This is a genomic window from Mesorhizobium qingshengii (assembly GCF_027563465.1).
In the GTDB taxonomy this organism is placed as follows: Bacteria; Pseudomonadota; Alphaproteobacteria; order Rhizobiales; family Rhizobiaceae; genus Mesorhizobium; species Mesorhizobium qingshengii_A.
Genome location: NZ_JAPFQA010000011.1, coordinates 1 through 57,671, shown reverse-complemented (window position 1 = coordinate 57,671; position 57,671 = coordinate 1). Strand labels below are relative to the sequence as shown.

Here is a 57,671-nt window from a genome sequence, read left to right as displayed (position 1 = left end):
AGCCCTCCGGGTGCGCCGCCGGCATGCGCGACACGCGCCGGCTTTCCTCAGTCGAGCCGTGGCCGCCGCGCACCAGGGTGCGGGTTTCCTCGCCATAGCGGGAGAAGCGCAGTTCTTCCGGCCGCGCGCCCGACCATTCGAGCCCGGCCTTGTCGCCATAAATGCGCACGCAGAGGTCATTGTAGTGGCCGGGCGATGTCTGGCTGGCCAGGATCGTGCCGCGTGCCCCGCCCGTCCAGCGCATCAGCACATGCGCGTTGTCGTCGAGCCGCCGTCCCGGCACGGCGGTGAACAGATCGGCCGACACCGCCTCGGCCTCGCAGCCCGAGATGAAGCTCGCCAGGTTGAAGGCATGCACGCCGATATCGGCCAGCACCGCCGACTGCCCGGCGCGTGCCGGATCGGTGCGCCATTCCGCCTGCTTCTGGCCCTCGGCGTCGATCGGCCTGGTCAGCCAGTCCTGGATATACGAGCCATGCACGGAAACGATGCGCCCAAGCTCGCCCGCCGCCACCATCTCGCGCGCCTGCCGCACCATGGCGTAGCCGGTGTTGTTGAGGGTGACGACGAAGCGGCGCTTCCTCGCCCGCGCCAGCGCCACCAGTGCCTCCGCGTCGGCCAGTGTCGTCGACAGCGGCTTGTCGCAGATCACGTCGATGCCGGCCTCGAGGAAGGCCGTGGCGATCGGCGCGTGCAGATGGTTGGGCGTGACGATGACGACGGCTTCGATGCCGTCCGGCCGCGCCGCTTCGGCCCGCGCCATCGCGCGATAATCGGCATAGCTGCGCTCCGGCGCGATGCCGATCTCGGCGGCCGAGGCGGCGGCGTTTTCGGGATCCGAGGACAGCGCGCCGGCCACCAGCGCGATCTGGTCGTCAAGGCGCATGGCGAGGCGATGCACGGCGCCGATGAAGGCGTTGCGCCCGCCGCCGACCATGCCGACCCTCAGCCGCTTGCCCGACGATCCGTCCGATGTTGCATAGACCATTTTCAAACTCCTCCCGGCAGATCATTCTGTGTGACCGCAACCCTGGGGCCACTTTCGAACAAGATTTCCAATTTTCATATTGTAAAACGATCGTATCGCGCTAGCCTGAAATCATGAGTGGGGCGGGTAAATCATCGGGACGATCGGCTGCCGACGAGGCGGCGGCCCGCAAACGCGGACGCTCGCTTGCCGCCCTCGGCTACATCAAGCCGCAAACCTATGAGGAACTGCGCGCGGTGCTGTCGTCCGGCACCGTGCATTTCCCCAAACGGCTGCGCCAGGTCGCGATCTTCCTGTGGCAGCATCCAAGCGACGTCGCACTCGGCACCATTGCCCAGGTGGCCGAACAGGCCGGCGTGCAGCCGTCGACGCTGGTGCGTTTTGCCCAGATCTTTGGTTATTCTGGCTTTTCCGATTTCCAGGGCCTGTTCAAGGACCACGTCAAGGGATCGTGGCCGGAAGGACGCGGCCAGGAACGGACGGCGGCCGAGCCCAATGCCGACCTGCATTTCCTGCACGGCATGGTCGGCGCCTCGCAGGCCTCGCTTGGCCGTATCGAGAGCGGCTTCGACGTCGAGAGTTTCGAGACGATGGTGGCGCTGCTGGCGGCCGCCGACCTGATCTATGTCATCGGCTCCAAGCGCGCTTTTCCAGTGACCACCTATCTGTCGCTGACGCTCTCACAGCAAGGCGTGCGCAACGTGCTGGTCGACAATGTCGGCTCCACCGCGCTCGACCAGGTCGGCTGCATCGGCAGGCAGGATGCCGTGCTGGCGGTCTCCTTCAGCCCCTACAATTCGATCACGCCCGACCTCGTCGCGGTGGCGCATGAGCGCAACGCCCGCATCGTCACCATCACCGACAGCACCTTCAGCCCGCTGATCAAGCTGTCGGACAGCTGGCTGGAGGTGGTGGAGTCGGACTTTGCCGGCTTCCGCTCGCTGGCCGCGTCGCTCGCCGTCGGCATGGCGCTGGTCCATGGCGTCGTCGCGCGCCGCAGCGAGTGAGGTGCTGCTGGCACAATTGACTATCGGGAATTCCCGTTCCATATTTGAAAAAATAGAAACTTTGTTCCGGGAGGAGGAATGGAGGCCAGGCTCGACGGCAAGGTGGTGCTGGTTACCGGCGCGACCCAGGGAATCGGCCGCGCCATCGCCGAGACGCTGGCGCGATCCGGTGCCGCTGGCCTTCTGGTCACCGGCCGCGAGAAGGCGCGTGGCGACGCGGTGGCGGCCGGGCTTTCGCGGCTCGGCACGCCGACACTCTTCGTCGCCGCCGACCTGTCCGATCCGGATGCCCCGGCCCTTCTGGCGCAAGCCTGCATCGAACGCTTCGGCCGCATCGACGGCTTGGTCAATGCCGCCGGCCTGACCGACCGCGCGTCCTTCCTCGACGCCAGCCTCGACGACTGGGCGTCGCTGTTCGCCGTCAACGCGCGCGCGCCGTTCTTCCTCATGCAGGCGGCGATTGCCGACATGAAGAGGCGCGGCCAGGGCGGTTCCATCGTCAACATCCAGTCGATCAACGCGCATTGCGGCTCGCCCGAGCTCGCCGTCTATTCCGCCACCAAGGGCGCGCTCGCCACGCTGACCAGGAATGCCGCGAACGCCCACCGCTTCGACCGCATCCGCGTCAACGGCATCAATGTCGGCTGGACCGACACCCCGGCCGAGCGCGTCATGCAGGCCGAGACGCTGGGCCAGGGTCCCGGCTGGCTCGACGCGGCAAACGCCGCGCAACCTTTTGGCAGGCTGCTGATCCCAGACGACATCGCCAACCTTGCTGTCTTCCTGCTGTCCGACGCAGCCGGCCCGATGACCGGCGCCGTGATCGATCAGGAACAGTCGGTGATCGGGGCGAACCGGTGAGCGCGGCTTCCGCATCGCCGGAAACACTCGGGCCGGCCTTGCTCGGCCGGCTTCCCGCCTCTGTCCAGCAACCGGCCTATGACCGCGCTGCGCTTGCGCCCGGCATGGCGCATGTCGGCGTCGGCGCCTTCCATCGCTGCCATCAGGCCGAATACACCGACGATCTGCTCTCGCTCCGGTTCGACCGCTGGGGCGTGGTCGGCATCAACATCCGGCCACCCAGCCTCGCCGACACGCTTGGCCGGCAGGGCGGGCTCTACACAAGGCTGATCCGCGAGAACAGCCGCATCGAGGCGCGTGTCATCGGCAGCATCGTCAAGGTGGTCGACAGCCAGGCCAGTGCCGTCCCCGCGCTCGACGTGCTCTCCTCACCCGACATCGAACTGGTGACGATGACGGTGACCGAGAAGGGCTATTGCCACATCCCGTCGAGCGGTGAACTCGATCTCGACCATCCCGACATCGTCCATGATCTCGTCAGCCCCGAGACGCCACGCAGCGTGCCCGGCATCCTCGCGAAGGCGCTGGAATTGCGCCGGACCACGCATGGCCAACCGCTGACGCTGCTGTCCTGCGACAACATCCCGGCCAACGGCGTCATCCTCGCCAATGTCGTGCAGGCCTTTGCCAAACGGCGTGGCAATGGCCTTGCCGACTGGATATCGGCCAATGCCGCCTTCCCTTCGGCCATGGTCGACCGCATCGCGCCGGCGGTCACGCAGGCCGACCTCGACAGCGTCGAGCAGCGTTTCGGCTACCGCGATGCCGCCGTTGTCGTCGGCGAGCCGTTCCGGCAGTGGGTCATCGAGCAGAAATTCGCCGGCCGCATGCCGCGCTGGGACCTGGTCGGCGCCAGTTTCGTGGATGATGTCACGCCGTACGAGCATCTCAAGATGCGGGTGCTCAATGGCGCCCAGACGACGCTCGCCACGCTCGGCGTGCTGGCCGGGCTCGAACACACATTCGATGCCATCGCCGATCCCTTGCTGGCGGATTTCGTGCGCCGCATGCTTGTCGAAGAGACGCTGCCGACGCTGATGCCGGTGCCCGGCGTTTCACCGCTGGCCTATGTCGAACAGAGCCTCGGCCGGTTGCGCAACACCGCGATCCGCCACCGCAACCACCAGATCGCCACCGACGGTTCGCAGAAGATCGTGCAGCGCCTGCTCAACCCGATCCGCGACCGCTTGAGCCGGGGCGAAAGCATCGCGCTGCTGTCGGTGCCGGTCGCCGGCTGGATGGCCTATCTGATCCAGGCCTCGGCACGCTTCGGCAAACGCTGGCCGGTATCGGACCCCTGCGCCGGCAAGGTCGCTGATATCGCCGACGCGACCGGCCACGACGCAAAGGCACTGGCCGCCGGCATCCTTGCCATCGACACCATTTTCGACCCCGGCCTTGCCGCGAACGAGAGGTTCCGCGCGGCCGTCACTTCAGCGCTCGACGGGTTGCTTTCTAACGATCCGATGGCAACCGTCAGGCACAGCCTGCAACAGGGCGAGGCCGCACGGTTGAAGCCGCCCGCACAATCGGCATTATCGGCCGTGAATTCACGACAAGGGGAGGCACGATGAAACTTGGAGTGCTCACCGCGCCATTCGCGCAGACGCCGCTTGGCGAGGTCGCCAGCTGGGCAAGTTCTGCCGGCTTCGAGGCGCTGGAAATCGCCTGCTGGCCGAAATCCTCCGGCGCCAGCCGCCGCTACGCCGGCACCAGCCATATCGATGCCGCCTCGACGTCCGCCGCGCGGGCGAAGGAGATCGTCGCCTCGCTGGCGGACAAGAACCTGTCGGTCTCCGGCCTCGGCTACTATCCCAATCCGCTGCACCCGGATGCCGCCCACCGCGAGGCGGTGATCGGCCATTTGAAGAAGGTGATCGTGCTGGCCGCCAATATGGGCGTGCCTGTCGTCAACACCTTCTGCGGCGGCGATGCCTCGAAGACCGTCGACGTCAACTGGCAGGAGGCGCTCAAGGTCTGGCCTGAAATCATCGCCCATGCGCGCGATCATGGCGTCAAGCTTGCCTTCGAGAACTGCCCGATGATCTTCAGCTATGACGAGTGGCCGGGCGGCCACAACATCGCCTATTCGCCGCTGGTCTGGCGCCGCATCCTCGAAGCCTGGGGCGGCGAAGTCGGCATGAATTTCGACCCCTCGCATCTGGTCTGGCAGATGATCGACCAGGCCCGCTTCATCCGGGAATTCGGCCCCTACATGCTGCATGTCCACGCCAAGGACCTGATGATTGATCATGATGGACTCTATGAGCGCGGAATCCTCTCGGCTGGCATAGGCTGGCAGGTGCCGCGCATGCCGGGGCTCGGCGATGTCGACTGGAAAACCATCTTCTCCGGCCTCTATCGGGCCGGCTATGACGGCCCGGTCATCATCGAGCACGAGGACCGGCGGTTCGAAGGCAGCGACGATCAGGTCAAGCGGGGATTCCTGCTCGCCCGCGATGTGTTGCGCCCCTTCGTCAAGTGACGGCGCAAACGCATGTCGGGAATGGCATGAAAAGAACAACGAGCTGAAGCGCGCCGCCTGACTCTCTTTATACGCAATGCGCTTCAACGACTTGGAATTGAAACTGAAAACAATGTGGAGGAGTACTGAAATGAAGAAATACCTGACCATGGTCCCGCTGCTTGCCGGTGCGGCCTTCCTGGCCTCGGTGGGCGCCTCGTCGGCCGCCGGCAAATACACGATCGGCATCTCCAACACCGTGCAGGGCAATGGCTGGCGCGAGGAGATGGTCTGCGCCATGAAGGCGCAGGCGCTGGCCTCCGGCGAGGTCGCCAAGCTCAACATCGCCCACCGCAACACGGATGCCGCCGGCCAGCTGGAAGACATCCGCAACCTGATCAGCGCCAAGGTCGACGCCATCGTCGTCAACCCGGCCGATCCGGCCGGCATCAAGGCTGGCCTCGAGGAAGCCACCAAGGCCGGCATCGTCGTCGTCGCCGTCGACCAGGCGGTCACCGAACCGTCGGCCTACATCATCTCCAACAACCAGGAACAATACGCCTATCTCGGCGCCAAATGGCTGTTCCAGCAGATGGGCGGCAAGGGCGAGGTGTTCTACATGCGCGGGGCCGCCGGCGCGTCCGCCGACAGCGACCGCGACAAGGGCTTCAAGAAGGCGCTGGCCGAATTCCCTGACGTGAAGGTGGCACAGGAGGTCTTCACCGGCTGGCAGCAGGACCAGGCCAAGCAGCAGATCCTCTCCTTCCTGTCGACGGGAACGCCGATCAACGGCATCTGGACCTCCGGCATCGACAACGTCATCGTCGACGCGCTGGTGGAATCGCAGGCGCCGCTGGTGCCGATCGTCGGCGCCGACAATGCCGGCTTCGTCGGCCAGCTCAGCTCGGTCAAGGGCCTCGTCGGCGCGGCGGTCACCAACCCCGGCTCGATCGGCGGTGCCGGCGTGACGCTGGCGCTTCAGATCCTCGACGGCAAGAAGCCGGCGCAGCAGACCGTGCTGGTCGAGCCGCAGCTGTGGGAGAACGCCACCGAGGAAGGCAAGGCCAAGCTGAAGGCGGCGGCCGACCCGTCGCTGAGCCCCGAATGGCCGGTCTCGATCTCGATCCCGGACTGGACCACGTACACCAAGGACCAGATCGTGGCGTGCAAGGGCCCGGGCGAGTAAGACTGTGATATCCCTGCCTTACAAGGGCAGGGATGTCACATACGGGCAAAGGCCCCCTCACCCGGATTACCAACCGAATTGCGAAGGGCAATTCGGGGCAATCCGACCTCTCCCCGAGGGGAGAGGAGCCGGCACGAGCGCCAGCCTCTTCTCCCCCACGGGGAGAAGGTGGACGCGAAGCGGCCGGATGAGGGGGCCTCTCCACTCGCGATAGCCCTGCCCCATGAATCGAGAACCCCACGATTTGACCAGCACCCCCCTCCTCGACGCCTCCGGCGTCGCCAAGAATTATGGCGCGGTCGCCGCCCTGCGCAACGCTTCGCTGTCGGTGCTGCCGGGCGAAGTCCACGCGCTGATGGGTGCCAATGGCGCCGGCAAGTCGACGCTGGTGAAGATCCTGACCGGCGCGGTTCCCGCCTCCGCCGGGCGCATCCTGATCCGTGGCGAGGCCCGCGACGTGCGCTCGCCCGCCGCCGCGCGCCGCGCCGGCCTGCTGCCCGTCTACCAGGAGCCGTCGCTGATCCCCGATCTCGACGTGCTGTCCAACCTGCGCCTCACCGGCACGCCGGTCGAGCCGTTCCGCGCCTGGGTGCGCGAACTCGGCATTCCCGACCTCGACATCCGCGACACCGCGCGCGACATTCCGCTGGCCGTGCTGCGCGTGCTTGACCTCGCCCGCGCGCTGGCCGTCGAGCCCGACGTGCTGCTGCTCGACGAGATGACGGCGGCCCTGCCCGCCAACCTCGCCGAAAAGGTGTTGGAGGTGGTGCGCCGCCAGGGCGACAGCGGCCGCGCCGTGATCTTCATCTCTCACCGCTTCGTCGAGATCTCCGCCCTGTGCGACCGCGCCACCGTGCTGCGCGACGGCGAGACCGTCGGCGTCGTCGACATCGTGCCCGGCGTGGAGGAAAAGATCGTCGAGCTGATGCTCGGCGCCCGCATCGTCAAGACCCATGTCGCCGCGCGCGGCGCCAACCAGGCCGCCGCGACGGCCGCCAGCCGCCCGCGCCTCGGCGTGCGCAATCTGCGCTTCGGCACCAAGCTCAACGACGTCTCCTTCGATCTCGCCGACGGCGAGGTCGCCGGCGTCGTCGCGCTCGAAGGCCAGGGCCAGGACGAATTGTTCGCAGCCCTTGCCGGCTCGATCCGGCCATCGGCCGGTGCCATCGAGGTCGACGGCCAGCCGGTGAAATTCACGCACCCGATCGACGCCATCCGCGCCGGCCTCGCCTATGTGCCGGGCGACCGCGCCGAGGCGCTCGCCATGCAGCGCTCGGTGCGCGAGAACATCGCCCTGCCCTTCAGTGCCGCGCTGCGCAACTGGGGTCCGATCAACATGCGCCGGGAGCGCGCGAAAGTGGTCAGCGCCATCGAGCGGCTGCGGATCGACACCCGCGCGCAAGGCGAAGTGCAACGCCTGTCCGGCGGCAACCAGCAGAAGGTGACCATCGCCCGCTGGATCGCGGCCGACGCCCGCACCATCCTGTGCTTCGACCCGACGCGCGGCATCGATGTCGGCACCAAGCAGGAGATCTACAAGCTGCTGCGCGAGCTCGCCGGCAACGGCAAGTCGGTGCTGTTCTACACCTCGGAACTCGAAGAGGTGCAGCGTGTCTGCGACCGTGTCATCGTCATCTTCGGCGGCCGCGTCGTCGATATCTTCCCGGTCGAGGAGGCCGACGAGCCGGCGCTGATGCGCGCCGCCTACGGCCTGCCGCGCGGCGCCAAGGCGGATATCGGCATTCTGGCCGATCCCCACTCTTCTTCTCCGGAAACCTCGGATTCGCCGGGGACGACGCCATGAGCCATTTCCTGCGCCGCCAGGGCTGGGTCGCCAGCCTGTTCGCCCTCTTCGTCATGCTGTTCATCATCACCAGGCTGATCCAGCCGGCCTATGGCAGCGGCGATTTCGGCTCGCTGGTGCGCGCCGTGCTGCCTTACGCCTTTGCGGTGGCCGCGCAGACCGTCGTCGTCATCGCCGGCGGCATCGACCTGTCGGTCGCCGCCATGATGGCGCTGACCAGCGTCACCGCCGCCTCGATGATGAATGGTGCCTCCGAGGAATACGCACTGTTCGTGGTCCCCTTCGTGCTGGCCATGGGTTTGGTGCTCGGCGCCGTCAACGGCCTGCTGATCGTCGTCACCCGCGTGCCCGACATCGTCGTCACGCTGGCCACTCTGTTCGTGCTGCAGGGCGCTGCCCTGCTGGTACTCGACGCGCCGGGCGGTGCGGCGGCCGAATGGCTGAAGGCGCTGATCTCGGGCACAGTGCCGATACCGGGCCTGCCCGACGGCATCGACGCCTGGATCCCCAAGGCGCTGCTGCTGCTCATCATCTGCATCTGCATCATCTGGATCCCGCTCCGGCGCTCAAAGCTCGGCCTTTCCATCTACGCCATCGGCTCGAGCGAGCTGGCGGCGTTCCGCAGTGGCGTGCCGGTCGCGCGCACCCGCATCATCGCCTATGCGCTGTCGGGCCTGTTCGCCGCCTTTGGCGGGCTGGCGCTGACCATGAGCACCGGCATCGGCGCGCCCATTCCCGGCCCTTATCTGCTCGCCAGCGTCGCGGCGGTGGTGCTGGGCGGCGTGGCGCTCGGCGGCGGCAAGGGCGGCCTGCTCGGCCCCATCGTCGCCGTCTTCGTGCTGCGGCTGGTGCGCACCGACCTGACGCTGCTCGCCATAGACCCCAACGTCACCGCCATCATCGAAGGCGCCATCATGGTCGCCGTGGTGATGTTCGGCGCCTTCATCACGATGCGGGGGCGGCAATGATGAGGGGTTCTGGTCAATCACAATTGCGGAATATTGTCGCCACTGGCGCCGCCCCTCATTGCCCTGCCGGGCATTTCTCCCCGTTAAAAACGGGGAGAAAGAAGGCGGCCGCGGCGCCGGCGCATTCCTGCGGCGACAACAATTGGCTAAGCCATTGGCGACAGCTCCCTTCTCCCCGTCCCTATGCGGGGAGAAGGTGGCGGCAGCCGGATGAGGGGCGGCGCGGGCGCCGCAAGAGACAACCAAACAGGCTGAATCATTCGCCCTGTCCTGCCATCGCCTCAAGGGTAACGCCATGAGCACCACCGCGATCCAATCCGTACCCCTGGGCCGCCGCCTGAAACGCTTCATGGCCGACCGGCCGCTGATCCCGCTCATCATCCTGCTCGTCATCCTGGTGGTGATCCTGCAGATCCTGCGCCCTGGCATCGTCAACGAGCGCTGGATCGCCAACACCATCAAGTTCGCCATTCCCTTGGCGATCCTCGCCGGCTGCCAGACCATGACCATGCTGACCGGCGGCATCGACCTGTCGGTCGGCACGGTGGCGACGATGAGCGCCTTCATCATGGCGACGCAAGTCGTCAACCAGGACCCGGCGGTGGCCTTCCTGCTGGCGATGATGCCGGCGGTGCTGATCGGCCTCGTCAACGGCATCGGCGTCGGCGTCTTCCGCGTCCACCCGCTGATCATGACGCTGGGCACCAGCCTGATCGGCACCGGCTGCCTGCAGGTCTACCAGCGCACGGTGATCGCGTCGGGCGCGAAAATCCCCGACTTCCTCGCCTGGCTCGGCACCGGCCTGACCTATGGCGTCCCCAACGCCCTGCTCTTGTTCGTGCCGCTGGCCGCCCTCATCGTCTTCACCTTGAGCCGCACCGGCTTCGGCCGCCTGCTCTACGCCGTCGGCGACAATGAGCACGCAACGCGCCTGTCCGGCGTGCGCTACTGGCAGGTGATATCAGCGCTCTACGTCATCTCCAGCGTGCTCGCCGGCATCACTGGCCTGCTCTATATCGGCCTGATCAAGGCCCCTTCCCTGTCGCTCGCCGAACCGCTGGTGCTGCCCTCGGTGGCCGCCGCCGTGATCGGCGGCACCTCGATCTTCGGCGGCCGCGGCGGCTACACCGGCACCATCATCGGCGCGCTCATCCTCACCGTGCTGACGACCCTGCTCACCATCCTGCAAATGCCCGAAGGGGCAAGGCGGATCCTGTTCGGGCTGATCGTTCTGTTCGTGACGGCGGCGTATTTGCGGATTGTGGAGGAGCGGTAGGGAAGGCACCGGCAAGGGCTGCTTCTGACCCGAAGCCGCCGTTCAGGGTTCGCGCGGGATCCTGATAGCCTTCCGTTCAGCCAGCGCCTCCCGAGATGCAACGATGTTGGGCTGCCCGCTCTCCGACAAGGACGCGGTCAGGACGACACTCTGGCCGCGGCCGTCATCCGCTCTTGAAAGACCTCCTGCAACCGGGCCAGGAAGGCCCGCACCGCGGGGTTGGTGCGGCGGCTTTCCGGCCAGAGCGCGGTGATATTGTGCCGCTCGACGGCGAATTCGGACAGCACCGGGACCAGCTCGCCACGCGCCACATAGGGCGCCGCGATAAAGGTCGCGCTGATGCCGATCCCGCCGCCGGCCACGAGTGTCGCGACCAGCGCATCGCTCACGTCGACGACGACGCCGGACGGCGGCACGATCTCGATCACCCGGTCGCCGATCCGAAACGGCCAGCGCAAAGCTTGGCCCGTACTCTGGTAGCGAAGGTTGACGGTGTCGTGCCCCTCCAGTTCGTCCGGGTGCATCGGGGTGCCACGCGCTGCCAGATAGGCTGGCGAAGCGAAGGCGCAGAGCCGATGCGGTGCGAGCCGGCGCGACAGCAACCGCGAGTCCGCGAGGTCGCCAATGCGTACCGCGATGTCGATCCCCTGCTCGATGATATCCACCATCTGGTCGTTCAGCCGCAGGTCGACCGTCACCTTGGGGTAGAGCTTGCGGAACGCCGGCAGCGCGGGCGCTATCACATGGACGCCGATCGGCAGCGCCGCTGCTATCCGCAGGGTGCCCGACGGCTCGGAGCGCGCCGTCATCGCCGCCTGCTCGATCTCTTCCGCATCGCGCAGCAATCTGAGCGCGCGCTCATGCAACTCGCGGCCCTCTGGCGTGAGCGTCAGCGAGCGGGTCGTGCGGGTGAAGAGCGAAATGCCCAGATGCTGCTCGAGCCGCTGCACGCTCTTGCTGACGGCTGACGGCGAGATCGACAGGGAACGGGCGGCAGCGGTGTAGCTTCCCATCGACCCGGCGCGCGCGAAAGCGATCAAGCCGGTCAATCGTTCGAATGCCATTTGTTCCTTCATGGCATTATTGAAACGAAACCAGCCGCAATTATCAACCTCAACTTGAGGGAATACATGACCGCTGGAGCAATGATGCGTTCTCGTGGAGATTCTGGTGAGCGATATGATGAAGGCGATCCGATTACACGCATTCGGCGGTCCCGAGGTGCTGCGCTACGAGGATGCGCCCAAACCCGAGCTGAAGGCGGGCGAGGTGCTCGTCCGCGTTCACGCGATCGGCATCAATCCTCCCGACTGGTATCTGCGCGACGGGTACAGGATGCTTCCTCCCGAGTGGCGACCGCAGATGTCGTTCCCCGTCATCCCGGGAACAGACATATCGGGCGTCGTCGAAGCGATCGCTGACGATGTCGAGAACGTCTCCGTCGGAGACGAAGTGTATTCCATGGTTCGCTTCCCCATGGGCCTTGCGGGGGACAGCAAGGCATATGCCGAATATGTCAGCGCGCCAGCGTCGGAAATCGCGCTCAAGCCGGCCGGCATCGATCATTTGCATGCCGCTGCAGCGCCGATGTCGCTGCTCACCGCGTGGCAGTTCCTGATAGAGTTGGGGCACAATGAGCCGAACCCGCTTCAGCCGAACCAGCATGAGCCGGTGCCGCTCGAGGGGAAGACCGTCCTCGTAAACGGCGCCGCGGGCGGCGTGGGGCACTTCGCGGTGCAAATAGCGAAGCTGAAAGGTGCGCATGTCATCGCCGTGGCATCGGCCAGGCATGAGTCACTTCTGCGCGATCTCGGTGCTGACGAGTTCATCGACTACACGAAAACGCCTCCCGAGGACGTGGCGCGTGACATTGATCTTGTCATCGACGCCCTCGGCGGACCGAGCACCGGTCGTTTCCTGCGCACGCTGAAGCGCGGCGGCGCATTGTTCCCGGTGTTCCCCCTGGGCTTCTCCGGTGCCGAGGAGGCCGAGAAGCTGGGCGTCACGGTTTCGGCTACCCAGGTCCGTTCGAGCGGGCCTCAGTTGAGGAAAGTCGCCCGCCTGCTCGATGACGGGACAATTCGCGTCGTCCTGGACAGCACCTATCCGCTTGCCGACGCTCGCAAGGCGCACGAGCGGGCGGCCCGAGGGCACATTCAAGGCAAGATCGTGCTCAATGTGGAATGAAGGCCGAAGCTTGAAGGATCATCCTTTGGCTGGCGTCTCGTCGCGAAAGTGACAGCTGATGAAAGAAGCGGTTTGATGACCATGGACGCGAAGGTTCGCCAGGGAACGGCGGCTTGGTTTGAGATGGTGGGGACGTTGATGAGCGAAGCGGCTTCGCAGTCCGGACTTTCGCCAGAACTCAATCTGTCGCTGGTTGAGCGCTACACTGACGGCGTAGAGCTGTCCGAAGGCCTTGTTCAAGGCCTTCGCTTCGACATCCTCGGCGGCAAGCCGTCTTTCAGGGTCGGGGCGCGGCGGGACGAGCGGGCGGACGTGATGATCGAGATAACGGCCGCGGCGGCGCGGAAGTTGAACACGTTGCGCAGCGCCGATCCGAACTATACCGCCGCGCTCGAGGGCTTTTTGAGCACGGGTGAGATGCGGGTGGAGGGCGACCCTTCGCGGATGGGTGGCTGGCTGAACGCGGTGCACGATCCTATCGTGAACCGTACAATCTAGCGCGGTATCCGATCACGTATCCCGCGTGCTTGAAGTATAGTTTGGCATTCGGCTTTTGTTCGGGGCTTGTTTTCACTGACTGGCACTTCAAAGGTTGCCGGATGGCTGACGTGAACCGGCGGCATTTCTTGCAATAGATCAGACCACAAATGCGCTCGAGTCCGCGGTGGACTGTAGCAAGGCTGCGATCCGCGCAAGGCCCAGCGCGACACGCTCCCGGTCCGGTTCGTGGCTGAGGCAGAGCCGTACGGCCTCCGGGGCAGCCTTCGCGTCGACGGCGAAGATGGAGCTGGCGCGCAGGAGCACGCCCTGCTGACCCCCCGCCGCTTCAAAAGTCCCTGCACGAATGCCTTTGGGCAGACAGAGCCAGACATGGAATCCGCTCGGGTCGGCGCGGATGTCGTAACCATCCAGGATGCGGCGCGATAGTTTCTGCCGGAACTCCGCCTCGGTGCGCTGTTCGCTATTCAGTTTCTCGGCCGTACCGTCTTCGATCCAGCGAGCCGCGATCTCCGCCATGAATGGCGGCGGCATCCAAGATGAAAGCGCGATCGCCGAGCGCAGGGCGCTTTCGAACCTCGATGGGGCATGGACAAAACCTACCCTCAATCCAGGCGCCAGGCTTTTGGATGTGGAGGTCAAGAATAAAGTATTTTCCGGCGCGAATGTTGCCAGCGGTGGCGGGCGAAAGCGCGGCAGGAAGGCGAAGACGTCGTCCTCGATGATCGTCAGTCCGCGGCCGAGCGCAACCTCGGCAACGGCGCGGCGGCGGCTTTCGCCCATCGTGGCAGCTGTGGGCGTTTGCAATGTCGGCATTACATAGAGCAGCCTCGCCCCGGTGGAGATCGCCGATGTGTCCAGTGCATCCGGAAGCAATCCCTCGCGATCCATCGCCACGGGTATCGGCGTGAGGCCGAGTTGGCGGGCGATGGCAAGGACCGGCGGATAGGTCAATTCTTCCACCAGGATCGCATCGCCTGGCCGGGTCAGTGCCAGAAGCGAGACGAACAGGCCTTGCTGCGCGCCGTTGACCAAACTAATGGAACGTCCCCTGATCCCCAGGCCGAGCATTCCGATCCAATGTGCGCCCACCTCGGCATGCCTGCGCATAGCGGCCTCTGGGGCATGGTCGAGAAAAGCCCCGAGCCCGCTGTCCGATGCCAGTCCCGCCAGGCAGCGCGCCAACGCGGTCGCCGCGCTGCCGGCAAAAGGCAGATTGTTGGCAAAATCGATCGGGCCGTCGGAGGGCCGCGTCAATGTCGCGCCCCATGCCGCAGCGACCTTCGGACCCGGCTGACGCACATAGGTTCCACGCCCCACCGTACCTTCCAGTAGGCCGCGCCGCGCCGCCTCTGAATAGCCTCGTGTCACTGTGCTCAGGGACAATCCGAGCCGATAGGCGAGATCGCGTTGCGGCGGTAGCCGATCGCCCGCAATCAGTTGCCGGGCCGCGACTGCCTCGGCAATCGCCTCCGCGAGCGCGAGATAGGCGGGGCCCGGTCGGCCGGATATCGCAGGGCACCACATTGTCATGAAGACAATCATTTCATTGCACCGGCACAATGTCAAATTTATGAATACATTTTGTATTGAGCGGCTGCAGATCAGGAGGACACATGTTGCAGAAATCGCCCATCGTGGGCAGCGTGCTCGCCTTTGCCTGCCTGGTCATCCTGGGTGCGATGCCTGTGCTGGCAAACGCGCGCCCCACCGGTTCCGACAGCCTGGCCTTCGCCATCTGGCTTACGCTCTGGCAGCTTGCCGCCGCTCTCCCTTTGTTCGGTGTCGAACGCGCCAGCAAGGCACAGGTGACGACGACAGACCTACCACCAACAGCGCGCATTCGGCTCGGCGCAATTGCGCTCTTCACAGGCGCCATGTTCGGGATGTCGACCTACTTATACGTTGTCACCGCCGAAAGGGCGGGAGCGGTGAGCATGGTCATCGCGCTCCAGGCCTATCCACTGTTTGCGATGTTGCTGGAAGCGGTTTTCCAGGGAAAGCGGAAGTCGCCAGCCGAGATCGGCTTCACGCTGATCATGATCGCCTCGCTCGTCTATCTCACGACTGGTGGCACCTTCAAAATCGCGGAAGTGTCATGGTGGTCGGTGACCGCGCTGGCAATTCCGCTTTTATGGAGCATCGCTCACCTCCTGCTCAAGGCCATACTGGAGACCATGCCCGTAACACCGAGCGAGGTCACAGTCTCACGGCTCGTGATATCCGGCGTCTTCCTCGTCTTGGTGCAGGCGGGGCTTGGCGAGAGCGAGCTGCTGGCCGCAACCTTCTCCGACCTTGCGTTTCAACGCGCCGCCATGGTGCTGGGGATCGCCTACTATCTGGAACTCATTCTATGGTTCTATGCGATGCGGCACATTGACGTGTCGCTTGCAAGTTCGATCACCGTACCAGCCCCGGCTGTCACGATGCTGATCTCGGTCACGATGCTCGGCGAGGCCGTAGCTCCTTACCAGGTGGCCGCGATGGCGATTATCGTAGCGGCGATGTACGCCATGTTGCTCGCGAGCCGACGCAGACGGTGAGGGTCCCGCCACAAGGAAGCACTGGATATTGCCAGCTTGGCGATCGTCGCGGTCGATGACAGCGGAGTGCGACTGGAGGCAGGGTCAACTAGCGCGCAAGACGGGGACGGGACTTCTCCCCGACCGCTGATCGCGGGCGATCCTCACCAGGAAGACTGGGGGAACTGGAGGAGGGCAACGTGGCGGCGTGTTCCCTTCGCAATCCTGTTGTCGGAAGCCGGCCATCCTGCAACGATCGATTTGATCCGGGCACTGACGCTGGACGAACGGCCGCTTTCGGATAACCTCCCATCCGCGCCTGAACGGCCGACTGTGGGTCGGCTGCGCAACGGCAGCTTCCGCCAAATATCACCCTGATGGCATGGCTTGATGAGCCGTGTTTTTCCGGTGCCCTCCCCTCACACCGCCAAACTCCCTTGCTCCACCGCAGCCTCTGCCCTCGGATTCGTGCATCTTCAAGTGTTAGCATGGACTAATATTGATTGCATTCGTACAAACAAATCTGCCTATAATTTTGGCATATGCACAAAATTTTAATAAATGTTTTTCCGGTCGTCATGTCATACTGCCGGAAATGGAGTGGAATCTTTGCTGCTTATTCAGGGTATGTCTTCCGAAAGGTCGATGCTATGGTGGATTGGGTGACGATTCCCAGGAACGATATTGTTCGTTTCAACGTTACTCGGGAAGCAGTCGCCGGGACTCTTGTCGAGTGATTTGAGCAGGCCGGGCACCACGAGGAAGGATTTCTGATGAGCACCGTCGTGAACGCCAAAGGCATCCCGCTTCCCTACACCGGTGCTTCCACCCACTGGTTCTCGGCGACGGGGTCCGGACCGGAACTGCATGGCACCCCCGGCAACGACTCCTTCTGGGGCGACAGCAGCGTCAATGTCACGATGTATGGTGGCGCTGGCGACGACTACTATCATCTCTATTCCACGATCAACAAAGCGGTCGAGGATCCCGGGGCAGGTGTCGACACGATCGACACCTGGATGAGCTACAAGCTGCCCGCCAATTTCGAAAACCTCGTCGTCACCGGCGATGGCCGCTACGCGTTCGGCAATGCGCTGGACAACATCATCACGGGCGGCGCCGGCAGCCAGACGCTGGATGGCGGCAAGGGCAATGACGTGCTCATCGGCGGCGCCGGCGCCGACGTCTTCATCGTCTCGAAGGGCAACGGCAGCGACCTGATCTTCGATTTTGGCGCGACAGACACCGTGCGCCTCAACGGCTACGCCTTCAACTCGTTCGAGGCCGTACAGGCCAGCATGGTCCAGGCGGGAGCGAATGTGCAGCTCAACCTCGGCTCCAGCGAGGTGCTGGTGTTCAACAACACCACGATCGACAAGTTTCAGCCCGCCCAGTTCGAACTGCCGATCGACAAAACAGGCATGACGCTGTCCTTCGCCGACTACTTCAACACGCTGAACCTCTGGAACGGCCACAGCGGCACCTGGGATTCCAACTTCTGGTGGGGCGCTCCGAACGGCAGCACGCTGACCCAGAACGGCGAGCTGCAATGGTACATCGACGCCAATTACGCGCCGACGAGTTCCGTCCACCCGTTCAGCGTGGCAAACGGCGTCCTCACCATCACCGCGGCGCATGCGCCGGACGCCATCAAGCCGCTCATCAACAATTACGAATACACTTCCGGGGTCCTGACGACGCACGACAGCTTCTCGCAGACCTATGGCTATTTCGAAATGCGAGCCGACCTGCCCGAAACGGCCGGAGCATGGCCGGCCTTCTGGCTGCTGCCGGAAGACGGCTCGTGGCCGCCGGAGCTGGACGTGCTCGAAATGCGCGGCCAGGAACCGAACACGCTTGTGATGACGGCGCACACCAACGAGACGGGGCAGCACACCAAGATTTCGTCCTCGGTGAATGTTTCGAACACGGACGGCTTCCACACCTACGGCCTGCTGTGGACGCCGGACCAGCTGATCTGGACCTACGATGGTGTCAAGGTCGCCGAGGCCGCGACGCCGTCGGACATGCATGTCCCGATGTATATGCTGGTCGATCTCGCGGTCGGCGGTTTCGCCGGCGCGCCTCCCGACCATCTGGCAACGCCGGCACAGATGAAGATCGACTATATCCGCGCCTATACGCTGGATGATGTGCAGCTGAGCCATCTGACCATAACAGGCGAGCACACGGTCTAGGCGACCAGTGCGATGTTGCGGGATCATGCGCCATCGAGGGATGCGACGAGGCAGCAGGGCCTGCGGCCGGTGTTCATGCGCGCCATTGCCGATATCGGCGTCTTCTCGCTGCTGATCAACATCCTGCTGTTGGTGATCCCGCTCTATCTGCTGCAGGTGTATGATCGCGTGCTGCCGTCCTCCAGCGTCGAGACGCTGCTTTATCTGTCGGCCATGGCGGTTGTCGCGCTCGCCTTCCTCGGCTTGCTGGACGCGGTGCGCGCCATTTACACGCAGCGCGTCGCCGCCACGGTCGATGAGAAACTGGCGGCGGCGACATTCGCCGCCTCGCTCGGCGCCAAATATGCCGGCGGCCTGTCGCCGCTGCGCGACCTTGCCTCGGTCTGCGCCTTCATCAGGTCGCGCGGCGTGGCGGTGCTGTTCGACCTGCCCTTTGCTCCTGTCTTTCTCGCCCTGCTCTATCTCATCCATCCGGTGCTGTTCTGGCTGACGCTCGCCGGCGCGGCGCTTTTGCTTCTTCTGGTCGTGGCCAATCAGCTTGCCATCGGCAGGAACGATGCCCTGTCGGCGGAACGCTCGGCCGCCGCGAGCCAGGCGGAGCAGGCTTTTGCCCGCAATGCCGAAACGCTGCGCGCCATGGGCATGGTGCGAGCCGCCGCCGAGGCATGGGGCAGGCACGTCGCGGAAGCGCTCACCCTGCATGACCGTTCATCGAGCGCCAACGCCATCTTCAGCGCGGCGTCGCGGGCGCTGCGCATGATGCTGCAGCTGGCAATACTGGGCGCCGGCGCATGGCTGGTGCTGCGGGGGCAGATGACTGCCGGCATGATCTTCGCGTCCTCGCTGGTGTCGTCGCGCGCGCTGCAGCCACTCGACCAGCTGATCGGATCCTGGCGGCAGATCGTCGACGCCAGGCGTTCGTGGAAGCGGCTGGAGACCGCGCTTGCGGCCCGTCCGGCGGAAGCGCGGAAGCTGGCATTGCCGGACCCCTCCGGCGCGATCACCGCGCAGGACCTTTTCTTCATCGCGCCGAATGCCTCCTTCGGCACGGAACCCATCCTCAAGCGGCTGAATTTTGTGATCGGCGCCGGCGAGGCGGTGGCAATCATCGGCCCGAGCGGCGCCGGCAAATCCACGCTGGCGAAATTGCTTGTCGGCGCGCTCCAGCCGACCGGTGGCTCGGTCAGGATCGACGGCGCCGACCTCAGGAGCTGGGACGAAAACCAGCTCGGCAAGCACGTCGGCTACCTCGCGCAAGAAGTGGAGCTTTTTCCCGGATCGATCGCGCAGAATGTCGCCCGCTTCGGCCTCGATGCCGATGACCCCGCGATCGTCGAAGCCGCCAGGCGCGCCGGGGCGCATGAGCTGATCCTGGCGCGGCGCGACGGCTACCAGGCCACCATCGGTCCGTCCGGCACGACGCTGTCGGGCGGCGAGCGCCAGCGGATCGGACTGGCGCGCGCCTTCTACGGCAATCCGCGCATTCTCGTTCTCGACGAGCCCAGTACCCATCTCGACGGCAGCGGCGAAGCGGCGCTCGAAGGGGTGCTTTCCGCCGCCAAAGCTGCGGGCGTCACGGCAATCGTGATAACGCACCGCCCTTCGATCGCCGCGGCCTGCGACCGCGTGATGCTTCTGCGCGGTGGAGTGGTTGAAACCTTCGGTCCAGGCGGCGACGTGTTGCGGCAGTCGACCGCCGGCAAGGGCCTTGCCCCACAGCGCAACACGGTGGTGACAGGGTCGTTCGCCACGACGATCCGCGGCACCTCGCATAATTTCCGCTTTGGATCGTGAAGATGGCGGCGCAGAGCCTGGCCTGGGAAGGCAGACCACGCACCGACATCCGGCGGGTGGCCTTCACTGGCTACGCCGCAATGGCAATATTGGCGGGCTGCTTTGGCTATTGGGCCGTCAGCGCCCCCCTGTCCGGCGCGGTGATCACGCAAGGCACGATCTCGGCGGCGGGCGGAAACATTCTCATTCAGCATCCCGAAGGCGGCATCATCCAGGAGTTGCTGGTCCATGAAGGTGATCGCGTGCAACAGGCCCAGGATCTGATCCTGCTGGATCGAACCGCCGCGCAGGCCGAGCTCAACCGGCTGACGAGACAGTCGATCGCGCTCAAGGCGAGCGCCTCGCGGCTGGAGGCGGAACGCGATGGATTGGACCGTCTTGCGCCTGTCACAGAGACCGCGCCAGCACCGTTCCAGCACGATTTCGAGACCCTGGTCCGAGAACAGCAGAAGGAATTCGACGCCAGGCTCGCCCGCTTTCGATCGGAACAATCGATCCTCGCGCAACGGGTTGCCATGCATCGCCAGTCGGTCGTGGGATTGCAGGCCCAGAAACTCGCCATCCAGCAACAGGCCGAAATCGTGGCGAAAGAGCTCGGCATCAAGACCAGCCTCCTGGACAAGGGCCTCACCAATCGCAGCGAATATTCGCAGCTTTTGCGCAGCGAAGCCGATCTGGTCGGCCAGGCCGGCGCGCTGGAGGCGGATCTTGCGGCGACCAACACCCAGATCGTCGAAGCCCAGGCGCAGATCGAGCGCGCGATCACGCAACGCGTGGAGGAAGCGCTGACCAGGCTGGACGACGTCCGTACCAGCCTCGCCGACATAGAGGAACGGACGCGGGCAGCCGAAGCGGTGCTGAGGCGGACAACGATCAAAGCGCCGGCCGCGGGCATCGTGGTGTCGTCGACCTACAATTCCAAGGGAAGCGTGATTGCCCCCGGACAGAAGATCATGGAGATCCTGCCCACTGCGTCGGGTCTCATCGTCGATGCACGGCTGCGGACGAAAGACATCGATCAGGTTCGTGTCGGCCAGCCGGCAAAACTGCGCTTGTCCGCGTTGAACATGCGGCTCACCCCGGAGATTTCAGCCACGGTGACACAGGTTTCCGCGGATCGGCTCATCGATGAGGCCACGCATGAACCCTATTTCCGCGCCAAGCTGAAGATTGCCCCCGACCTGCCGCCCGGCGTGAAGGCGGAGCAGCTTTACCCTGGAATGCCGGTCGAGGCGTTCATCAACACTGACAACCGGACTTTCTTCGAGTACCTCGCACGGCCCATGCTCGATTCCTTCGCTCGCGCCTTCACGGAACGGTAGATGTTGCGGACCGCGTAATCCATCGGCACGCCCGTCAGTACCGCCAGGGGTCAGGCCGCGACAATGCCCACGCCAACCTGAATATCCGCTCCAGAAGATTTGCAGCCCAAAGCTGACGGCCGCGCTTGGCCCAAAACAAGACATTGGGAGTCGGTGCGCAGGCTGTCCGCTCATGGCGCAAAGCAGACTTCGGCGCTGCATCTGCCGTTTGGCTATAGCCACGGCTTGAGGGCATTTTCTTGTCGCCCCGTCACAGTGCCAGACTCCCCTGCTCCACCTCCCCGGCATTGGGGTCGCCCGGTGCTGTCGCCCAGGCGAGTTCCACCAGTGTCACGGTGCGCCTTCCGGTCCCGTCGAGCTGGCAGACGATGAGGCCCTGCTCCTCGATATAGGTCAAGAGGCGCCGGGCGCGGCGCAGCGAGTGGGAGCCATAGGCGCGGGCGATGGCGGCGTCGCTCGGGCATGGCCAGCCTTCCTTCGCCGCGCGCGCGATCATCATGAACACGCCCTGCATGTCGTCGGGCAGCAGCGAGGCACGCACCGAGACATCCTGCCACGCGTCATCCCCCGCCGCCATGTCGGAGCCCAGCCCGGCGCGGGCGCGCGTCAGCATGCGGCGAAACTCCGGCAGGTCGGGGACCACCGAAGCGAGGCCCTCGATGCGGCAGCGGACCACGAACTCCTGGTAGAGCACGCCGATGACGCGAAAACCCGCGTCCGGCTGCGCCAGGATGGCGCGCAGGACACGGTCGACACGCTCCCGCCGCTCCGCGAGATCCTCGGCGCTGATTTGCGGCTCCGCCGGTTCGGGGCGGATTTCCAGCGCCGCCGATTTCGCCGCCATCAGCTGGTCGAGCAGGTCCGGCGACGACCGGCGCTGCGGCCGCACGGTCTCGGGCGGCGGCGCGGCCAGGATAATCGCGCGCGCATCCTCGAGCGCGGACTCCGGCATCGCCATCAGGCGCGGCGTGCCATTGCGCGGGCTTGTATCGGTCGGGCCGATGCGCAAGCCCAGCGGACGGCGCGACAGCGCCGGGCCGAGCGCCATGAACTGCCCGCGCTCCAGGTCGCGAAACGCCTCCGCCTGCCGCCGCTCCATGCCCAGAAGGTCGGCGGCGCGCGCCATGTCGATGTCGAGGAAGGTGCGGCCCATGAGGAAGTTGGACGCCTCGGCCGCGACGTTCTTGGCGAGCTTGGCCAGCCGCTGGGTGGCGATGATGCCGGCAAGCCCGCGCTTGCGGCCACGGCACATCAGATTGGTCATGGCGCCGAGCGAGAGCTTGCGCGCCTCGTCCGAAACCTCGCCGGCCACCGCCGGCGCGAACAGCTGCGCCTCGTCCACCACCACCAGCATCGGGTACCAGTGGTCGCGCGCGACCTCGAACAGCCCGCCGAGGAAGGCAGCAGCGCGCCGCATCTGGTTCTCGGCGTCGAGCCCTTCGAGATTGAGCACGGTGGAGACGCGATGGATGCGCGCCCGCTCGCCGGCGCTCTGCAGGCCGCGCTCGGTGTGCTCCTCGGCATCGATCACCAGGTGGCCGTAACGGTCGCCCAGCGAGACGAAATCGCCCTCGGGGTCGATGATGGTCTGCTGCACCCAGGGCGCGCTCTGCTCCAGGAGGCGTCGCAGCAGATGGGATTTGCCGGATCCCGAATTGCCCTGCACCAGAAGGCGGGTCGCCAGCAGCTCCTCGAGATCCAGGGTCGCCGGGGCGCCGGCGGTCGTGTGTCCCATCTCGATCGCAACGGTCATGTCAGACTCAAGGCTCCTTCGCACACGGACTTATCAACCGCAGGATAGCCCGTCGAGCACCGATGCCCGCCTGCCCGGTGTTGCGCACAGCTCCAATGGCGTCTGCCGGTCTGGATTGCGGCAAGGCTGAAATTGGCAGCCTCTCGCTTGCCAGACTGGTTATCCAGAGCGCTCGCCCAGGCTCGAATTCTCACCATCACCCTTTTTCGATCGCCAGCGCCGCCCCTCATCGCCCTGCCGGGCACTTCTCCCCGTATAGTGACGGGGAGAAGGGGCTGGCCGCAACGCTGGCGCCCTGCTTGCAACGCTGGTGATTGGCGAAACCGGCGATGACAGCGCCCCTCTCCCCGTCACTATACGGGGAATTGAGGAGTGGTCCGCGTAGCGGACGAAAAGCCAACTGCTTGGCTTTTCGAACGACGAACGCCGGCAGGCAGGTGAGGGGCGGCGCCAAGATCGGCAATTGACGACCTCCCTCACGAACTGGAAAACGATTGCCTGGAAGCAACCCACATCCGTCATTGAGCCGCCACTTTGTGCCGGTTAGCATGGGCTGGGCTTATCGGGGTTGTGCATGGCGGGATGGCATCGCGTCACCGTTTTCGCGGCATTGCTGCTGATGCAGCTGCTGCAGGCATGGCCGGCGTCCGCTGAAGACGCAAGGCCGCTGCGCGGCGTGGCGCTGGTCATCGGCGAGTCCAGGTACCAGTCCCTCCCCGCGCTTCCCAACCCGGCCAACGACGCGCGTGCCGTCGCCCAGTTGCTCGGCAGTCTCGGCTTCGAGGTCAGCTCGATCCCCGATGGCGACGGTCCCCGCCTGGGGCGTGGCCTGAAACACTTCGTCGAGGACGCAGCCGGCGCCGATGTCGCACTGCTCTATTATTCCGGCCACGGCATCGAGGCCGGCGGCGAGAACTATCTTGTCCCCGTCGAAGCGGACGCCTCCTCGCTTGCCGATCCGGCGAACCGGCTGGTGCCGGTCTCGGCCTTGCTGGCACAGCTCAAGGCCAGCGTGCCGGTGGCGATCGTGCTGCTCGATGCCTGCCGCACCAATCCGTTTCCGCCGGGCGCAACGCTTGCCGCCCCGTCCGGCGCCGCACCCGTCGCCGCCGCCGGGCTCGATCTTGCGCGCCGCGCCGCGCCGCTGGCCGACGCCGCCGAAGCGCCGCAAAGCCTGGGCGAGGTGATCGGCTTCGCCGCCGAGCCCGGCCATGCGGCGCTCGATGGCGAGCCCGGCGGCAACAGCCCCTATGCCGCCGCCTTGCTGAAACATCTTGCCGCCGGCGGCTTCGCCTTTGGCGATGTCATGACCATGGTCGCCGAGGAGGTCTATGTGAAGACCGGCGGCCGGCAGCTGCCATGGACCAATGCCAGCCTGCGGCGCCTGCTCTATTTCGGCCAGGCGCCGGAAGAGACCGGCGGCGACGAGGCCTCGATCCGCTCCGAGCGGCGCAAGCTGCTGCTGACCATCGCCGCGACACCGGCCGAGCAGCGCTCCATGGTCGAGACGGTGGCGGCACAGAACGAAGTGCCGCTCGACCAGCTCTACGGCATGCTGGGCGCCCTGCGGGTCGACACGTCGGCCGGACCCGGCGATCTGCAGGCGCAACTCGCGGCGGGCGCGCGGAAACTGCGCGAAATCCTCGCCCAGCACGACACCGAAACCAGGCAGGACCCGGAATTGATTCGGCTTTCCGGCCTCGCCGACCGCGCGCAATCGGAGGGTGCCATCCAGCTTGCGCTGACCTTCCGCGCCAGGGCCAGCGCCCGCGCCGAGGAAATCGACAAGCAGCTCGACGAGGCCGAGGCCAACATCAGGCAGCGGCGCCTGGAGCTGGCCGACACCTTCGCCGACCATGCCCGCACCGCAATCCTGAATTTCGACTACCGCACCGCGGCCCGGCGCTATGAGGACGCCTTCCGCCAGGCCGAGCGCTGGGATCCGAAGACCGCCTTCATCTACAAGATCTTCGAGGCCGACGCGCTGACCGACCAGGGCATGATCAAGGGCGAGAACGCGGCGCTGTCGGAGGCCGTCGACGTCTACGAAGCCGCCAAGCTGCTCCCCGGCGTCACCGTCTTCACCGGCGGTCCGGCCGGCGTCGCCATCAACGAGGGCATCACGCTGACGGCTCTGGCCGCGCGCGAAAACGGCACGGCGCGCGTCGAGCAGGCGATCAAGGTCTACGAGGATGCGCTGAAGATATTCACACGCAAGCGCACGCCGGCATTGTGGGCCACCGTGCTGATCAATCTCGGCAACGCCTACGACCTGATGGGCCAGCGCGCCGGTGGCGCCGCCTATTACGCCAAGGCGATGGACGCCTATCGCCAGGCGACGAAGGTCTACACGAAGACGACCAGTCCCGACAAATGGGCGGGGCTGCAAAACAACATCGGCAACGAGTTCACCGCGCTTGGCGATGCCGGCGATGCCCGCAAGAACTACACCGCCGCGATCGAGGCCTTCCACGGCGCCCTCACCGTCTGGACCCGCGAAAAAGTGCCGGTGCAATGGGCCATGGCGCTGGCCAACCTCGCGGTCTCCTTGCACAAGCTGGGCGACGTTGCGGACGACACGGAGAAACTGGAAGCATCGCGGGCCGCCTTCCAGGACGTGCTGGAGGTGCGCACCCGCGAGACCCAGCCGGTCGACTGGGCCAATACGCAGAGCAATCTCGGCGCGGTGCTTTTGTCGCTCGGCCAGCGCGGCAAGTGCGCCGACTGCTTCACCCAGGCACTCGCTGCCTTCGACCAGGCGCATGAGGTGATCACCCGCAAGCTGGACCCCTTCACCTGGGCAACCATCACCTACAACCAGGGCCGTGCCTACCGTTTCATGGGCGACGCCGAAAACAGCGTGCCGCTCTACCGCAAGGCGCTGGAACGGATGGACCTCGCGCTCACCGAACTGACGCGCGACAAGTCGCCGGTCATCTGGGGCAAGACCCATTCGGTGCGCGGCGAGATCCTGCTCGCCATCGGAACAAGAACGCACGACAGAGCGAGCCTGCTGGCGGCCCGCGACGCCTTCATCGCCGCCCGCGACATCTTCCGCGAGCAGCACTACTCATCCGGCTTCGAGGGCTTTTACCGCAAGGAACTCGACCTCGTGCAGCAGCAGCTCGCTCAGGCGAAATGATCCGGGCGGCAACGCCGGTCCGGGCAGGCCTGTGGATAGTAACCAGTCGTTCACCATGGGCGCGTGTTCCGATTGAAGGCATCCGGCATCCGCGTAGCCTGACCCTGCATCGCCTCCCCAATGTGATGCGTCCCAACGCCCCAAATGGCGGCCGGCGCTTTCAAGTTCTCTCCACTCGGTATGCGCCGGTCGCCACGCTGGTCCTTCTCGCGCGGCAACAGCCAGCTTCGCGGTGCCTGTCGCGCCGCGGCGCTGGATCCGTCAACTGAAACCCGTCTGCTGGCGCAAAGCTGGGGTTGACCGGCCCGGATCGCGAGGCGACACTTCACCCGGAAAGTACTTCCGGGAATGCCCATGGCTGGCCTGGACGTGCCCGACGCACAGGTGCGAGGAGGAATTGCGATGGACGAGCCCGAACGGTGGCGCCACATGTCGACGGCGCCGAGGGATGGCAGCCGCATCCTGGTCACGGTTCGTCCGTCCGAACAGGGGCCGGCGGAAGTCGATCTCGCCTACTGGTCGCGCGGCGACCAGTTCGCCAGCGAAGGCTGGCGCGCCTCGGACTCCTCGCCCGGACGTGTCATCGAATACGCCGAACCGGAGCTGAAATGCTGGATGCCGCTGCCCACGGCCAACCTCAGCCGCGCCTCGATGCCGGCGCCCTGGCAAGGCGACGACGCCCAGCAGTTGGACGGCTCGGGGATTTAGCGAAAAGGCCGACGCTGCCGGCCTGCTCCCTCGTGGGGAGATCGGCTGCTTGCCGGTAGCGCCATCGATGCGGAAGGCTAGAGCCTTACCGAAAAAATATGGTACCTCCCTGATCAAATCGCATCAGGGGGTACCCATCGCCAGAACTACCTTCGCCGACATTGCCCGCCGTGCCGGGGTTGGCACCGCGACTGTCGAGCGCGTGCTCAACGGCCGGGGCGGCGTGCGTCCCGAGACGGTCGAAAAAGTGGTCGTCGCCGCGCGTTCGCTCGACTATCCACGCAGGCTGCCAGAGGCGCATCGCGGCATCCTGCGCATAGAGGTCATCCTGGTGCGGCCGGATTCGACCTTCTTCTCGCGCCTGTCGCGCGCCTTCGAGCGCATTGCCGCCACGCTCGACCGCACGGTCGCCGTGCACCGGACTTTTCTGGACGAAGGCGATGCCTCCGCCGTCGCCCAGCGCATCCGCGAGCCCGGCATGCGCCGTGGCGGCCTGATCCTGGCCGTGCCGGACGATCCGCAGATCCGCGCCGCGCTGGCCGAAGTCGAGGCGCAAGGCGTACCGACGATCCAGGTGGTGACCCGCATCGCCGGCTCGACAGGCGACTATGTCGGCATCGACAATTACGCCGCCGGCCGCATGGCGGCACAATTGATGAGCCGCATGCAGCCGCGCAGCGGCAGCATCGTCGCGCTCTGCCACAGCCAGATCTACCAGGTGCACCGCGACCGCATCCGCGGCTTCTCCGACTATCTCCTTGAGCATCCGCGCGCCGACCTCGGCTTCGCCGAAGTGCTGTTCGGCCATGACGAAGGGCCAAGAAGCGCCGACCTTCTGGTCGACGCTTTGCGGCAGCGCCCCGACCTCGCCGGCTTCTACAATGCCGGCGGCGGCAATGGTTCGTTGAACGACATGCTCGTCCGCCATCCGCGCCGCCACGAAGTGTTCTTCGTCGGCCACGAATTGACCGAGCGCAGCAGCGCGGCCCTGCGCCAGAGCACCATGGATGTCGTTCTCGACCAGGCGCCGGAAGCGCAGGCGCGCCGCGCCATCGACCTGATGTTGGCGCGGCTCGGCCTGCACGATCTGCCGATCGAAAATCCGCCGATCCGTTTCATCACCTTCACCGCTGAGAACCTTTGATCTGATTTGATCAAAGAACGAGCGGCCTTCTGCGGGCCGCGATGCTACGCCTCTCGCAAATGGGAGGACGACAGGTGATGAGACGGCTGACGGTACACGATCTGCAGAGCGCCAAGGGCATTCGGAAATGGCTGCAGCTGCATGTCGACACGCCGGCCGAGGCGGCTGCCGCCGTCGCCAGCGACATCGTCATCCTCTCCTGCGAACCAGACCATAATCTGGAATTGATCCGCCAAACGGCTCCCCTCGCCTTTCTCTCCGTCGGCATGCCGCATGGCGCGGTCGCCTCGCCTGATGAGGCGGTGCGGCTCGGCTTCGCCATCATGAAGCGCGGCGCCGATGCGGTCTATTCATCGCATTCGCCGCGCTTCATCGAGGCGATGGCGGCCGAAGGCATTCCCGTCACCGGCCATGTCGGCCTGGTGCCGAACCGCGCCACCTGGACCAATTTCCGCGCCATCGGCAAATCGGCCGAAGAGGCGATCAAGGTGCTGCGTGACGCCAGGGATTTGGAGAATGCCGGCGCGGCCTGCATCGAGGTCGAAGTGGTGCCGGTCAGGCTTGCCGAACACATCACCCGCTCGACGCCGCTGATCACCATGGGCATGGGCTGCGGCTCGGCCTGCGACACGCAGTACCTGTTTTCCTCCGACGTGCTCGGCACCCATACCGGTCACTACCCGCGCCACGCCAGGCGTTACGCCGACTTCGTCACGCTGGAAGCCGAACTGCAGGAGAAGCGCATTGCCGCCTTCCGCGCCTTCGGCCGCGACGTGGCCGATGGCCTTTACCCAGAAGCGCGGCACCAGGTCGACATGGACGATGCCGCCTACGAGCGCTTCCTCACCCTCTCCCAGGCCTTGTGAGATCAGACATGGACGATCTGAAATACGGCACACGCAACAAGCGCGGCGACTGGGCACCGAACGAGCCAGCCGGCACGGCGCCGCTCTTCGTCTTTCCGCCGCGTCCGCTGGCACTTCTGAAATGGCTGCCGCACTATTTCCTGCCTTACAACCTGCTTTTCGCGCTCTCGGCGGTCGCCTGGTGGCACTTCGTGCTGCCCGATATCGAGGTGATGAAGACGCTCTCTGTCGGCTGGATGCTGCGGCTGTTCCTCGTCAACTGCGCGGCGCTGCTCGTCTTCTTCGGTATCATCGAACTGCGACTCTACATCTTGAGAAGCCAAGGCAACCGATTCAAATACAACGGCAAATGGCCCTCCGAACAGAAGAGCAAGGCGTTCTTCTTCGAGAACCAGAACCTCGACAACATGCTGCGCACTTTCGGCACCGGCATGCCGATCTGGACGGCGATCGAGGTGGCGATCCTCTATGCCTACGCCAATGGCTACGTGCCGTGGCTCACCTTCGCCGCGCACCCGGTCTACCTCTTCCTGCTGGCACTGGTGGTGCCCGTCATCCACGAGACGCATTTCTTCCTGCTGCACCGGGCGATCCATTGGGGGCCGCTCTACAGATGGGTGCATTCGGTGCACCACAATTCGGTCAACCCCTCGCCCTGGTCGTCGCTGTCGATGCACCCCGTGGAGCAGTTCGGCTATCTCGGCGTCGCCTTCTGGCACCTGATCATCCCGTCCAACCCGCTGCTGGCGCTCTACCAGCTCCACTATGCCGGCTTTGGCGCCATTCCCGGCCATGTCGGCTTCGACAAGGTCGAGCTGACCGAGGACATTTCAGTCGATAGCCACGCCTACATCCACTACCTCCACCACAAATATTTCGAGGTGAATTACGGCGACGGCCTCATCCCCTTCGACAGATGGTTCGGCACTTTCCACGACGGCGGCAAGGACGGCGAGGCCCGCATGCAGGCCCGCTACGAGAAGAAGAAGGCGCGCGCTAACGCGGCTCCCTGACCGCAGCCCGACCAGATAGCCATGTGGATGGCTTCAGCCATCCATCCAGCCATCCCGAAAGGGCCGGTAACAAAAAGAGGGGTGAGCCGGCACTCCATCCGCAAGGGAGGAAACCGTGAAGAGACTTCTCATTTCAACCGCGCTGGCGGCCTTGATGTCGACCAATGCCTTCGCCGCCAAGATCGGCGTCTCGATCGTCAACTTCGACAACAATTTCCAGACGCTCCTGATGCACGGCATGCAGGACCGCGCCAAGGAAAAGGGCGTCGGCATCCAGGTCGAGGACGCGCAGAACGACGTCGCCAAGCAGCTCGACCAGGTGAAGAATTTCATCGCCAGCGGCGTCGACGCCATCATCGTCACGCTGGTCGACACCAATGCCTCCAAGACGATTAGCGAGGAAGCCGCCAAGGCCGGCATTCCGCTGGTCTTCGTCAACCTCGAACCGTCCGACATGAAGAACCTGCCGGAGAAACAGGTTTATGTCGGCTCGAACGAAACCGAATCCGGCACGCTGGAGGCGTTCGAAGTCTGCAAGCTGTTGCGCGCCAAGGGCAAATCGGCGGGCGCCACCGCCTACATCGTCATGGGCAGCCTGGTGCACCAGGCAGCACTCCAGCGCACCAAGGATGTCGAGCAGGTCTTCTCCACCGACATGTGCAACTTCATCAAGGTCACCGACAAGCAGTCGTCGGAGTGGGCGCGCGACAATGCGCAGAACCTGATGACCAACTGGCTGACGGCGGGCCCTGCCCCGGATGCCGTCATCGCCAACAATGACGAATCCGCCATCGGCGCCATACTGGCGCTAAAGGCTAACGGCATCGACATGAAGAATGTTGTCGTCGGCGGCATCGACGCCACTCAGGACGGCCTGCAGGCGATGAAGGCGGGCGATCTCGCCGTGACCGTGTTCCAGAACGCCAAGGGCCAAGGCGGCGGCGGTGTCGACGCGGCCCTCGCGCTCGCCAAGGGCGAGAAGGTCGACCGCGTCGTCTACGTACCGTTCGAACTGGTCACGCCCACCAACGCCGCCGAGTATCTCAGCAAGAACTGATCCCGCGACCTGGGCCTTTCGGGGCGGTTCAAGCCGTTCCGGAAGTCCATCGCGATCGAACTTAGGGGTGAGAAGAAATGACCAGCTGGATCAGGGCCTGCGGCCTCGACGACATCGAACAGGAAGGCGCGCGCCGTTTCGACCATGGCGGCCGCACCTACGCCATCTTCCGCTCGCCCGACGACGAGGTGTTCTGCACCGACGGGCTCTGCAGCCATGAGGCGGTCCACCTCGCCGACGGGCTGGTCATGGACTACGAGGTCGAATGTCCGAAACATTCGGGCGCCTTCGACTACCGCACGGGCGCCGCCAAACGATTGCCGCCCTGCATCAATCTGAGGAGCTATCCGGCGCGGCTGGAGGGCAGCGCGGTGCTGGTGGATTTGTCGGAATGAGAGAGGCGCCGCGGACGAAGCGGCGAGAAACGCTCACTTTATTGGCCGCTACCTACCTTGAAGACCGGCCGCGACATCCATCCATTCCTCAGAGTTGATGACGAAGCTGTAAAGGCTTCGGCCAAACTCCAAGGTGGCAGCTTCGCCACCGGCTCCTTAAAACAAAAACGCCGCCGTGGCGGGGTCCGGTCCGACGCGGCCGGCGGCTGAATCCATGCCGCGGATGAGCGCCAGGTCCTGCGCGTCCAGCTCGAAATCGAAGACGTCGAAATTGGCGGCGATACGATCCTGATGGATCGACTTGGGAATGACGATCAACCCTTGCTGAAGGTGCCAGCGGATGATCGTCTGCGCGACGGATTTGCCGTGTTTCCTGGCAATGCCTGATATGGTCGGGTCGCTCAGCAGCCTGCCGCTGCCCAGCGGGCTCCAGCTCTCGGTATGGATGCCGTGCCGGGCGTGGAACTCCCTGATGCCGCGCTGCTGGAACCGGGGATGCAGCTCGATCTGGTTGACGACGGGCGTGACGCCGGTCTCGCTGATGATCCGCTCCAGATGGTCCTGGTTGAAATTCGAAACGCCGATCGACCTGATGCGACCGGCCTCCTTCAGCTCGACCAGCGTCTTCCACGCCTCGACATATTTGTCCTGGCTGGGCACCGGCCAGTGGATCAGGAACAAGTCGAGCTGCTCGATGCCAAGCTTGTTCATCGTCCCGTCGAAGGCCTTGCGGGCCGCATCGCGCTGGTGCGCGCCATTGCGCAGTTTCGAGGTGATGAACAGGTCGCCTCGCGGCACGCCGGCGGTCCGGATCGCCTCTCCGACCCCCTCCTCGTTCTGGTAGCCCTCGGCGGTGTCGATCAGGCGATAACCGGCCTCGATCCCCCAGCGTACCACCTGGGCGGTGATGGCCTGATCGACCTGCCAGACGCCAAGGCCGAGTTGAGGAATGGTGGCGCCGTCGTTCAACGCAATCTGTTCGGGCATGGTCAGGTCCTTCTGCAAAGATGTCTCGGGGCGGTCCGCCCGGTGCAGAACCTAACTAGGTGCGAGGTGGCCGGATGGCCAGCCATCGAGGGACATTTGTCGGCTGGTCGATATGATGCGAGGTTGGCGTGGAGCACCAACTTTCGCCATCGTCACCGGCGCCTCGCCCTCACCTTGGCCGGCGCACCGCCCGCACCACCCCCACCGATCCGCCACCGCAGAAGAGCCGGTCGCCGCCATCGGATTCCAGCCCCGAGATGCCCATGCCGGCCGGCATGTCCAGCGTCTCCAGAACCTTGCCGGTTTGCGGGTCGACGCGGCGCAGGTCGCTGTCATCGCCTTCCCAGGTGGCGTGCCACAGCTCGCCGTCCACCCAGGTCACCCCGGTGACGAAACGGTTGGATTCGATGGTGCGCAGAATTGCCCCGGTCTCGGGGTCGATCTGGTGGATCTTGCGCTCGCGGTACTGCCCCACCCACAGCGTCCCTTCGGCCCAGGTCAGCCCGGAGTCGCGGCCGCCGCCGGGCGCCGGGATCGTGGAAAGCACCTCGCCGGTATCAGGATCGATCTTCTGGATGCGATCATTGGCGAGCTGGAAGAGATGCCTGCCGTCATAGGCCGTGCCGGCGTGTGCTGCCACGTCGATCGAGCGCAGCGACTGTCCGCTTGCCGGATCGAAGGCATTCAGCCTGTCACCCGAGGCAAACCAGACGTTCTTGCCATCGAAGCTTACGCCACCGACCCGCTCCACGCCGGGAAACGGTCCATATTCCCGCAGGATTTCGGCCGCTGAATGTTTCATGTCTTGATCCTCAAACCGTGTTGGTCGTGCCCCTTTCTAGCCATTCGGCAGCGGTGCGGGGAGTAACAAGGTGGTCGTGAATCCCGCCACCGGCGGTGTCATCCAGCGGCGCGCCCGCCCGTGGCCGAACGACTGCACCTTGCCGGACTCGGCCAACTGCTCGAGCGCCCGCTGCACGCTGCGCTGGCCGGTTCCAAGCGCCAGCGCCAACGCCGAACTCGACCAGGATTCACCGTCGGCGAGCAAGGCCAGCACCGCCGCGTGCCGCTCTTCGATCGGCCGCGCCAGCACCGCCACCTCGCCGGCCTGGCGCGGCGCCAGCGCGAAGCCGCGCCTGGTCGCGCCGATGTCGGCCAGCGTCCGCAACTCGGCGCGCAGCCGGCCGATCTCGACCCGCAACCTGGCGCGATGCGATTCATCGGCATGCTTGCCGCCAAAGGCCCGCGCGACGAGTTCCTCTCTCGACACATCGCCCGGCCAGGCTTCGGCGAGCGTGCGCGCCAGCGCGAACAGCACCGGGCGCGTCGCCAGCGAGATCGTCGTTTCGCCGCCACGCACGGCATAGCGAAAGCAATCGACGACCAGCCCCGGCGACGCCTGCAGCGCCTCGACCTCCTCGAGCAGCAGCGGGCGCTGCTGGCCGCGCGCGATCAGCCGCGCCGCCGGCGTGTCCAGCGCCAGGAACGCGCTGTCGACCTCCGCCATGAGGCCCGCAATGCCGGCCCGGCGGGCGGCGTGGCGTGCCCACTCCAGTGCCGTGCGCGCTGGCTTCGTCTTGAGGCGCCGCATCGCGATGCCGGCGACGGCCAGTTCGTGCGCGGCCCTCGAGGCCGGCGGAAGCGGTGCCGGATCGAGACCGGCCAGCACGTCTTCGGCCTCATCGAGCCGCCCGATCAGCAGCAGCCGCCGCACCTTGAGGTGGCCCGCATGCGCGGCGTTCAGCCGGTCGCCATGCTTTTCCAGCGTTGTCCGCGCCGCGTCGAGCGCCCTGGCCGGCCAGCCGAGGTCACGCGAGACCAGCGCGATCTCGGCCTCGGCGACGACGCATCTGGCGCGCGCCACCGCCTCTTTCGGGCCAAAGGCGCGCGCGGCCCGCCGCAGCAGCGCCTTGGCGCGTTCGAGGTCGCCGAGCTGCGCCATGGCGATGCCGCGCAGCGCCAGCGCCGGCGCATCCTCGCGCAAGGCGACGCGGTCGAGCGCGCCGAGCGGATCGCCCGCCGCCAGCGCCATACCTGCCGCCGTGATCAGCGAGTCCATTCAAATCCCGTCACACTTGTAACTCCCACCCTCGCGCCGCACCGCCCTAACTTAAGCCAGCACCGTCAACCAGCAAGCCGTGCTGGCAACCGACGGCACGCCAAAGGAGAAGAAGATGCCCAGTCCAGCCGACCTGCCCCCCGACGCGACAATCGACACGGCCAAGCACGCCGGGCGCCACCCCTGCTGCGGCGGGCCAGACGATTCAAATCCCGTCACACTTGTAACTCCCACCGCTCCACCTCATCGCCCTACCCTACCTCACGACCAGCAAGCAGCAACACGTCGCAACGGCGCGACGGCAAACTGACAAGGAGACGACCAATGACCAAGCACGTCACGATGAAGACCCCGCCGATCGTTTCACGGCAGGCGTGGGAAGCCGCGCGCGAAGAACTGCTCGTGAAGGAGAAGGCGACCCTGCGCGCCAAGGACGCGCTGGCCGCCGAGCGCCGGCGCATGCCGTGGATGGAAGTGGACAAGGCCTATGTGTTCGAGGGCCCTGATGGCAAGGCGAGCCTGCTCGACCTGTTCGAAGGACGCCGCCAGCTGATCGTCTACCGCGCCTTCTTCGAGCCGGGCGTCTATGGCTGGCCCGATCACGCCTGCCGCGGCTGCTCGCTGGGCGCCGACCAGGTCGGCCACCTCGCCCATCTCAACGCCCGCGACACCACGCTCGTCTACGCCTCGCGTGCACCGCAGGCCGACATCGTGCGGCTGAAGAAGCGCATGGGCTGGGAGATGCCCTGGTACACCATCACCGACAGCTTCGACAAAGACTTCGGCGTCGACGAATGGCACGGCCACAACGTGTTCTTCCGCGACGGCGACCGTATCTTCCGCACCTATTTCATCAACAGCCGCGGCGACGAGGCGATGGGCACGGTCTGGAGCTATCTCGACGCCACCCCGCTCGGCCGCCAGGAGGTCTGGGAGGATTCGCCCGAAGGCTATCCGCAGACCCCGCTCTACTCGTGGTGGAACTGGCACGACAATTACGACGCCGGGGCCGACAAGAAATGGGCCGAGGTGTCGGCTGCCGGCGAGGCGGCGTTCCGGGACAAGGGTGAGCAGTAAGGACGCCTGTCTAGGGTTCCTCGCCCCACGGAGTGGGGGGAGGTGGCTCGGCGAAGCCGAGACGGAGAGGGGTTGCGCCCTACGAGGGCCCCCTCTCCGGCCGCTACGCGGCCACCTCTCCCCGCCTTCGGCAGGGGCGAGGAAACCAAGTCCTGACAGGTCGCGGCCATCAAGGAGAAGGACGATGAGCAACATCCAAACAAGCACCGGCAGCGCGACCCCCGAAAACACCACCACCCTTGGCGTCGCCGACTGGCTGTGCCTCGCGGCGGCACCCACCTTCGCCGGGATGGCACTGCTCTCCTGTCTTCAGGGTGGCGACGCCGCCATGCTGTGCATGGGCGCCAATGCCTCGCCGTTCACCGGCATGGCGGCGATGTACCTCCTGATGAGCGCCTTCCATCTGGCGCCCTGGCTGCGGATGATTTCCGGCCGGCAATAGCGGCCGGTGCACTGGCGACCTCCCGATCCCGACAGGTCCATCAGCAGCAGCTAATTGACAGTTCGTAAGAAACGGCGCTGACTGGAACGCAGAGGTGGATCGCAGCATCAGGCGGGCGATATCGGCCGCCGGCGTCACCTTGGGGAGGATGCCATGCCAACTGTCATTGGCCATCACAACATCACGAAAGATAGCAAGCACTGGCTCGGTTCACCCAAGCGCAAGGAGCTTTTCGGCGCGCTTGGGATCACCAACATCCGCACGTTCGTCGATCCGCAGAACCCGAAGCGGGTGGCCGTGATGATGGACGTTCCGGACATGGACAAGATGGCCGCGCTGATGCAGAGCAAGGCGGCCGCCGACGCGATGGCCCACGATGGCGTGGTGCCGGAGTCGCTGGTGATCCTGGTCGAAGCGAAAGCCTAGTCGCTCCAAGGTTGGCATCGTCCCGAGCGAAGTACGTGGAGCCATGGCGCCCCAACGGAGCGCCGTGGATGGTAGTCTTTGGCTTCGCACCGTCCCGCTGTCGATCACCAATGACAAACTGACGATCAAGGGGCAGGAGGAAAGCCGCGATCGGCCAGGTACCGGTTGAGCGTATCCATGAACCCGTCGATGTCGGTCACCGTCGTGCGATGGTTGACGATGGCGCAGCGCACGACCAGCTCGCCGTTGATGGTTGTCCATGAAGGCGCGGCCAGGCCGGATTCCTGAAGATCCAGTACCAGGTTGCGGACAAATTCAGAGTCCGCCCCGCGAATGCCGAAACACACGATGTTGAGCGCCACGGGCGCCTTCAGTTCAAATGCCGGATGGCGTTGCAGAGCTTCGGCGAGATGGCGGGCGAGCATGCATGTGTGTGCGATCGAGCCGCCGATGCGATCCGTTCCAAGCGCTTCGATCGTCATCCATGTTTTCAAGGCGCGGAACCCGCGCGACAGGTCCGGGCCGAGATCGCAGGGCCATGTTTCGCCGGCGGCAAGCCCGCGGTTCGCCCGCTGCAGATAGGCGGCCGGCTGCGCGAACGCGCGCTTGTGGGCATCGCCATCGCGCACCAGAAGGAACCCGGCATCGTAGGGAACCTGGCCCCCTTTGTGAAAGTCGAGCGCCACCGATGCCGACTCCTCGATGCCCTTGAACAATCCACGCAGGGAATCGGACAGCACGGCGAGTGCGCCGATCGCGCCATCGACATGGAACCAGAGTTTTTCCCTGGATGCGATTTCGGCGATGTCGGCCAGCGGATCGATGGCCCCGGTGTTCACCGTTCCGGCGGTCCCGACGACCAGAAACGGCAGCAACCCCTCGGCGCGGTCCTGTTCGATCGCCGCGCGCAATGCGCCAGGCAGCATCCTTCCGGCATCGTCGACCGCGATGGTCCGCAGGTTTGCCGATCCGATGCCGGACAACTGCATTGCCTGCGCGATGCAGGAATGCGCCTCGGTGGACGTATAGGCGACCAGCTGGCGGCCGCAGTCGCGCAGGCCGGTCTCGCGGACGGACGGGCCCAGCGCCTCGGTCCTGGCGATCGTCAGCGCGACGAAGTTTGCCATCGAGGATCCGGTGAGGAACAAGCCGCTCGCTCCACCGGGGTAGCCGAGCGCCTCGCTCATCCAGCGCACGATCTGCTGTTCGACCACCAGGCCGGCATGGTCGCGGCCGCCGCAGTTCATGTTCAGGCCGCCCGCGACGATTTCCGCCACCATCCCGATCGGCGTACCCGCGCCGTGAACCCAACCCATGAACGAGGGATGCAGATTGCCGGTCGCGAACGGCATGATGTGCGTGCGCACGTCATCGAGGACATCGCCCAGTTCGCGAGGTTCGTTCGGCAGCCGCCGGGCAAACCGCGCGCGCATTTCATCGGTGGGCCGCTGCCACACCGGTCTCTGCCTGATCGTCTCGATGTGGGCGATCATGTCGTCCAGCATGCCATGCGCGGTCTCGCGAAACCGATCCCAGTTCGACGGATCGAGGCTGGTCCCGGCCGCATCTTTGGCCGCCGCGCGTTGCAGCTCGGTGGACCGCGCCATCAGGCGTCTCGCGGACGGTGCAGGACCGCCGACAATTTCTGGAAGAAGGCGTCGAGCCTCGATTCTATCGGAGCGAACGCCTGCTGCAGTGGCTGGCCGGCCGACATCCCCAGCGAAACGCCGATCACATCGGGAGCGGAGGCGGCGACGCGCAGCACGGTGCGCGAACCCAGGCGCACGGCTTGCCCGACGTGGCAGATCGGGCCTCCGTTGAGGCCGCGCATCGACAGCTGGATGGCCTGGCATTCCTCGAACGGTGCGAAAGCGCCGGTGCGGTTGGTGACGGTCAACGGGACCATGGCGCGTGAGCCAAGATGGTCGCCTTCATCATGCTGATGCAGTGAGATGCCTTTCACGGCGTCGATGCGAGACCGCACCAGGCGAACGAACTCTTCCTTGACGAGGCTTTGCCGGGGCTCGTCGATCCCGGCATAGCGGTCGAGATGGGCGAGCGCCGCGACCCAGCGCAAACCCAGCCCCAGGTTCAGTTCCGACTTGAACGCGAAGCTCATCCGTTGGCGAAGGGCCGCCGGCCAGTCCTGCGCCGCGGTGTATTCCGCCAGGCCCGCCGGGATATCGGACCTCGCCGCAAGCTCCTCGGCCAATGCCGGAGGGATGAGAAGCGCGCCGGAAAAGGGCGGGCCGGCGATGAACTTGGAGCCGGTCAAGGCCACCATGAAGCCATCCGCCAGATCCTGCCGCAGCCGCGAAATCGAGCCGCGGAACTGGCAGGCATCGACGATGACCCGCACCCGTCCGGGGGCAAGCGCCGCGACATGGCGCGCGGCCTGCCGTGTCACCGCCGGCAAACCGGTTTTCGACGCATCGAGCACGTGGAGGAGGACATCGCGGTCGCGCTTCAATTCCAGCTCGACGGTGGCGATGATCTCGGCATCGATTTCATGCTGATGGCGGGGCTCGCCCGTCTCGTTGCGGATGGCGATCGTGCGCACTTCGATACGGTCCGGCGGCAGGCCTTCAAGCGGCGCGCCAGCCTCGACGGCGCTGCCGAGTGCCGTCAGATCCGAGTAATGACGCCCTGCCGCCGCGCGTGGAACGCCATTTCCCGTTTCGTCGGGCGCGACAAGCACATTGGTCAAGGGGCGCCTGGAGACACCGGCAACCATGCAGAGCGCGAGAAGCTCCGCATCCGTTCCCGAGGCCGCGAGAACGATTTGCGCGCCCGCGCAGCCAAGATTGCCGGCAATCCGGTCGCGAATGTCGGCGAACCATTGATCGACAGGGTAAGGCGACGCGATATCCATGAGGCGTGCGAGCTCGACCCCGGCCGCCTGAAAACCCTCGCGCGAGATGTTGCTTGCCGTTGTCGACGAGAATGAGATCTCATCGTCCGCCGGGGTTGCGCGGGTTCCATAGCGGTTGCGCCGCGTGATCGCGTCCGGCCAGATGCGTCTGTCGCCACCCGTGCCGAGCAGGAAGGAAACGGAGGCCGGGGAACGGCGGTCCAGGCCATCCGTTTCCGGGACCGGATTCGCCGGCACCGGCAGGGTCCCGCGCTGGGTTGCAGGCATGATGGTCTCCGTGGTCAGGGCGGTGGCGAACTGGTTCCGGTCAAAGCGGTTCATTGGCCGCCACGGCACCGGCCAGGTAGGAGATCTGGACGTCATGGCTGATCAGCGGCTGGAGATCGCTCGCCCGCTGCGTGAATTCCAACCCGCACCGGTCGACATAGGCACGATCGACGCGTTCGCAGAAACCCGGATCGATGATCTTCTCGCCATCCCAGAAAACGGCGTGGCCGGTATCGGGAACGGTCGGCGACACCACGCCTATGATCGCGGGCTTGGCCCACAGCATGTAGATGCTGCTCAGGAGGACGAAACCGCATCTGTTGGCAACGCCGCGCATGATCGAATGGCTCATCGGACCCCCGAGCGGATAGGCCGGATCGCAGCCTCGCGCGATGTCCTCGATCTCCTCGTAGGTCCGGCCCGTGAGCATCGCCAGGGCACAAACCAGGCAGTCGTCATGGGTTCTCTGGTAGACGGCCGGTTTTCCGGTATGGGCGCATTCGGTCGTCGGCGCCATCCGCGCCACGCGCCGCGCCAGCGCGTTTTCGAATGCCAAGAAAAGCTTGCGCATGGCGCCCTTCTTGTAGGGAAAGATGCTCTCCCAATCCATGGAATGGACGATCATCGCCACATCCGCCTCGAACACCAGCAGGCGGCCGTCGGCGAGTTCGGCGCAATCGATGGCGAAGTAGTCCAGCCCGAGACGTCGATGCAGCGCATCGAAGGAACGCGCGTGGCGCACCGCGAAATCGCCGTCGAAATTGGCCATCCACAGCGCCTCCTCGGCACGCCTGTCCTCGTGCTGGGTCATGCCGGCGTTGAGATAGTGGACCATCCAGTGCTCGGAAACCGCGAGATGGCTGGCATAGGGTCGCCCGTTGATGAAGGCGACGCGCTGCTTGCGGAATTTGCCGTCCGTCCCGCTGTAGTCGATGAAGGGCGTGACGTAGAATTCGGCCTCGGCGTGCGAATTGAGATAGGCCGCAAGCTCCGATCGCGTGGCGATCTCCTCCATTCCCTTGCCGGCATGCGTGCCGAGCGGTCGGACAATCACCGGAAACGCGTTCGCCACGAGGAGTGCGCCGACCTCGATGTCGCCGCGAGCCAAGTTCTCGAGCACAGTCCGATCGACGCGCGCGGCGGCGGGCGCAAGGATCGAGGGTTCGTCCTTCAGCGCTTCGGCGACGCCGTCCCTGGACAGCGCCATGATGAGGCGCGGCGCGTTGTTCATGATCGGGCCGGCCCAGTCGCGCAACAGCCGGTCGAGGTTTGCCAGCACGCCCAGATTTTCGGTGGACTCGCCGACAGCCACGAAGGCGACATCGTGCTCGGGAACATCCCCGAGGTCCGCCGTGTCGGCGTCGACATAGTAGAGCAGCAGGTTCGCGTCGGAGTTCTCGAGCAGGAATTCGATCGGCGTGTTGGCCATGAAGTCGCCGGCCGTCATGAAGACAAGGACGTTCGGTCCCGTACCGCGTCCGTTGCGTATCAGATACTTGCGGCTGAGCTCGAGCGCGGCCTTCTGGCTGAGTGCCGCCTTGTCTTCCTCGCCGATCGCATGAAGCAGGATCGACACATCCAGAAACGCGGCGGCATCGGTGATATCGGCCGAAACGCGCCCGAACAGCGTGTCCCACAAGGGAGAAATATCGCGCCCTTCGAAGACGGCCCGCACGATAGGCGCCTTGCCCATGATGAGATTCGGTTCGTCAAAGGCCTCGATTTGAACTGCCGCGCTTTTCAAGCCCTCAAGCCTTCCGTCACGCGGTGGTTACGGCCGGTTCAGCCTCCACGCCGCTTGCACGATGTGCGGCTCCACTCTTGGCTCCCGGCGCTTGTGCGAGCCTTGTGGCGTCCTGATACGCAGATCGGAAGAATGCGTGGCTGGAGGCATCACAGGCGCCGGCGTGAATCGGACTTTACGCGGTTTCGGTGGCTTCGTGGTCGCGGAAGGCTTTACCGCTTCCCTCACTCGCCAGCCTTCTTCGCCCCCTTCCCCGCCCCGAACCGCAACCCGTCCATCAAGAGCTTGACCAGCCGGCGCGAGCGGTCGCGCCATTCCGGGGTATCGGGGGCCGAATAGATGCCGGAGAGCGCGTGCAGCACGTCGGAGGCGTCGACGTCGCCGCGGATGGTGCCGTCGGCCACCGCCGCCTCGACCAGTTGCCGCAGGGCCTGCGACACCCTTCCCGAGGTGTCGGAGAACAGCGTCGAATTGGTGGTGAGCAGGATGCGCAGGCTGGTCGCCAGCCCGCGCTTGGTGGCGATGTAGTCGACGAAGCGCTGCATCCACTGTTCCAGCGCGACATCGGACGGGTGTTTTTCGGCGAGCTCGCCGGCGGCCGCGCACAGCCCTTCCGCCTCGCGCCTGTAGACCACCTCGACCAGATGCTCGCGCGTCGGGAAATGCCGGTAGAGCGTGCCGATGCCGACGCCGGCGCGGCGCGCGATTTCTTCCAGCGAGGCATCGATGCCACGCTCGGCGAAGACGGCGGCGGCCACCTCTACCAGCCGGTCGCGGTTGCGCTGCGCATCCGCGCGCAGCCGCTTGGTCTCCACGGCGTTCTTCGTTTCGGCGATGACGGACGGCTCAACGGCCAATTTTTTCTCCACAGTCGAAATATGGGGGCTTGAACCCGGTAGCGTCAGCCCCCACGTAATAAACGGAGGCGCCTCCGCTTTAGTGGAGCGCCTTTATCATATAATCAGGGGAACCGGTATGTCACGTCTTTCAAACCTGCAAGCCGACATCTCCCCTGCCCGCCTGTCTCCCGGGAGATCCGCTGCCGTCTCCACTTCCACCAGGACCTGACCATAAGGGTACCTTGCCGTTCTCCGGCAAGGCACCAGTTCCCTTCCCATCCGCGTCAAGCAAACTGGAGCCAGACGCCCATGACCAGCCTTCCCATCACGCTCACCATCAACGGACACCGACACGAACTGGAGGTCGATCCACGCGTAACCCTGCTCGACCTGTTGCGCGAGCGGCTTGATCTCACAGGCACCAAGAAGGGCTGCGACCGCGGCCAGTGCGGCGCCTGCACGGTACTGGTCGACGGCAAGCGCATCAACTCCTGCCTGGCGCTGGCGGTCAGCCATGACGGCGCCAATGTCTTGACCATCGAAGGCGTCGCCCGTGGTGAAGAGCTGCATCCGGTGCAGGCCGCCTTCATCGCCCATGACGGCTTCCAGTGCGGTTTCTGCACGCCCGGCCAGATCATGAGCACGCTCGGCCTGATCGCCGAGGGGCAGGCCGGCGACGATCCCGAACGCATCCGCGAGGGGCTGAGCGGCAACATATGCCGCTGCGCCGCTTATGGCGGCATCGTCGAGGCCGTCCTGGACGCCCAGCAGCAACTTGCCAGGACCGACCGGAGGACAGCGGCATGAGAGACTTCGATTACGTCAGGCCCGCCACCATCCCCGACGCCATCGCGGCGGCGGCAGAACCGGGTTCGGCCTATCTCGCCGGCGGCACCAATCTGCTCGACCTGATGAAGGGCGGCATCACCAGCCCCGAGCGCATCGTCGACATCTCGCGGCTGCCGGAGCTCAACCGCATCGAACGGCTCGACGATGGCGGCCTGCGTATCGGCGCGCTGGTTCGCAACGCCGATCTCGCCCATGACGCGGCGTTCGCCAAGGCCTATCCGGCGGTGGCGGAAGCGCTGCTGTCGGGCGCCTCGGCGCAGCTTCGCAACGCCGCCACCGTCGGCGGCAATCTCCTGCAGCGCACGCGCTGCAGCTATTTTTACGACACCGCCAGCGCCTGCAACAAGCGCGAGCCCGGTGCCGGCTGCGCGGCACTCGGTGGCGAAAACCGCCTGCACGCCGTGCTTGGCTGGAGCGATGCCTGCATCGCCACCCACCCGTCGGACTTCTGCGTGCCGCTGGTGGCGCTCGACGCCGTGGTCGAGATCGAGGGCAAGGCGGGCCGGCGCCACGTCACGCTGGCGGAATTCCACCGGCTTCCCGGCGACACGCCACAGCGGGAGAATGCGCTGGAGCCCGGCGACCTGATCGTGGCGGTGCGGCTGCCGGCGGAGGCCGCCTCCTTCGCCGCGAACACCCGTTACCTGAAAGTGCGCGAACGCACCTCCTATGCCTTCGCAGTCGTCTCCGCCGCCGCGGCGCTTGTCGTCGACGCCGGCAAGATCCGCGCCGCGAGGCTGGCATTGGGTGGCGTCGCGGCCAAGCCATGGCGGGCGCGTTCGGCGGAAGCCGTCCTGCTCGGCGCCGATGCGAGCGAGGCGAACTTCATTCGTGCGGCGGATGCCGCCCTGGCCGACGCCAGCCCCTCCGGCGACAATGCTTTCAAGATCGAGCTTGCCCGCCGCATCGTGGTCAGGGCGCTGATGTCCGCCCTGGCGGGAACGCCCGAGCGGCTGCCGGCCCTTCCTGCCTCCCCGTTCTCGAACATTCCCGGAGCGCCCCATGACGCTTGAACTCAGCCTCAACCAGCAACCCGCCCACACGCGGCAGGGCTCCAGCATCGGCCAGCCGCTGACCCGGCGCGACGGCTTTCTGAAAGTCACAGGGGCCGCGCGCTACGCGGCCGACAACCATCCGCCCGGCATGCTCTATGCCGTGCTCGCCGTCTCCAGCATCGCGCGCGGCCGCGTTGCGGCGCTCGATATCGAGGCGGCCAAGGCGCATGCGGGCGTGGTCGAGGTGATGACGCCCGGGAATCGGCCGGCGCTCGCCATCGATCCGGACGCCAAGGACCATCCCTTCATGTTCCGGCTCGACCTGCTGCAGAACGATCAGGTCCGCTACCCCAACCAGACCATCGCCGTGGTGATCGCCGAGACCCTGGAGGCGGCGACTGAAGGGGCGGCGCTGCTCTCCCCGCGCTATGAAGAGCTGCCGGCGCGCGTTGGTCTCGACGGCGCCGAAAGCTTCGTGCCGCGTGGTGTCGGCGTCGGCGGTCCGGCGGTGCAGCACAAGGGCGATATCGAAGCTGGCCTCAAATCGGCAAGGACGCGGATCGAGGCTACCTACGAGACGCCGGCCCAGTACCACAACGCCATGGAGCCGCATGCGATCGTCGTCGCCTGGGAGGGCGACAGGCTCTCGATCGACACGCCGAGCCAGGGCCTTGCCATGGCGCAGGGCCGCATCGCCGGCCTGTTCGGCATCGCGCCGCAAAACATCCACATCCGCAGCCCTCGGCGGTGGCTTCGGCTCCAAAGGCATGATCTCCGGGCCGCAGGTGCTGGGCATCCTGGCGGCGCGGCTGGTCAACCGTCCGGTCAAGCTGGTGCTGCGGCGTGAGCAGATGTACGGACCGGTCGGCCACCGTGCGCCGACGCGCCAGACCTTGCGCATGGGGATGGATGGCGAGGGGCGGCTGACCGCCATCCACCATCACGCCAGGACCGCGTCGAGCACGTTCGACGATTTCTTCGAACCGGCCGCGGACGCCTCGCACACGCTTTATGCCATCCCCGCCATCACCACGTCGCACGAGGTGGTGCGGCTCGACACCGGCACGCCGCTGTTCATGCGGGCGCCCGGCGAGGCCACCGGCTCGGTCGCGCTGGAGAGCGCCATCGATGAGGCGGCGCACGCCTGTGGCATGGACCCGCTGGAATTCCGGCTGAGGAACTATGCCGAGGTCGAACCGATGACCGGCAAGCCGTTTTCCTCCAAGGCGCTGCGCGAATGCTACAGACAGGCGGCCGAGGCGTTTGGCTGGGAGAGCCGCCCGCTTCAGCCGCGGCTGATGCGCGACGCCGACGGCTTCCTCACCGGCTGGGGCATGGGCACGGCGACCTTCCCCGCCATCATGTTCCAGGCCGAGGCGCGCGCGGTGCTGAAGGCCGATGGCAGCGGCCTGATGGAGACTGGCGCGCAGGACATGGGACAAGGCGCCTGGACCGCCTTTGCCCAGATCGCCGCCGACGGGTTGGGGCTCGACATCGACCAGGTCGATTTCAGGGCCGGCAGCTCCGACCTGCCCAATGCGGGCATTGCCGGTGGCTCCGGTCACACGGCGACGGCTGGCATGGCGATCCACAATGCGGGTGCCGCCGTCGTCGCCAGGCTCGCCGATCTCGCCACCAGCCATCAAGCCTCGCCGCTGTTCGGCGCCGGCAATGAAGGCGTACTGGCGCGCGGCGGCAGGCTGTATCGCCGCGACGATGAAAGCCGCGGTGAAAGCTATGCCGAGATTCTTGCGCGCGCCGGTCTCACCGAGATCGAAGGCCACGGCAAGGGCGCTCCGGATCCGGCGTCACAGGAGACCTACGCCAAGCACGCGCATGGCGCCGTCTTCGCCGAGGTGAAGGTCGATCCCGATTTCGGGCAGATCCGCGTCACAAGGCTGGTCGGCGCGTTCGCCGCCGGACGGGTCATCAATCCGCGGCTGGTGCGCAGCCAGTATTATGGCGGCATGATCTGGGGCGTCTCCTTCGCGCTGCATGAAGAGGCCATCACCGACCGGCGTTCGGGCCGCATCCAGAACGCCAACCTCGCCGAATACCACGTCCCGGTGAACACCGACGTGCCATCGGTCGAGGCGCTGCTGGTCCACGAGGACGACCCCTACGTCAACGCACTCGGCATCAAGGGCGTTGGCGAGATCGGCATCACCGGCACAGCCGGCGCCGTCGCCAACGCGGTCTGGCACGCAACCGGCGTGCGACCCCGGCGCTTTCCGATCCGGATCGAGGACCTGCTGGGGTGAGGAGTGGTCCGCGTGGCAGACGGAAAGCCAGGTGCCTGGCTTCCCCAACGACGAACGGTGAAGGCCCGGTCCGCCTTCAGGCGGATCAAAAGGTCCAGTGGACCTTTTTAAGGGGCTGAACGCCCGAAGGGCAGGGAGCGAAAGCGACGGGCCGGACGGCTGGCGCTAGGGCCGCCGGCTGTCCCGCCTGCCCAACATGAGATCAACCGACTTCGCGTCAAGCAACTGGAGCCAGACGCCCATGACGAAAACAACGATCCCCGTCCATCTCGACATCAACGGCCACCATCACGCGCTGGAAATCGAACCACGCGTCACGCTGCTCGACGCCTTGCGCGACCGGCTCGGCCTGACCGGCACCAAGAAGGGCTGCGACCACGGCCAGTGCGGTGCCTGCACCGTGCATGTCGACGGCGAGCGTGTGCTGGCTTGCCTGACGCTGGCCGCTCAGGCTCAGGGCCGCGCCATCACCACCATAGAGGGGCTTGCACGGGAGGGCGAACTGCATCCCGTGCAGGCTGCCTTCCTCGAGCAGGACGCCTTCCAGTGCGGCTATTGCACATCAGGCCAGATCATGTCGGCGGTCGCCTGCATCCGCGAGGGCCATGCCGGCTCCGATGATGAGATCCGCGAATACATGGCCGGCAATCTGTGCCGTTGCGGCGCCTATCCGCACATCGTCGCCGCTGTCCGCCAGGCAGCCCTGGAGGTCGCGTCATGAGGGATTTTTCCTATCTGCGCGCCGGCTCGGTCGATGCGGCACGCGAGGCGGCCGCCTTGCCCGGCGCCATGCTGCTCGCCGGCGGCACCACCCTGATCGATCTCGCCAAATGCGGCGTTGCCGAACCCGATACGCTGGTCGACATCACCCATCTAAAGGGCCTGGACCGGATCACCGTCGACGAGCGCGGCGCCACCATCGGCGCGCTCGCCAGGATGGGTCATGTCGCCGACCATGCCGACATCAAAAGCCGCTTCCCCGCAATCTCCGAAGCATTGTGGCAGGCGGCCTCGGCGCAGATCCGCAACATGGCGACCATGGGCGGCAATCTGATGCAGCGCACCCGCTGCCCCTATTTCCGCGATCCCTCGAATTTCCCCGCCTGCAACAAGCGGCAACCCGGCAGCGGCTGCTCGGCGATCGGCGGCGTCACCAGGGGACACGCCGTGCTCGGCGCCAGCGACGCCTGCATCGCCATGTATCCCGGCGACCTCGCCGTGGCCTTGGCCGCCTTCGACGCGGTCGTCCATCTCGGCGAGCGCCGGGTTTCGGTCGACGACTTTTTTCTGCTGCCCGGGACCACCCCCGACAGGGAGCATGCGATCGAACCGGGCGAGATGATCACCGCGATCGAGATCCCCGGCTCCGCCGCTGCACGCCGCTCGACCTACCTGAAGATCCGCGACCGGCAATCCTATGAATTTGCCGCGGCGAGTGCGGCCGTCGGCATCGAGTTCGAGGCGGACGGGCGCACCATCCGCGATCTGCGCGTGGCGCTCGGCGGCGTCGCGACCAAGCCGTGGCGGGCGCGGGCCGTGGAAGCAGCGCTGAACGGCAAGGTGCTGGAGCCGGACGCCGTCCGCGCGGCCAGCCTGCTTGCCGTCGAAGGCGCCGTCGACCATGGCGCCAACCACTACAAGATCGCGCTCGCGCCGCGCGTCGTCGCGCGCGCCATCCTCAAATTGGGAGAGACGGCATGACCGTTCACACAAGACATGGCGATGCTTCGGATGGCGTACTGGCGGACGCCGTCGGCGGCCGGCTGTCGCGCGTCGACGGCCCGGCCAAGATCACCGGCGCCGCGAAATACGCCGTCGAGCAGCAGCTCGACGGGCTTGCCCACGCCGTGCTGGTCGAAAGCACGATTGCATCCGGCAAGGTACGCTCGATCGACACCACGGAGGCGCGGGCCGCACGCGGCGTGCTGCAAGTGCTGACGCCGGACACGATCATCAGCCTCAGGACCGCATCGGACTGGCTCGGCACGCCGCCGCCCGACAAACCTTATTGCCCGCTGGCGCGCGACATCACCTTCAGTGGCCAGCATGTCGCGGCGATCGTCGCCGAGACCTTCGAACAGGCGGTCGCCGCGGCGGCGCTGGTCAAGGTCAGTTACGACGAGACGCCGGCCATCGTCGACCTCAGCGACGGCAAGGCGGGCGACGGCATTCCGATCGATGCCATGACCAAGGAATGGGGCGACGCGCACGCCGCTTTCGCCTCGGCCCCGGTCCGGGTCTGCGCCGCCTACAACACGCCGCGCGAATACCAGGCGCCGATGGAGCCGCATGGCCTGATCGCGCGCTGGGAGGGCGATCACCTCACCGTATGGGAGCCGAGCCAGTGGCTGGACGGCATGGCGCGCACCTATGCCGAATGGTTCGGCGTGCCGTTCGAGAATGTGCGGCTGGTCTCGCCCTATATCGGCGGCGGTTTCGGCTCCAAGGCGCTGGCGCTCGGCCATGGCGCGGTGGCGGCGAGTGCCGCCAAAATGCTCGGCCGGCCGGTGCGGCTGGTGATGACGCGCCCGCAGACCTTCACCGGCTATGGCGGCCGCGCCGCCACGCGCCAGACGGTGGCGCTCGGCGCCGACCATGACGGGAGAATCCAGTCGATCGTGCATCGCGGTGTCAACGAGACGTCGATGGATGGCATGTGGGTCGAGCCGCTCGGGTCGGTCACCTCGATCATGTACGCGACGCCGAATTTCTCGTCGAAGCAGAATGTCGTGCGGGTGAATTTGGTGGTGCCGGGCGCCATGCGCGCGCCGGGCGAAAACCCCTCGGCCTTCGGCATCGAAAGCGCCATCGACGAACTCGCCCACGAGGTCGGCATCGACCCGCTGGAGATCCGGCTCAGGAACTATGCCGAACAGGACCCGCATGCGAAAAAAGCCTGGTCGACCAGGCAGTTGCGCGAGGCTTTTGCCGCCGGCGCCGAACGCTTCGGCTGGGCCAGGCGCACGCCCGAACCGCGCTCGATGCGCGACGGCAACCAGCTGATCGGCTGGGGCGTCGCCGCCGGCACCTATCCGGTGCGGCGCGCCTATGGCGAGGCGATCGTGCGCATCCTCGCCGACAGCTCGGTCGAGGTCGAGAGCTCCTCGATCGACATGGGCCAGGGCACCTACACGATCCTGGCGCAGACCGCCGCCGAGACGGTCGGCGTGCCGGCCAACTCTGTCGTGGTGAAGCTGGGCGACTCCCGCTTCCCCCGCGCCGGCGTCACCGGCGGCTCGCGGCTGGCCGGCGTGATGACCGGTGCGGTCTACAAGGCCGCTACCTCCGCGCTCGACCAGCTGGTTGGGCTGGCGATCAGCGACCCGCGCTCGCCCTTCCACGCGCTGCAGGCGAACACTTTGGTCGTCGCCAATGGCCGCATCGCCTCGCCGCGCGGCGATGGCCCCGATCTCTCCATCGCCGAGCTGCTCAACAGCATCGGCCGCGATCACATCGAGGCGACCGGCGACACCATGCCGGCCAACTCGACAGCGCAGGACCGCTACAAGAACTACACCACCATCGCCATGGCGCTGCCGCACACCGAGGGCGACTATTCCCGCCACTCCTGGTGCGCGCATTTCATCGAGGTGCGCGTCGACGAGGATTTCGGCACGGTGCGCGTGTCGCGCGTGGTCTCGGCGCTGGATTCCGGCCGGCTCTACAATCCGAAACTCGCCGAAAGCCAGTGGAAGGGCGGCATCATCATGGGTATTGGCCAGGCGCTTTTGGAAGAAGGCATCGTCGACCGCCGCCACGGCCGCATCGTCAACAACAACCTCGCCGACTATCTGGTGCCGACCAATGCCGACATCCCCGACATAGAGGTGATCTCGGTCGGCATCCCCGACCTGCATTCCTCGGTGCTCGGCGGCAAGGGCGTCGGCGAACTCGCCATCGTCGGCGTCGCGCCGGCGATCGCCAACGCGGTGTTCCATGCGACGGGCAAGCGCGTGCGGGACCTGCCGATCACGCTGGAGAAGCTGATCTAGGGTGGAGCGCGTGATCTCCTCCCTTGAGGGGGAGATTGGCAGCTTCGCCGATCACCACTCCAGACCGAACACCAGCTTGCCGAAATGCCGGCCGCCCGCAGCCATGTGGGCGTAGGCTTCGGCCGCTTCGTCAGGTGAAAACATCTTGTCGACGACAGGCTCGATCCTGGCCGCGCCGATGGCGCGGGCGGCGTCGCGGAGGTCCGACACCGATCCGGTGTTGTTGCCGATCACCTTCAGCGCCTTGATAATGATCGGCAGCAGGTTGACCGTGGCCTCGGCGCCGGTGACGAAGCCGATGGTGAACAGCGTGCCGCCGGGCGCGGTGGCGTTGATGGCGCGGGCGAAGGTGGCGGTGCCGCCGGTCTCGACCACGAGGTCGGCGCCGAGGCCGTCGGTCAGTTCCAGCACCTTGCCGTCCCAATCGGGCGTCGCGCGGTAGTTGATGAGATGATCGGCGCCCAGTGCCTTCGCCCGCTCCAGCTTCTCGTCCGACGACGAGGTGATGATGACGGTGGCGCCGGTAGCTTTCGCAAGCTGCAGGGTGAAGATCGAGACGCCGCCGGTGCCAAGCAGCACCACGACCGAGCCCGGCCCGACATTGGCGGCGCGGATGGCGTTCCAGGCGGTGGTGCCGGCGATCGGCAGCGTCGACGCCGCCTCGAAGGAAAGATGCGCCGGGACCGGCACGAGCGAATTGGCCGGCAGCGCGACATATTCGGCCAGCGACCCCGGCAGCGAGACGCCGCGCATCTGCCTCATTTCGTAGGGTCGCGGCGGGCCGCCGATCCAGCGTGGCTTGGCATGGGCGACGACGCGATCGCCCGTTTTGAATCTCGTGACGCCCTCACCCACCGCGACGATCTCGCCGGCACCGTCGGCGACGGGGATCAACGGAAAGCTCGGTCCGGGATAATTGCCGCTCGCCACCGCGACATCGACGAAATTGAGGCTAGCCGCACGCTGGCGGATCAGCACCTCGCCGCGCTGCGGCTCGGGGGTTGCAACGGTGGCGGCGCGGAAGGCGTCCAGCCTGGGTTGGCTCAGTTCGATGGCTTTCATGGTTTCACTCCGGTGGGACGATTGATGGTTGAGTGAACCTAGTTGCTGCGTTATTTCTGGATAATCCTGAGCTTCTACATTTGAGTATTGCAGACCATGCAACAATCCCATGAACCGGCGGCCCTTGCCGAAATGGCGGCCTTCGCGGCCATTGCCGAGGCGCGCTCCTTCACCCGGGCGGCGGCGCGTGTCGGGCGCGACGCGACCATCCTGTCGCGGCGCCTGCAATCGCTGGAGGAGCGGCTGGGTGTAAGGCTGCTCGCCCGCACGACGCGCAGCGTGTCGCTGACCGAGGCGGGCGCCGAATTCCTGGTGCGCGTGCGCGCCATCCTCGCTTCCGTCGACGAGGCCGAGGCCGCCGCGTCGGCACATGCCGGCGGCGGCCCGCGCGGCCTGCTCAGGCTGGCGCTGCCCGGCACGTTCGGACGCATGTGGATCGGGCCGCTGCTGCCCCAATTCCTTGCCGAATTTCCCGATGTCCGCATCGAGGCCGAATTCTCCAACCGCTTCGCCGATCTGGTCGCCGAGAATTTCGACGTCGCCGTGCGGCTCGGCGCGCTGGAGGACTCACGCCTGGTGGCGCGCAAGGTGGCGACGAGGCGCCGGCTGCTCTGCGCGGCCCCCTCCTACCTCGCCCGAAAGGGTCGCCCGGAGACACCGCAGGCGCTGCTCGGACATTCCTGCCTGGGCTTCAGCGGCTTCCAGACCTTTCCGGCCTGGGAGATGACCGACCGCGAGGGCCGGCGCGCGCGCGTCGAGGTTTCCGGACCGTTGGTCAGCGACGATGCCGAGGTGCTGGTCGAGGCTGCCGTACAAGGCGTCGGCCTGATGATGAGCACCGACTGGCTGGTCGGCCGCGAACTCGCCGACGGACGGCTGGTGCCTGTGCTGGAGGAGTGGACGCTGGCCGACGAAGGCGCGGTCTATGTCGTCACGCCCTCGGCCAAGGGACAAGCCGCCAAGACCCGCGCCTTCGCCGACTGGATCAGCAAGCGCTTCGCGCCGGAGCCGCCCTGGCGGGGGTGAAGGCTTCTACTTCCCCTGCCCCTTCAGGAACTGTCCGAGCAGATCCACCGGCAGCGGGAACACCACCGTGGACGAGCGCTCGCCGGCGATGTCGTGCAGGGCCTCGAAGTAGCGCAGCTGCATGGCCTGCGGCTCGGCCGCCAGCATCCGGCCCGCCTCGACCAGTTTCGCCGCCGCCTGCTGCTCGCCCTCGGCGTTGATCACCTTGGCGCGCCGCAGCCGCTCCGCCTCGGCCTGCTTGGCGATGGCGCGGATCATGTTCTCGTTGAGATCGACATGCTTGATCTCGACATTGGAGACCTTGATGCCCCAGGCATCGGTGCGCTGGTCGAGGATCTCCTGGATATCGCTGTTGAGCTTGTCGCGCTCGGCCAGCATCTCGTCGAGCTCGTGCTTGCCGAGCACCGAGCGCAGCGTGGTCTGCGCCAGCTGGTTGGTGGCGGCCATGAAGTCCTCGACCTGGATGACCGCCCGCTCGGCGTCGACGATGCGGAAATAGAGCACCGCGTTAACCTTCACCGAGACGTTGTCGCGCGAAATGACGTCCTGCGGCGGCACGTCCTGCACCACGACGCGCAGGTCGACCTTCACCATCTGCTGGACGAAGGGGACGAGGATGATGAGGCCGGGACCCTTGACCCCGGTGAAGCGGCCGAGCGTGAAGACCACGCCGCGCTGATATTCCCTCAGGATGCGGATGGCCGCGGACAGGAATATGAACACGACCAGCGCAAGCAACAGATAGGCCACGTAACCGATGCTCATTGTCTTGCTCCGTTCCTTGCCGCGTCGCGCCGCCGCACCGTCAGCACGAGGTCGCTGACATCGGTCACCTCGACGCTGTCGCCGGGTGCGACGGGTTCGTCGGCCTTCGCCCGCCAGCGCTCGCCCTGGGCCAGCACGTGGCCCTCGCCGCCCTGCCAGTCGAGGATCTCGGCCGGCAGACCGCGCATGGCCGCGCCGCCGACGCGCGGCGGATTCCTGCGCGCCGCCCAGACATAGGTGCCGGTCAGCAGCGCCAGCCCAAGCGTCAGCGCGGCGGCGGGACCGATGACGGCCCATGACATGGCAAAGCCCGGCCCCTCGACCCTCAGCAGCATGGCGGCGCCGAACAGAAAGGCGGCCACGCCGCCAAGCCCAAGCACGACAGTGGGATTGAAGGCCTCGACGACGAGGAAGGCGATGCCGAGCAACATCAGGGCAAGGCCGGTATAGTTGATCGGCAGGAGGTTGAGCGCATAGAGGCCGAGCACGAGGCAGATGGTGCCGATGACGCCGGGCGCCACGGCACCTGGGCTGGTGAACTCGAAGATGATGCCATAGACGCCGACCAGCATCAGGATGATGGCGGTGTTGGGGTCGGTGATGATGGCGAGCAGCCGGATGAACCAGCCGGGCTCCAGCGTCTCGACCAGCAGCCCTTTCGTCGCCAGAACCACTTTCCTGCCGGCTACGTCGACGGTGCGCCCATCGGCCAGTTGCAGGAGCTCGGCGGTGTCGTGGGCGACGAAGTCGATCACACGTTCCTGCAGCGCCGCGTTGGCCGACAGGCTCGCCGCCTCGCGCACGGCCTTCTCGCCCCAGTCGCCATTGCGCCCGCGCAGTTCGGCGAGCGAGCGGATCAGCGCGACGGCGTCATTGGTCACCTTGGCCATCATCGCGTCGCCCACCGGCCGCCCGGTGGCGTCCTTCTCGTCCTTGGCCGGGGCGTTGTCCTTCTCGCCGCCGGGAAGCGACGGCAGGCCGCCCATCTCGACCGGCGTCGCGGCGCCGAGATTGGTGCCGGGCGCCATCGCCGCGACATGGGTGGCGTAGAGGATGTAGGTGCCGGCACTCGCCGCATGGCCGCCGGCCGGCGCGACATAGCCGATGACAGGCACCGGCGAAGCGAGGATATCGGCGATCATCTCGCGCATCGAGGTGACCAACCCGCCGGGCGTGTCGATCTGAAGGATGAGGACCGCGGCGTCCCGTTTGGCGGCGACGTCAAGCGCTTCCTTGAGCTGCCTGGAGCTTGCCGGCCCGATGGCGCCGTCGATCGCGACGCTCAGCGCGACCCTCTCGCTCCCAGCCGAAGAGAAGGGAGAAACGACAGCCGCGACGACGAAGGCCGCGGCAAGAAGTGCCACCCGCGCGAAGGTCACGCTCAAACCTCCATGGAGTCAATATGGGTGGTATTTTGGCGAAGTCCATGGGGGGCTGGCGTCGGCGATTGGTGGACACGACCGAGTGCGCAATCTCCCCCGTCGAGGAGGAGATTGGCAGCTTCAGCCGGCTCACCGCTATGATCCGGGAGCCGCGAGGGGCACGCCCATGTCCGACACAAGCTTGACGAGATCGGCCTGGCGTCTCGTGCCGGTTTTGGCGAAGATACGGTTGAGGTGGGTCTTCAAGGTGTTTTCGCCGATGCCGAGCGACAACGCGCTCTTCGACGCGGACAATCCGCTGCCGATCCGCAACAGGACCCGCGCCTCCGCGGGCGTAAGGTCGAACAGCGTGGCGAGAACGGCTTCCGGGAGTGGCGAAGAGGACGTCGTGGTCGACACGAAGACAGCGGCACATGCGGGCTGGAAAGCCGCGCGAGCGGTTCCTTGGGTCAACGGCAATACATAGGCGACGGCGGGCGGTTGGCCCAGGGCCGAAATGGGTAGGCCTATGCCGCGGGAGCCAAGCGAGGCATCCGCGTTCGCGGCACTGGCGATCGCTTCCAGCAGAGCGTTGGCCACCGCCGGATTCTGCACCTGGAGCAGGCCGTTCCTGGAAAGAATGGGGCCTTGCACCGAAAACATCTGTTCGGCGGCCCCATTGGCATGGAGGATTGCTCCGTTGGCGCCGGTAAGAACAACAGGCACTGCCAGATAGTCGAGCGCCTGACGATAGACATTGGTGGTGACGCGGGCCTGATCGAGCAGATCTCCAATCAGGGAAGCGCGGCGCAGATGCGGCGAGAGAGAGGCCAGGAAACGCTGATCTTCAACTGATATGACCCCCCTGCTGGCCCGCGTGGTGCAGCTCAGGAGCCCGATTCGGTCCGGTGTATGAACGAATTTGGTGACGCAAGCCTCGCGCAATCCCTGCGGTTTGGCCCAATTCTGAAAGAATGGCGTCTGCTGGAGCTCGGCTTCGCTCATCAATGAAAGCGTCGCAACGGGCGTATCGATGTCGCCGACGACCGCGGCCTTCAGCCCAGGAATTCCATCGAAGTCATAGTCTTCCTGGAGCGCTAGCATTTGCACGGGGTCCCAGGGCGACTGAGCGATGAAACGGCCGCGATTATCGGCGGCGCTGGCAAGAGCAATGGTTGTATAGGCCGCGTTCAAAGCTTTTGTGATTCTGGTCATCACTCCGGCCCAACCCTCCGGATTCAAAACACAATCGTATATATCGGAGATAATAGAATAAAGTACTTCGGCACCCAGCCCTTCCACCACCATCCCTCTCCCCAACATGCCCCGACCTCGCTGCTCAAGATTTCGCGGCATCATACTTTTGGGTGACGCCACGCCTGGTTGAGCTCGACTAAGGGGTTAAGCTGATAAGTTGAACGCCCGGCGGTCAATGTTGCCGGTTATTTCGGGAATGGGAAGCATCGCGTTCGATATTTTTGAGGCCGTGAGTGCTTTTTCGGGGTCTTTCAGTGTCGCCAGAGACGGTGTTTTCATCGACTGATTTGCCGCCGCATCTCAGTGAACGCGATCGACTTTCCCTCTGGCAAGACATCCATGCCGCGGAGATCGCGCCGGTCGAATACGGCATATCGGAAGACATGCCTTTCGAAGCTGCGATCGAAGCCAAGGCTGTCGGACCGCTGGTTCTTCGGCAGATGTCGGGAATGATCAGTCAACGCGACGAGGAAGGCGAGCAAGATCGCCCATGACGGCAATGGATGACGACGATGATGGATATCTCTTGCTGATCAACAATGCCGACACCGTGTTGAGCGGGGTACAAGCCGGGCGCGAATATGGTGTCGGTCAGGGAGAAGCGGTCCTGCTCACAGCATCGGAAGCGCTGAAAATGGCCGGCACCGACTGGAATGTGTGGACGACCATGGTGGTCCCAAGCGCTGCCCTCATCCAGGCCTTCCCGCAGATCGATGACAGGCTGGCGTTGAAGATCGGCGCCGAAAACGAAGCTCTCGATCTTCTCAAACGGTATTGCCAAATGCTTGAAACCGGACGCCCCCTCGCCTCACCCGATCTCATCGCGCACGCGACAAGGACGATCGTCGATTTGATCGGTCTGGCGACCGGCGCGAAAGGTCAGGCCGCCGAATTGGCCGGCCAGCGGAGCCCGCGAGCGGCCAGGCTGGAGGCGGTTTTGGCGAAGATCGCGGATAATTTTGCCAACCCAGGCATCTCTGCGCAAGCCGTCGCGCAAGAACTCGGTCTGTCGGCGCGCTATGTCCACGATCTCCTTCAGGAGACGGGGATCAGCTTCTCCGAGCGCGTTCTCGAACTGCGCCTGCAGAAGGCTCACAAGATGCTCTCGCAGAGACACAAAGGCGACATGCGGGTCAGCGACATTGCCCTGACGTGCGGATTCAGCGACGTGTCGTACTTCAATCGCCGCTTTCGTCGTCGCTTCGGCCATACGCCAACGAGCGCCAGATAGATCTGGACACCTCGGGCAACCGGTCAGGCGATGCGATTTCCCATCCCCTCTCCGTCGGAAGCCGATCGCCCAAGGCGTCTGAGGCGATCGATGGTGCAAATCCACCACAGTGCGCGCAAAAGCGCTCGGCACCTCTTTCCAGTCCAATTCCAGTGCGCTCCTGCCCAAGACAACGCTTGGCTGCAATGACATGTCGGCTTTGGGCGGACGACTGTCACGTCGGGGGATTGAATGCAGCAGAATACGTTCGGAAGCCGCGAGGCGACGCTGACTTTGGTCGCGCCGGCGAGTTACCTCAACCTTCGCGGCAACCTGCGTTCGCAGGCGAGTCGGCTTGCGCTGCGATCCGCCATCGGCATCGCCGCCGCCGCGGGCGTCAGTCTGCTGGCGCCGGGCCAGGCCTGGGCGGCTTGCACCGTCGGCGCCGTCACCGTCCAATGCGACAATACCTCCACCACCGACACGACATTTCCGGCCAATGCACCCGATGACCGCAACTATCAGGGCTTGTTGCCCGTACCGATCACCGTCACCGTCGATCCGGGAACGACGGTAAACGGTAACGGCCTTGCGGTTTCCAACACCGGCAACGGCGGCGTCACCATCACCAACAATGGCGCGATCGCCGTTGACGTGGGCAACACGCCGACCGCCGGCGGCACGGCGGCCCTGTCGGTCTCGGCGGCTGGCGGCGCGATCATCTACACGGGCGGGAGCATCACCAACAATGGCGCGGGCAACGCGTTCGATGTGACGCAGACGGGCGGCGTCGGTTCGGTCAATCTCAACGTCACCGGTAATGTCTCGGCGGCAACAGGCGAAGGCATCGTCGTCCGCGACGTGACGACCAGCACCGGCATTTCGGTGACCGCCAACAATGTCACCGCGCTGACGGCGGGCAAGGATGCGATCGACGTCCAGAGCCAGTCGCTGACCGGCAATGTGACGGAGGTCGCCAACGGCAACCTCCAGGCCGGCAATGCCGCAATGGTCGCGGCGATCCTCA

General features: G+C 65.7%; 46 protein-coding genes and 2 pseudogenes (1 of these 48 running past the window's edge). 33 read left to right on the top strand and 15 right to left on the bottom strand.

Going from position 1 to position 57,671, the window contains the following annotated elements; all coding sequences use genetic code 11:
- A protein-coding gene (locus OOJ09_RS21815) for a Gfo/Idh/MocA family protein (protein ID WP_269907180.1) crosses the window boundary here: on the bottom strand, positions 1-988 show its 5' portion. It extends 200 nt beyond the left edge of the window; the window shows 988 of its 1,188 coding nt (coding positions 1-988); the start codon lies at positions 986-988; the stop codon falls past the left edge of the window.
- Positions 989-1,101: 113 nt separating this feature from the next.
- On the opposite strand from OOJ09_RS21815, the gene OOJ09_RS21810 reads away from it, so the two are divergent.
- The 8 genes from OOJ09_RS21810 to OOJ09_RS21775 all read left to right on the top strand — a co-directional run bounded on the left by OOJ09_RS21810 (position 1,102) and on the right by OOJ09_RS21775 (position 10,554).
- Positions 1,102-1,995: a MurR/RpiR family transcriptional regulator gene (locus tag OOJ09_RS21810; RefSeq protein ID WP_269907179.1), complete on the top strand. Its 894-nt coding sequence runs from the start codon at positions 1,102-1,104 to the stop codon at positions 1,993-1,995.
- A gap of 78 nt (positions 1,996-2,073) precedes the next feature.
- Positions 2,074-2,856 carry an SDR family oxidoreductase gene (locus tag OOJ09_RS21805; protein ID WP_269907178.1) on the top strand — a complete coding sequence of 261 codons (783 nt, stop codon included), beginning with the start codon at positions 2,074-2,076 and terminating at the stop codon, positions 2,854-2,856.
- On the top strand, positions 2,853-4,430 hold the full coding sequence (locus tag OOJ09_RS21800) for a mannitol dehydrogenase family protein (RefSeq protein ID WP_269907177.1): 1,578 nt from the start codon (positions 2,853-2,855) through the stop codon (positions 4,428-4,430). Before OOJ09_RS21805 ends, OOJ09_RS21800 begins: the two co-directional genes overlap by 4 nt.
- Complete coding sequence (locus OOJ09_RS21795) at positions 4,427-5,341, top strand: sugar phosphate isomerase/epimerase family protein (RefSeq protein ID WP_269907176.1); 915 nt, start codon at positions 4,427-4,429, stop codon at positions 5,339-5,341. Before OOJ09_RS21800 ends, OOJ09_RS21795 begins: the two co-directional genes overlap by 4 nt.
- 130 nt (positions 5,342-5,471) lie before the next feature.
- Positions 5,472-6,506, top strand: coding sequence for an ABC transporter substrate-binding protein (locus OOJ09_RS21790; RefSeq protein ID WP_256754131.1), 1,035 nt, complete (start codon positions 5,472-5,474; stop codon positions 6,504-6,506).
- 244 nt (positions 6,507-6,750) lie between these two features.
- Entirely contained in the window at positions 6,751-8,310 is a 1,560-nt protein-coding gene (locus OOJ09_RS21785; RefSeq protein ID WP_269907175.1) for a sugar ABC transporter ATP-binding protein, read from the top strand.
- Positions 8,307-9,278: an ABC transporter permease gene (locus OOJ09_RS21780; RefSeq protein WP_269907174.1), complete on the top strand. Its 972-nt coding sequence runs from the start codon at positions 8,307-8,309 to the stop codon at positions 9,276-9,278. Before OOJ09_RS21785 ends, OOJ09_RS21780 begins: the two co-directional genes overlap by 4 nt.
- Before the next feature lie 295 nt (positions 9,279-9,573).
- Positions 9,574-10,554 carry an ABC transporter permease gene (locus OOJ09_RS21775; RefSeq protein ID WP_269907173.1) on the top strand — a complete coding sequence of 327 codons (981 nt, stop codon included), beginning with the start codon at positions 9,574-9,576 and terminating at the stop codon, positions 10,552-10,554.
- Between the two features lie 137 nt (positions 10,555-10,691).
- Here the strand turns inward: OOJ09_RS21775 and OOJ09_RS21770 are convergent, their stop codons facing one another.
- The gene (locus OOJ09_RS21770; RefSeq protein WP_269907172.1) at positions 10,692-11,630 is read right to left on the bottom strand and encodes a LysR family transcriptional regulator; all 939 of its coding nucleotides are present in this window, start codon (positions 11,628-11,630) and stop codon (positions 10,692-10,694) included.
- A 103-nt stretch (positions 11,631-11,733) separates the two neighbouring features.
- On the opposite strand from OOJ09_RS21770, the gene OOJ09_RS21765 reads away from it, so the two are divergent.
- Entirely contained in the window at positions 11,734-12,741 is a 1,008-nt protein-coding gene (locus tag OOJ09_RS21765) for an NADP-dependent oxidoreductase (RefSeq protein WP_420107533.1), read from the top strand.
- Between the two features lie 75 nt (positions 12,742-12,816).
- Complete coding sequence (locus OOJ09_RS21760) at positions 12,817-13,239, top strand: hypothetical protein (protein ID WP_269907171.1); 423 nt, start codon at positions 12,817-12,819, stop codon at positions 13,237-13,239.
- Positions 13,240-13,377: 138 nt separating this feature from the next.
- On the opposite strand, the gene OOJ09_RS21755 is transcribed toward OOJ09_RS21760, so the two are convergent.
- Complete coding sequence (locus OOJ09_RS21755; RefSeq protein ID WP_269907170.1) at positions 13,378-14,784, bottom strand: PLP-dependent aminotransferase family protein; 1,407 nt, start codon at positions 14,782-14,784, stop codon at positions 13,378-13,380.
- Positions 14,785-14,855: 71 nt separating this feature from the next.
- On the opposite strand from OOJ09_RS21755, the gene OOJ09_RS21750 reads away from it, so the two are divergent.
- The 4 genes from OOJ09_RS21750 to OOJ09_RS21735 all read left to right on the top strand — a co-directional run bounded on the left by OOJ09_RS21750 (position 14,856) and on the right by OOJ09_RS21735 (position 21,075).
- Entirely contained in the window at positions 14,856-15,782 is a 927-nt protein-coding gene (locus OOJ09_RS21750) for a DMT family transporter (protein ID WP_269907169.1), read from the top strand.
- Positions 15,783-16,534: 752 nt separating this feature from the next.
- Positions 16,535-17,959, top strand: coding sequence for a family 16 glycosylhydrolase (locus tag OOJ09_RS21745; protein ID WP_269907168.1), 1,425 nt, complete (start codon positions 16,535-16,537; stop codon positions 17,957-17,959).
- Between the two features lie 12 nt (positions 17,960-17,971).
- Entirely contained in the window at positions 17,972-19,753 is a 1,782-nt protein-coding gene (locus OOJ09_RS21740) for a type I secretion system permease/ATPase (RefSeq protein WP_269907167.1), read from the top strand.
- A 2-nt stretch (positions 19,754-19,755) separates the two neighbouring features.
- On the top strand, positions 19,756-21,075 hold the full coding sequence (locus tag OOJ09_RS21735) for an HlyD family type I secretion periplasmic adaptor subunit (protein WP_269907166.1): 1,320 nt from the start codon (positions 19,756-19,758) through the stop codon (positions 21,073-21,075).
- Positions 21,076-21,325: 250 nt separating this feature from the next.
- On the opposite strand, the gene OOJ09_RS21730 is transcribed toward OOJ09_RS21735, so the two are convergent.
- Positions 21,326-22,828: an ATP-binding protein gene (locus tag OOJ09_RS21730; protein ID WP_269907165.1), complete on the bottom strand. Its 1,503-nt coding sequence runs from the start codon at positions 22,826-22,828 to the stop codon at positions 21,326-21,328.
- Positions 22,829-23,402: 574 nt separating this feature from the next.
- Between OOJ09_RS21730 and OOJ09_RS21725 the strand changes: the two genes are divergently transcribed.
- From OOJ09_RS21725 to OOJ09_RS21695, 7 genes are all read left to right on the top strand, one after another.
- Entirely contained in the window at positions 23,403-25,970 is a 2,568-nt protein-coding gene (locus tag OOJ09_RS21725; RefSeq protein ID WP_269907164.1) for a caspase family protein, read from the top strand.
- A 402-nt stretch (positions 25,971-26,372) separates the two neighbouring features.
- A complete protein-coding gene (locus OOJ09_RS21720) occupies positions 26,373-26,678 on the top strand; it encodes a hypothetical protein (protein WP_091581511.1) in 306 nt (101 codons plus the stop codon).
- Positions 26,679-26,814: 136 nt separating this feature from the next.
- Positions 26,815-27,822, top strand: coding sequence for a LacI family DNA-binding transcriptional regulator (locus tag OOJ09_RS21715; RefSeq protein ID WP_269907315.1), 1,008 nt, complete (start codon positions 26,815-26,817; stop codon positions 27,820-27,822).
- Positions 27,823-27,899: 77 nt separating this feature from the next.
- Complete coding sequence (locus OOJ09_RS21710; protein ID WP_269907163.1) at positions 27,900-28,688, top strand: 3-methyl-2-oxobutanoate hydroxymethyltransferase; 789 nt, start codon at positions 27,900-27,902, stop codon at positions 28,686-28,688.
- Positions 28,689-28,696: 8 nt separating this feature from the next.
- On the top strand, positions 28,697-29,701 hold the full coding sequence (locus OOJ09_RS21705; RefSeq protein ID WP_269907162.1) for a sterol desaturase family protein: 1,005 nt from the start codon (positions 28,697-28,699) through the stop codon (positions 29,699-29,701).
- Between the two features lie 115 nt (positions 29,702-29,816).
- Positions 29,817-30,758 (top strand): sugar ABC transporter substrate-binding protein, encoded by a 942-nt coding sequence (locus OOJ09_RS21700; RefSeq protein WP_269907161.1) that lies wholly within the window; start codon positions 29,817-29,819, stop codon positions 30,756-30,758.
- A 77-nt stretch (positions 30,759-30,835) separates the two neighbouring features.
- Positions 30,836-31,153 carry a MocE family 2Fe-2S type ferredoxin gene (locus tag OOJ09_RS21695; protein WP_269907160.1) on the top strand — a complete coding sequence of 106 codons (318 nt, stop codon included), beginning with the start codon at positions 30,836-30,838 and terminating at the stop codon, positions 31,151-31,153.
- Between the two features lie 156 nt (positions 31,154-31,309).
- Here the strand turns inward: OOJ09_RS21695 and OOJ09_RS21690 are convergent, their stop codons facing one another.
- The 3 genes from OOJ09_RS21690 to OOJ09_RS21680 all read right to left on the bottom strand — a co-directional run bounded on the left by OOJ09_RS21690 (position 31,310) and on the right by OOJ09_RS21680 (position 34,199).
- A complete protein-coding gene (locus OOJ09_RS21690) occupies positions 31,310-32,140 on the bottom strand; it encodes an aldo/keto reductase (RefSeq protein WP_269907159.1) in 831 nt (276 codons plus the stop codon).
- A gap of 169 nt (positions 32,141-32,309) precedes the next feature.
- Positions 32,310-32,942: a DUF5074 domain-containing protein gene (locus OOJ09_RS21685; RefSeq protein ID WP_269907158.1), complete on the bottom strand. Its 633-nt coding sequence runs from the start codon at positions 32,940-32,942 to the stop codon at positions 32,310-32,312.
- A gap of 36 nt (positions 32,943-32,978) precedes the next feature.
- Positions 32,979-34,199, bottom strand: coding sequence for a helix-turn-helix domain-containing protein (locus OOJ09_RS21680; protein WP_269907157.1), 1,221 nt, complete (start codon positions 34,197-34,199; stop codon positions 32,979-32,981).
- Positions 34,200-34,523: 324 nt separating this feature from the next.
- Between OOJ09_RS21680 and OOJ09_RS21675 the strand changes: the two genes are divergently transcribed.
- From OOJ09_RS21675 to OOJ09_RS21665, 3 genes are all read left to right on the top strand, one after another.
- Complete coding sequence (locus OOJ09_RS21675; protein ID WP_269907156.1) at positions 34,524-35,276, top strand: DUF899 domain-containing protein; 753 nt, start codon at positions 34,524-34,526, stop codon at positions 35,274-35,276.
- Between the two features lie 184 nt (positions 35,277-35,460).
- Positions 35,461-35,718, top strand: a complete 258-nt coding sequence (locus tag OOJ09_RS21670) for a hypothetical protein (protein ID WP_269907155.1) — start codon at positions 35,461-35,463, stop codon at positions 35,716-35,718.
- 153 nt (positions 35,719-35,871) lie between these two features.
- Positions 35,872-36,144 carry a hypothetical protein gene (locus OOJ09_RS21665; protein ID WP_269907154.1) on the top strand — a complete coding sequence of 91 codons (273 nt, stop codon included), beginning with the start codon at positions 35,872-35,874 and terminating at the stop codon, positions 36,142-36,144.
- A 125-nt stretch (positions 36,145-36,269) separates the two neighbouring features.
- On the opposite strand, the gene OOJ09_RS21660 is transcribed toward OOJ09_RS21665, so the two are convergent.
- From OOJ09_RS21660 to OOJ09_RS21645, 4 genes are all read right to left on the bottom strand, one after another.
- Positions 36,270-37,751 (bottom strand): pyridoxal phosphate-dependent decarboxylase family protein, encoded by a 1,482-nt coding sequence (locus OOJ09_RS21660; protein WP_269907153.1) that lies wholly within the window; start codon positions 37,749-37,751, stop codon positions 36,270-36,272.
- The gene (locus OOJ09_RS21655; protein ID WP_269907152.1) at positions 37,751-39,283 is read right to left on the bottom strand and encodes a hypothetical protein; all 1,533 of its coding nucleotides are present in this window, start codon (positions 39,281-39,283) and stop codon (positions 37,751-37,753) included. The genes OOJ09_RS21660 and OOJ09_RS21655 overlap by 1 nt, the downstream gene beginning before the upstream one ends.
- A 40-nt stretch (positions 39,284-39,323) precedes the next feature.
- Positions 39,324-40,976, bottom strand: coding sequence for an ATP-grasp domain-containing protein (locus OOJ09_RS21650; RefSeq protein WP_269907151.1), 1,653 nt, complete (start codon positions 40,974-40,976; stop codon positions 39,324-39,326).
- Between the two features lie 275 nt (positions 40,977-41,251).
- Positions 41,252-41,884, bottom strand: a complete 633-nt coding sequence (locus OOJ09_RS21645) for a TetR/AcrR family transcriptional regulator (protein ID WP_269907150.1) — start codon at positions 41,882-41,884, stop codon at positions 41,252-41,254.
- Between the two features lie 291 nt (positions 41,885-42,175).
- Here OOJ09_RS21645 and OOJ09_RS21640 point away from each other — a divergent pair, with 291 nt between their 5' ends.
- From OOJ09_RS21640 to OOJ09_RS21615, 6 genes and pseudogenes are all read left to right on the top strand, one after another.
- Positions 42,176-42,673: a (2Fe-2S)-binding protein gene (locus tag OOJ09_RS21640; RefSeq protein ID WP_269907149.1), complete on the top strand. Its 498-nt coding sequence runs from the start codon at positions 42,176-42,178 to the stop codon at positions 42,671-42,673.
- Positions 42,670-43,728 (top strand): FAD binding domain-containing protein, encoded by a 1,059-nt coding sequence (locus OOJ09_RS21635; protein WP_269907148.1) that lies wholly within the window; start codon positions 42,670-42,672, stop codon positions 43,726-43,728. The genes OOJ09_RS21640 and OOJ09_RS21635 overlap by 4 nt, the downstream gene beginning before the upstream one ends.
- A pseudogene (locus OOJ09_RS21630) lies at positions 43,718-45,971 on the top strand (xanthine dehydrogenase family protein molybdopterin-binding subunit). The gene OOJ09_RS21635 and the pseudogene OOJ09_RS21630 overlap by 11 nt, the downstream one beginning before the upstream one ends.
- Positions 45,972-46,212: 241 nt before the next feature.
- A complete protein-coding gene (locus OOJ09_RS21625) occupies positions 46,213-46,692 on the top strand; it encodes a (2Fe-2S)-binding protein (RefSeq protein ID WP_269907147.1) in 480 nt (159 codons plus the stop codon).
- The gene (locus OOJ09_RS21620; protein ID WP_269907146.1) at positions 46,689-47,672 is read left to right on the top strand and encodes an FAD binding domain-containing protein; all 984 of its coding nucleotides are present in this window, start codon (positions 46,689-46,691) and stop codon (positions 47,670-47,672) included. Before OOJ09_RS21625 ends, OOJ09_RS21620 begins: the two co-directional genes overlap by 4 nt.
- The gene (locus OOJ09_RS21615) at positions 47,669-49,963 is read left to right on the top strand and encodes a xanthine dehydrogenase family protein molybdopterin-binding subunit (protein ID WP_269907145.1); all 2,295 of its coding nucleotides are present in this window, start codon (positions 47,669-47,671) and stop codon (positions 49,961-49,963) included. The genes OOJ09_RS21620 and OOJ09_RS21615 overlap by 4 nt, the downstream gene beginning before the upstream one ends.
- Positions 49,964-50,014: 51 nt before the next feature.
- On the opposite strand, the gene OOJ09_RS21610 is transcribed toward OOJ09_RS21615, so the two are convergent.
- Positions 50,015-51,025 carry a zinc-dependent alcohol dehydrogenase family protein gene (locus OOJ09_RS21610; protein ID WP_269907144.1) on the bottom strand — a complete coding sequence of 337 codons (1,011 nt, stop codon included), beginning with the start codon at positions 51,023-51,025 and terminating at the stop codon, positions 50,015-50,017.
- 96 nt (positions 51,026-51,121) lie between these two features.
- On the opposite strand from OOJ09_RS21610, the gene OOJ09_RS21605 reads away from it, so the two are divergent.
- A complete protein-coding gene (locus OOJ09_RS21605; protein WP_269907143.1) occupies positions 51,122-52,051 on the top strand; it encodes a LysR family transcriptional regulator in 930 nt (309 codons plus the stop codon).
- Between the two features lie 6 nt (positions 52,052-52,057).
- Here OOJ09_RS21605 and OOJ09_RS21600 read toward each other — a convergent pair whose 3' ends face one another.
- The 3 genes from OOJ09_RS21600 to OOJ09_RS21590 all read right to left on the bottom strand — a co-directional run bounded on the left by OOJ09_RS21600 (position 52,058) and on the right by OOJ09_RS21590 (position 55,485).
- Positions 52,058-52,816, bottom strand: coding sequence for a slipin family protein (locus OOJ09_RS21600; protein WP_269907142.1), 759 nt, complete (start codon positions 52,814-52,816; stop codon positions 52,058-52,060).
- Entirely contained in the window at positions 52,813-54,195 is a 1,383-nt protein-coding gene (locus tag OOJ09_RS21595) for an NfeD family protein (protein ID WP_269907141.1), read from the bottom strand. Before OOJ09_RS21595 ends, OOJ09_RS21600 begins: the two co-directional genes overlap by 4 nt.
- Before the next feature lie 138 nt (positions 54,196-54,333).
- Entirely contained in the window at positions 54,334-55,485 is a 1,152-nt protein-coding gene (locus tag OOJ09_RS21590) for a LuxR C-terminal-related transcriptional regulator (protein ID WP_269907140.1), read from the bottom strand.
- Positions 55,486-55,924: 439 nt separating this feature from the next.
- Here OOJ09_RS21590 and OOJ09_RS21585 point away from each other — a divergent pair, with 439 nt between their 5' ends.
- Both OOJ09_RS21585 and OOJ09_RS21580 read left to right on the top strand, forming a co-directional pair.
- On the top strand, positions 55,925-56,665 hold the full coding sequence (locus tag OOJ09_RS21585; protein WP_269907139.1) for an AraC family transcriptional regulator: 741 nt from the start codon (positions 55,925-55,927) through the stop codon (positions 56,663-56,665).
- Between the two features lie 231 nt (positions 56,666-56,896).
- Positions 56,897-57,671, top strand: a pseudogene (locus OOJ09_RS21580) (autotransporter outer membrane beta-barrel domain-containing protein); the annotation flags it as partial.

Excerpts from the sequence above, each read along its gene's own strand:
- OOJ09_RS21810 (WP_269907179.1), top strand. The coding sequence starts at position 1,102 with ATGAGTGGGGCGGGTAAATCATCGGGACGATCGGCTGCCGACGAGGCG.
- OOJ09_RS21805 (WP_269907178.1), top strand. The coding sequence starts at position 2,074 with ATGGAGGCCAGGCTCGACGGCAAGGTGGTGCTGGTTACCGGCGCGACC.
- OOJ09_RS21795 (WP_269907176.1), top strand. The coding sequence starts at position 4,427 with ATGAAACTTGGAGTGCTCACCGCGCCATTCGCGCAGACGCCGCTTGGC.
- OOJ09_RS21790 (WP_256754131.1), top strand. The coding sequence starts at position 5,472 with ATGAAGAAATACCTGACCATGGTCCCGCTGCTTGCCGGTGCGGCCTTC.
- OOJ09_RS21780 (WP_269907174.1), top strand. The coding sequence starts at position 8,307 with ATGAGCCATTTCCTGCGCCGCCAGGGCTGGGTCGCCAGCCTGTTCGCC.
- OOJ09_RS21775 (WP_269907173.1), top strand. The coding sequence starts at position 9,574 with ATGAGCACCACCGCGATCCAATCCGTACCCCTGGGCCGCCGCCTGAAA.
- OOJ09_RS21770 (WP_269907172.1), bottom strand. The coding sequence starts at position 11,630 with ATGAAGGAACAAATGGCATTCGAACGATTGACCGGCTTGATCGCTTTC.
- OOJ09_RS21765 (WP_420107533.1), top strand. The coding sequence starts at position 11,734 with ATGATGAAGGCGATCCGATTACACGCATTCGGCGGTCCCGAGGTGCTG.
- OOJ09_RS21760 (WP_269907171.1), top strand. The coding sequence starts at position 12,817 with ATGACCATGGACGCGAAGGTTCGCCAGGGAACGGCGGCTTGGTTTGAG.
- OOJ09_RS21755 (WP_269907170.1), bottom strand. The coding sequence starts at position 14,784 with ATGATTGTCTTCATGACAATGTGGTGCCCTGCGATATCCGGCCGACCG.
- OOJ09_RS21750 (WP_269907169.1), top strand. The coding sequence starts at position 14,856 with ATGTTGCAGAAATCGCCCATCGTGGGCAGCGTGCTCGCCTTTGCCTGC.
- OOJ09_RS21745 (WP_269907168.1), top strand. The coding sequence starts at position 16,535 with ATGAGCACCGTCGTGAACGCCAAAGGCATCCCGCTTCCCTACACCGGT.
- OOJ09_RS21740 (WP_269907167.1), top strand. The coding sequence starts at position 17,972 with ATGTTGCGGGATCATGCGCCATCGAGGGATGCGACGAGGCAGCAGGGC.
- OOJ09_RS21735 (WP_269907166.1), top strand. The coding sequence starts at position 19,756 with ATGGCGGCGCAGAGCCTGGCCTGGGAAGGCAGACCACGCACCGACATC.
- OOJ09_RS21730 (WP_269907165.1), bottom strand. The coding sequence starts at position 22,828 with ATGACCGTTGCGATCGAGATGGGACACACGACCGCCGGCGCCCCGGCG.
- OOJ09_RS21725 (WP_269907164.1), top strand. The coding sequence starts at position 23,403 with ATGGCGGGATGGCATCGCGTCACCGTTTTCGCGGCATTGCTGCTGATG.
- OOJ09_RS21720 (WP_091581511.1), top strand. The coding sequence starts at position 26,373 with ATGGACGAGCCCGAACGGTGGCGCCACATGTCGACGGCGCCGAGGGAT.
- OOJ09_RS21710 (WP_269907163.1), top strand. The coding sequence starts at position 27,900 with ATGAGACGGCTGACGGTACACGATCTGCAGAGCGCCAAGGGCATTCGG.
- OOJ09_RS21705 (WP_269907162.1), top strand. The coding sequence starts at position 28,697 with ATGGACGATCTGAAATACGGCACACGCAACAAGCGCGGCGACTGGGCA.
- OOJ09_RS21695 (WP_269907160.1), top strand. The coding sequence starts at position 30,836 with ATGACCAGCTGGATCAGGGCCTGCGGCCTCGACGACATCGAACAGGAA.
- OOJ09_RS21690 (WP_269907159.1), bottom strand. The coding sequence starts at position 32,140 with ATGCCCGAACAGATTGCGTTGAACGACGGCGCCACCATTCCTCAACTC.
- OOJ09_RS21685 (WP_269907158.1), bottom strand. The coding sequence starts at position 32,942 with ATGAAACATTCAGCGGCCGAAATCCTGCGGGAATATGGACCGTTTCCC.
- OOJ09_RS21680 (WP_269907157.1), bottom strand. The coding sequence starts at position 34,199 with ATGGACTCGCTGATCACGGCGGCAGGTATGGCGCTGGCGGCGGGCGAT.
- OOJ09_RS21675 (WP_269907156.1), top strand. The coding sequence starts at position 34,524 with ATGACCAAGCACGTCACGATGAAGACCCCGCCGATCGTTTCACGGCAG.
- OOJ09_RS21670 (WP_269907155.1), top strand. The coding sequence starts at position 35,461 with ATGAGCAACATCCAAACAAGCACCGGCAGCGCGACCCCCGAAAACACC.
- OOJ09_RS21665 (WP_269907154.1), top strand. The coding sequence starts at position 35,872 with ATGCCAACTGTCATTGGCCATCACAACATCACGAAAGATAGCAAGCAC.
- OOJ09_RS21660 (WP_269907153.1), bottom strand. The coding sequence starts at position 37,751 with ATGGCGCGGTCCACCGAGCTGCAACGCGCGGCGGCCAAAGATGCGGCC.
- OOJ09_RS21655 (WP_269907152.1), bottom strand. The coding sequence starts at position 39,283 with ATGCCTGCAACCCAGCGCGGGACCCTGCCGGTGCCGGCGAATCCGGTC.
- OOJ09_RS21650 (WP_269907151.1), bottom strand. The coding sequence starts at position 40,976 with ATGGGCAAGGCGCCTATCGTGCGGGCCGTCTTCGAAGGGCGCGATATT.
- OOJ09_RS21640 (WP_269907149.1), top strand. The coding sequence starts at position 42,176 with ATGACCAGCCTTCCCATCACGCTCACCATCAACGGACACCGACACGAA.
- OOJ09_RS21635 (WP_269907148.1), top strand. The coding sequence starts at position 42,670 with ATGAGAGACTTCGATTACGTCAGGCCCGCCACCATCCCCGACGCCATC.
- OOJ09_RS21625 (WP_269907147.1), top strand. The coding sequence starts at position 46,213 with ATGACGAAAACAACGATCCCCGTCCATCTCGACATCAACGGCCACCAT.
- OOJ09_RS21620 (WP_269907146.1), top strand. The coding sequence starts at position 46,689 with ATGAGGGATTTTTCCTATCTGCGCGCCGGCTCGGTCGATGCGGCACGC.
- OOJ09_RS21615 (WP_269907145.1), top strand. The coding sequence starts at position 47,669 with ATGACCGTTCACACAAGACATGGCGATGCTTCGGATGGCGTACTGGCG.
- OOJ09_RS21610 (WP_269907144.1), bottom strand. The coding sequence starts at position 51,025 with ATGAAAGCCATCGAACTGAGCCAACCCAGGCTGGACGCCTTCCGCGCC.
- OOJ09_RS21605 (WP_269907143.1), top strand. The coding sequence starts at position 51,122 with ATGCAACAATCCCATGAACCGGCGGCCCTTGCCGAAATGGCGGCCTTC.
- OOJ09_RS21600 (WP_269907142.1), bottom strand. The coding sequence starts at position 52,816 with ATGAGCATCGGTTACGTGGCCTATCTGTTGCTTGCGCTGGTCGTGTTC.
- OOJ09_RS21590 (WP_269907140.1), bottom strand. The coding sequence starts at position 55,485 with ATGGTGGTGGAAGGGCTGGGTGCCGAAGTACTTTATTCTATTATCTCC.
- OOJ09_RS21585 (WP_269907139.1), top strand. The coding sequence starts at position 55,925 with ATGACGGCAATGGATGACGACGATGATGGATATCTCTTGCTGATCAAC.